Origin of the sequence: Kribbella sp. CA-293567 (assembly GCF_027627575.1) — a bacterium.
Classification (GTDB): domain Bacteria; phylum Actinomycetota; class Actinomycetes; order Propionibacteriales; family Kribbellaceae; genus Kribbella.
Genome location: NZ_CP114065.1, coordinates 2,844,374 through 2,902,044, shown reverse-complemented (window position 1 = coordinate 2,902,044; position 57,671 = coordinate 2,844,374). Strand labels below are relative to the sequence as shown.

Here is a 57,671-nt window from a genome sequence, read left to right as displayed (position 1 = left end):
CGATCGGCGGTCACCTTCCAGCCATTGGTGCGCAACAGCGGCGCGACTACCGGCGTACCGGCTTGGAGCTGGCCGACTCGTACGTACGAGGGGGTGCCTGCGCCGACGAGCTGGCGGGATCGCCAGCGGGCGTCGTTGGGCGGAATGGATGCCAGCCCAGGCGCCAGCCGGTCGGCCAGGAGCCGCGCGGCCGGCTCGGCGTCCGCCAGCGCTTCCGTCGTAGCGGCCTCCACCAGCCCGCGCGACTCCCGCCGCGCCGCCATGGTCTCGGCCTGTAGCTGACGATGCAGCTGTACTGCGCGCTGGTGCTCACCGCGAGTGTGCTGACGCGCGTTCTCGAGCAACTGCCCGAGCGCGAACTGGAGCCCGCGGATCCGCCCTTCCAGAACCTCCGGACCAGCTGCGATCTCCGCGGCCGGCGTGGGCGCACCACCACCAGCAGGCTGCTCCGTCACGAGCACCGTCCTTCCACCAACCCCACGCGACCGACCAAATGCCTTCGCCAACCATGTCACACCAGCAGCCCCGTGCGTCACTCCAGGCACCACAAGTCTCACCAACCGATCGAGGTCATCCGGGGGCGACGATCTCCAACTCGTAGCCGTCCTGGTTATGCAGGAAAGCGGCGTAATGTTGCGGGCCGCCGGCGTACGGGTGGCGATCGGCGAACATCAGGGTCCAGCCATGGCCGGCGGCGTCGGCGACGATGGCATCGACCTCAGCGCGGCCGGCCGCGTTCAGGGCGAGATGGTTCAGGCCGAAACGCAGCCTGTCGTGGGTGGCGGCGGACATCGCGGGGCTCTGCTCGACGACGAGGTACGAGCTGTCCACGCCCGATCTCCAACTGAAGCCGCCAGGCCAGCCGTCGCCGTCCTTCCAGCCCAGCTGGTGCAGCACCCAGCCCCAGTCGTTCAGTGCCCGGGACAGGTCGGGGACCCAGATCTCGATGTGGTGCACAGCGGCGGCCATCGCAGCATTATCTGTGCTCGTCACGGGATCTGTCTTTGCTGTGCCCGTCCTCGAACCGGCTCGAGACCGCCACCGAGACCAGTCCGGAGAGCACCAGCCAGACCAGGGCGGCGACCAGCCAGGGCCACCACTCCTCGCCCGCCGCGGCGTCGGCGACAGCTTTGCCGAACAACCCGCCGGACGGCGCGAAGACCAGCACCAGCAGTACGCGGGCGATGCTGCTCTCCTTGGTCATTCCTTCATTGTCCGAGCCGATCGCGCTCACCGCAGAGCTGTGGGCGTTTCTCCCACGCCAGGGCCGTTTTCCACAGGCTCTGGCAGCGACGCGATTTCTGTCCGCGCGGTGGTCTAGCGTCTGGGGCACAGTCGCTCTACTGATCGAGGGGGCATCGTGAGCGCGACCCGGATCGAAACCACGGCGTACGGCGCCGCCGCGCTGGAAAAGCTCGGCGCGGTCGTGGCCGCACTGAAGGCCGACGACGCGATGAAGCCCGTCACGCTGCTCCTGCCGAACAATCTGGCAGGCGTTACGGCACGGCGGTTTCTCGCCCGTGGCACCATCGGCGCGCTCTATCTGGCGACGTTGCCACGTTTGGCCGAGCAGCTCGCCGCGAGCGCCCTCGCCCCCAGACGACCTGCCACTCGCCCGATCGTGGCAGCCACCTGGCGTACTGCGCTGTCCAGCACTCCCGGTGTCTTCAAGGCCGTCGCCGATCACCCGTCCACCATCCAAGCGCTTGCTGCAGCCCACCGCGAGCTGCGCGACCTCACTCCATCGGCCCTCGACCGAGTGTCCTCAACCTCGACCCTCGGGCCCGATCTCGTCGGGCTTCATCGCCAGGTGACAGACCAGCTGCTCCCGAACTGGTATGACGAGACCGAACTGCTGCATGCCGCCTCGGCCCGTTGCGAGCCTGGCGTGGTCGCAGAGCTCGGCGCCTTGGTCCTGTATCTCCCACAGGAGCTGACGCAAGCCGAGGCCGGCTTCGTTTCGGCTCTCGGTGACGCGGCCGCCGACCTGACGGTGATCGTCGGCCTGACCGACGTCCGCCGTGCGGATCGCGCGGTCCGGCGGTCGCTGGAGCGGATCGGGATCGATCTGCCGACCTCGATCTCCAAGAACTATCCGGTCGCGACGGAGGTACTGAACGCTTCCGACGCCGACGACGAGATCCGCTGTGTCGTCAGGGATGTGGTCGCTTCCTTGAAACAAACGCCTGCTCATCGCATCGCCGTCCTGTACTCCGCCTCAACGCCGTACGCGCGGTTGCTGCACGAGCAGCTGACCGCGGCCAAGATCGAGGTCAACGGCCCGGGCACGCGTCCTGTGCACGAACGAGCAATCGCCCGTACTTTGCTCGAAGTGCTCGCGCTCGTCGATCACGACCTGCCGCGTGCAGACCTGTTCCGCGCGCTGGCGAACGCGCCGACGCGCGACTTCACCGGCGAGCGAATCCCTGTGCCGCAATGGGAACGGCTCTCGCGAGTGGCCGGCGTCGTCCGCGGTGATGACTGGGACGAGCGGCTTCGGCGCTATGTCGAGTCGGAGCGCCGTACGGCTGAGCAGGAGCAAGCCTCGGGCGACCCGCTTACTGGGGTGGTCCGGCGCGCGCAGTACAACGCGGGCAACGGGCAGAAGCTGCACGAGTTCGCGGTGGAGCTTCGGCGGCGGTTGATCGGCGCCTCACAGCTGGGGACTTGGTCCGAGCTGGCGCAGTCGGTGCTCGGGCTTTTCCAAGCGCTGCTGGGCGATACGTCCGCTTTGCCGATGGAAGAGCAGTACGCGGCGGTCGCGGTCGAGGGGTCGCTGCGTGGGCTGTCCACGCTGGATGAGCTCGGGACCCCGGCCAGCTTGGCTGTGCTGCGGGACGTGCTCGACCTCGAGTTGCAGCAGTCGTTGCCGCGGGTCGGGACGTTCGGCACCGGCGTACTGGTGGCGCCGTTGTCGGCCAGCGTCGGCCTGTCGGTGGATCTCGTCTTCGTGGTCGGGCTCTCGGAGGATCTGTATCCCGGCAAGGTGCACGAAGACGCGCTGCTCCCCCACCGGGTGCGCGAGGCGGCCGCGCCGGAGCTGGCGTCGTTCCGCGACCGGCTCGACGAGAAGCAGCGACATCTGCTGGTCGCCTTCTCCGCGGGCGCTTCTCGCGTGGTCGCTTCCTTTCCCCGTGGGGATCTGAGGCGATCGAGCCGGCGGCTTCCCACCCGCTGGCTGCTCGGCACGTTGCGCTCGCTGACCGGTGACCACGCGATGGCCGCGACGGAGTGGGACCGGGCGGCGTACGGCGATCGCATGCTGACCTCGGCGTCGTACGCAGGATCGTTGACCACGGCAGCTATGCCGGCCACCGAGCAGGACTGGCGGGTGCGTGCGTTGACGGCCGGGGTGACGCTGGACGACGACGTGGCCGATCGGGCTCGGGTGCTGCTGCGTGCCCGTGCTGGAGACGAGTTCACTCGTTTCGACGGGAACCTGTCCGGCGTACCAGGATTGCCGGACTACGCCCGGGAGGACCGGATCGCGTCTCCCACGTCGCTGGAGTCGTATGCGAGCTGCCCACACGCCTACTTCGTCGGGCGGTTGCTGCAGGTGGAGCCTTTGGAAGCGCCGGAAGACCTGCTGGTGATTTCTCCGATGCAGGTCGGCAACCTGATCCACAACAGCCTCGACGCCTTCGTGAGCCGGTTGGGCGGTTCTCTGCCAGGCTTCGGTGAGCCGTGGACGGAGGAACAGCGGTCTCTGCTGCTGACGATCGGAGCTGATCAGGCCGACAGGTTCGAGGCGGAAGGGCTGACCGGGCATCCACGGTTGTGGCAGCGTGAGCGGATGCGAATCCTGGGTGATCTGCTGGTGTTGCTCGCCGATGACGAGCATTGGCGTGCGGAGCACGACGCCTCGGTCGTGGCGAGTGAGCTGCGCTTCGGGTACGACGGCGAGCCGCCGGTGGAGATTCCGGTGCCGTCCGGGCGGGTGCTGCTGCGTGGTTCCGCCGACAAGGTCGACCTCGGCAAGGACGGCACGCTCTACGTCACGGACGTGAAGACCGGCGGCTTCTCGCGGTACGAGGCGATCGAGTCCGACCCGGTCGCGGCCGGCACGAAGCTGCAACTCCCGGTCTACGCGTATGCCGCCCGTGCCCGGCTCGGCGAGACGTCGACGCCGGTCGAGGCGTCGTACTGGTTCGTCCGCAAGGGCGGGCGCAGGATTCCCGTCCCGCTGACCCCTGAGGTCGAGGCTCGGTACGTCGACACCCTGGACGTGATCGTCTCGTCGATCGCCGCGGGCCACTTCCCTGCCAAGGCACCTGAGATTCCCGACTTCCTCTGGGTGCAATGCCCGTACTGCAATCCCGACGGGATCGGGCACAGCGAAGTACGGGCTCGCTGGGAGCGCAAACGCCACGACCCGGCACTCGCGCGGCTGGTCCAGCTGATAGATCCCAACACCGCACCGCTGACCTCTTCCGGGTCACCTCAGGAGGTGCGGAGCGATGTCTGAGCTTCTGGACGCTGCTGCCCGTGAGCGCATCCGCTCCGATACGTCGTCCACGCTCTTCGTCGAGGCCGGCGCGGGGTCGGGCAAGACGCATGCGCTCGTCGAGCGCGTCATCACGCTGGTACTGCGCGACGGCGTACCACTGAGCACTATTGCGGCGGTGACGTTCACCGAGAAGGCTGGTGCGGAACTGCGCGACCGGTTGCGCGTGGAGTTCGAGAAGGCGAGGAAGGGGCCGAGCCGGGCTGCTGCGGAGGATGCGCTGGAAGATCTGGACTCCGCATCGATCGGAACGCTGCACTCGTTCGCGCAGCAGATTCTGCTCGCCCATCCGATCGAAGCCGAACTGCCGCCGCTGATCGACGTACTGGACGAGGTCGGCTCCTCGGTCGCGTTCGAAGAGCGCTGGTCCGAGCTGCAGCAGCAGTTGCTGGACGACGACTCCATTGCCGAGCCGCTGCTGCTGGCGATGGCCGTCGGGGTGGAGCTGAAGCACCTACGATCACTGGCCCGCCTGTTCGGCAACGACTGGGACCTGATCAGCGATCGCGTCCTGGTCGACCCGCCCGAGCTGGTCACGATGCCGGACCTGGACGGCCTGATCGCCGCGGCCGCGCAGATCGGCGCGATCGCCGCCGACTGCCTCGACGCCGACGACCGGATGCTGCCGAAGATCCACCGCATTCGCGATCTCGGTCTGATGCTCGGTACCGCGACCGATCCCGAGACCCAGCTGGCCGTCCTGCACAACCTGCGGACTCTGAAGGTCGGCCGGGTCGGCCGCAAGGAGAACTGGCCCGACATCACCAAGCTCCGCGCCGACTGCTCGGAGGTCGTCGACGTCGCCAACTCCCTGGTCGACCTCCTCCTAGATGCTTGCCTACGGCATCTTTCGCACTGGCTGGCCGTTCGTGTCCTCGAGTCAGCGCGTCTACGCCGCCTGGCCGGCCGCCTCGAATTCCACGACCTGCTGGTCCTCGCCCGCGACCTCCTCCGCCGCAACCCCGCCGTCCGGTCAGCTCTCCAGGAGCGCCACCGGCACCTCCTCCTGGACGAGTTCCAGGACACCGACCCCATCCAGATCGAACTCGCCGTCCGCATCGTCGGCGGCGCCCCAGCCGACGCCCCCGACTGGCGCGATATCGAGGTCCCCGATGGCAGCCTCTTCGTAGTAGGCGACCCCAAACAGTCGATCTACCGCTTCCGCCGAGCCAACATCGCCACCTACCTGACCGCCCAAGACCTCCTGGGCGACACAGTCACCCTCACCACCAACTTCCGCACGGTCCCCCACGTCCTGCACTGGATCAACGCCGTCTTCAGCACCCTCATAACCCCCGAACCTGCCGCCCAGCCCACCTACCACCCCTTAACTCCCCACCGCCCACCCCTGACCCCGTCCACAGCCCCCGCTCTGACCACGTCCCCAGCCCCCACCGCACCCCCAGCCCTGAACAACCCGAGCTCCGACACCTCGCCTACCCCGATCACGCCTAACTCCAGCGATTCAGCCGCTCCAAACCCCCACCCCACCTCACCTACCGGCACCCCAACCCCAGTCAGCGGCGACCAGCTCTCCATCCTCGACTTGCCGGACGACGTACCACCCGACCGCACCCACCTAGCCACGGTCATCCCACTCCACCCGCCACTTCCCCCGCCCCCCGCGCTCCCTGACACCACCCCAACCAACAACCACGGACCCGACCCGACGAACCACCACAACGCCGACGCCACCACTCACACCCCCACCGTCACGATCCTCGGCGCCACCCCCCACGACGACCTCCCCCGCGCCCAGGCCTCCGTCCTCCGCGAACGCGAAGCTGCCGACGTAGCCGCCGTCATCCACCAAGCCCTCAACAACTGGCAGGTCTACGACGACAAGACCGCCACCTGGCGTCCAGCCGGTCCAGGCGACATCGCCGTACTGGTCCCCGCCCGCACCTCACTCCCCTTCCTCGAAGAAGCTCTCGACCGCGCCGACCTCCCGTACCGCGCCGAGGCCAGTTCGCTGGTCTACCAAACAGCAGAGGTCCGCGATCTGCTCGCCTGCGCCCGCACTCTCGGCGACCCCAGCGATCAACTCGCCTTGGTCACCACCCTCCGCTCACCCCTCTTCGGCTGCGGCGACGACGACCTCTTCACCTGGAAGCGATCCGGCGGTTCCTTCAACCTCACCGCCACAGTCCCCGACGCCCTCCTGACCCACCCTGTCGGTGAAGCAATGGAGTGGCTCCGCCGCACGTACAACGCCTCCCGCTGGCTCACCCCCAGCGAGGTACTGGCCAAGATCGTCGCCGACCGCCGCATGCTCGAAGTCGCCGCCACCGGCCCACGCGCCCGCGACACCTGGCGCCGAATCCGCTTCGTCGTCGACCAAGCACGCGCCTGGTCGGAGGTCGAACACGGTGGCCTGCGTTCCTACCTCGCCTGGGCCGCGCACCAGGGCGAAGAAGCCTCCCGCGTCGCCGAGGCGATCCTCCCCGAGACCGACACCGACGCCGTACGGGTGATGACGATCCACGCCGCGAAGGGCCTCGAGTTCCCGATCGTCATCCTCTCCGGCATGACGGCCGCCCCCAACCGCCAACGCGGCGTCCAGGTCATCTGGCCGACCGACGGCGGCTACGCGGTGAAGCTCAAGTCTTCCGTCCAGACAGAAGACTTCGATCTCGTCCAGCCGGTCGACGAGCAGATGGACGACTACGAACGCCGCCGCCTGCTGTACGTCGCCACCACCCGCGCCCGCGACCACCTGGTCGTCTCCCTGCACCGCTCCGGCTCCCGCCGCCACTCCAGCAATGCCGAACTCTTCGCCTCCGCCAACGCCACCACAGCCACAAACCCCATTCTCTTCAACGGCCCGGCCATCACAGCATCCCTCGACGCCCCAGCTAGCACCGCCAAGGTCCGCCCGCCACTGAACCGCGCCGAGTGGGAAGCGCGGATCACCGAAGCCCGCCAAGCCAGCCGCAAACGTTCTGCCCAGAGCGCCTCCGGTCTGGAAGGCACTGGCCCCGACGTCGCCCTCCAAGGCGCAGACCCCGGCGCAGCCAAAGCCGCCCGCGATGTCGAACTGCCGCCTTGGTCCAAAGGCCGCTACGGCACCGCCATCGGCCGCGCCGTCCACGGCGTCCTTCAGGTCGTCGACCTCGCCACGGGCGCCGACCTCGACGCAGCCGTCTCCGCACAGTGCCTGGCCGAAGGCGTAGTCGAGTACGCCGACGTCGTCAGCGCTCTCGTCCGCTCCGCCCTCTCCTCAGAGGTAGTCCAACGAGCAGCAGCCCGCGAACACTGGCGCGAGTCCTACGTCGGCACCCTCCAACCGGACGGCACCGTCCTGGAAGGCTTCGTAGACCTCATCTACCGAGAAGACGACGGCACCCTGATCATCGTCGACTACAAAACCGACACCATCCCCGCAGCAGCCCTGGGCGCCCGCATCGCCCACTACGCCCCTCAACTCCACACCTACACAGACCTGCTCCCCAACACAGGCCGCCCAGTACTCCTCTTCCTGGCCCCCACCACAGCCCACGCCCACCAGCTCTAACTCAGTTGCCCACGGCACGCCACGTCAACCGTCGTCGACTCCACACCGAGCCACCACGACTCTTCAACTTCGGGCGCATCCGCAACTACGGCCTGAGCCCGTACATGCTGCACAATCCCACCGGCAACCGCACCGCATGCTCTTTCACGTAGTGCTCAAGCCCTTCCGGTCACGGGTGACCATGTCCGTCAGCTCCAGAGATCCGTTGCGATTCCCCCAGAATCTGCACTCGGACTGCCCGAGGTAGGCACGCGCCACGAGCCCCTGCCTCAGCTACAGCCGTGTCGATCCGCTCATCGTCATCCCACCTCGGATCCACGAACTCCCGCACATCCGGCCGCTCACCGCCCCCGGGCCCAGTGACCAATCCGAGTCACCCGCACGACAGCCTGCTTTCGCCTTACTACGAGAGTCCCCGGGCAATTGCCTTCATCCCACACCTGCTACGAACTTTTCCGCGTCAGTCTTCGGCGTCCGCGAGACCGTATGAGTGCCTTCGAAGCATCCGAAGACATTCATCGTCCGCAGCAGCGATGGGCAAGTCAGGGTCCATCGGGCAGCCGAAAGCGCCGTCGTCTGTCATCCACGCCAGCACGCCTCCCGACATGCAAGCCGGTTCGAACAGCAAGGGCGGATCGCAGAACGGCATCCCCTCAGCCCCGATCCATGCAACCCGGCACCCACCAGCGATCACAGCCTCGAAGGTCGCTCGCACCGCGCCTTCAAACTGATCCTTAACCGGCCACACACTGACCGGCACCTCCCACATCGGCACCTCCCAGGTCCCGCCGACCAAGGTGAACTCGGCGACCTCCCCCGCGACATCCCAGACGCCGAACGGAAACTCCGGCCGCCGCGATCCTCGCGGAGAGAGCCCATAGACGATCAGCCCGGACGTCTCCTCACCACCAACGACGACAACCAGCGATTCGCGAGCAGCACGCACCACCACCACCGAAGTACCGCCAACACCACCCGCTGCCCCCACCGCCTCGTCCCAAAGGAGTCGGAGACGACTTTTCAGGTAGCCCAGCATGAACCTTCCCCCTCAGCCTCATGCTATTGGTGCCGATTCGGCGGTGCGCGCAGCCTCAGAAGCCACTCAAGCACTCACTCAGATGATCTTGTGCCTTCCGGCTCGGCTCCAAGCAGCACGCTAATCTGCAGCCTCCGACTCACCGAGAATGCTTCGCCGGTCCTCCTCGAACACCGCGACCGCAGCAGGCTCGTCGTCGAAATACTGTTCCCAGAAGCCCGGCACCAGCCAGCGAGGCGGAGCAAGGCGAAGAGTCCCTCCTTCTGAGATTTGAGCGACCCAGGCCGCGGGGATGGCCGGATCCGTCGTCTCGAACATCTCCGAATCCCAGAGCCCAGGTACTTCATCACCCAGATCGACTCGCATGGAGAACCTGCGCTCCGGCGAGGCGTCCACCTCGAGAACGGTGTACTCCTGCCCAATCCTTATCCAAGGACTTTCAGCGACTGGCTCCAAGGTCGCCGGATTAGTGATCGACACACACCGAACCTTCATTCTCACCTCGCTACATTGAGTACTACCTTGTAGTCGGTATCATAATGCACTCGACCGGTCACTGGATTGTAATAGAAATGCACTTGAAACGGACCTTGTGAACTTCTATAGGTCCTTGTTGAATACTTTGCCCAATCATTTATATCGCTACCGTCACCAACCAACGCTTCGCGAAGTTGCGTATTGCCAAGCTTGTTGGCCGCAATAATCCGAGTCGATTCTTCGATCGCTTCGGCCTTGAGATACCCGGCATCAGTGAAGACATTTCTACCCTCTGAACCCCATAGCTGATTCGACAGACCACGTCGCGTGGCGTTGTTGCGAGCCGAGTCCGGCCCTAAGCGCGCTGCTCGAGTCACCGCGTCAGCTCTTGCTCGTCCAATCGCTGGGAAGCGGCTTGCCACTACCCCGACGGCTATGTCGGCGGCCAGGGCTGAGCAGTTGCCTTTGACTACGCAGGCTTCTGCGGAGAGGACGCCGGCGGTGCCGGCGGAGAGTACTCCGGTGGCGGCGGAGACCTGGAGGAAAACTGGGATGGCGGGGGCGCAGGCGCGGACGAGGGTGCAGGTTACGGCGCCGGCCAGGGCTGCGGTTGAGGTCCAGCCGGACATGGTGGAGACGTCGGTGAGGGTGCCTTCGATGTCGTCGAGGCCTTGGAGGTCGTTGTTGGAAATGGGGTTGCCGGCCGCGTAGGCGTAGGGCTGGGAGCTGCCGCCTTGGTCTGGGGAGAGGAAGGTGGCGGTGGCCGGGTTGTATTCGCGCTGGCCCATCAAGTAGTTGCCATTGGGCAGCTCGAGGGCGCCGGCATACGTTGGTGCGGTGGGCTTGGGATTGTCGTCTGGTGCTTGGCGGGGGGCGCCGTACGGCTCGTAGTGGTGGTGGGTCAGCGACTTGCCGCTGGTGGCGACGAGGGAGCCTGTCCGGCCCGAGAGCAGCTCGCTGGTTATGCCGCCGGTGGGCGCCGCACCGCTAGTGGTTTGGGCTATGAGGCCGGCGCCATAGCTGTAGCGCTGGGTGGTTTTGCCGGTAGCGGTTTGGAGGATCTGCGGGGACAGCGGGTCCCAGAGATAGGCGGTGGTCCGGGAGCCGGTGGTCGAGGTGGCTCGGCGGCCGTCGCCCGTGTGGGCGTAGGTCGTCGTCCCACTGGCGTTGGTGGAAGACGTGGGTTTGCCGGCGGCGTTCCAGGCGTACGTCGTGGTGCCGTCGGAGGTGACGTTGCCGTCGGGGTCGTAGCTGTACGAGCGGCCCGTCGGCGGGACGCGTGGGTAGTCCTTCGGAGCGGCGATTGAGGCGAGTAACTCGCTACCTGGACCGTAGAGCGACCAAGTGCTGCCGTTGGGGCGGTTCTCCCAGGTACGGTTGCCAGCACCGTCGTAGGCGTAGCGGATGTAGTCGGTGGCCTCGGCCGAACACTTGTCGGCTGTGTAGCAGACCTCGGTCAGTCGGTTGAGCGGGTCGTAGGTGTAGGCGGTCGATCCGGTGATCGAGTCATTCGAGCGGACGAGATTGCCGGCCGGGTCGTACTCGGAGGTCACCTCGCGCAGGCTCTTGGCCGCCTGGGTCAGCTTCAGGGAGGACTCGCGCTCGAGTGCGTCGTACGAGCGGGTCTCCGTCAGACCGCTGGATCGCTTGACGGTGGCTGATCCGCGCGCGGCGTCGTAGCTGTACGAGGCCAGAGTTTTGCCATCGACCTTCGCCGAGCTCAGCCGGTCGGCGAGGTCCCAGGAGTAGCTCTCCGTGTGTCCCGCCGCTGTTCGCGAGGTCAGATTGCCGACGGGATCCCACTGGTAGGCGATCGTCGCGCCCGGGCGGGTAACCGAGCTGAGGCGATCGAAGGGGTCGTACCCGAACCTGGTGGTGCCGAGGGCGTCGGTCATCGACGTTCGGCGGCCCACAGCATCCCAGGCGAACGAGACCGGCGGGGTCTTGTCGGAGTACTCCAGTTTGGTCATCGCGCCGCGGGCATCCAGGGTGAATGACGCGGTCTTACCCGAGGGAAGGGTCGTGCGAACGAGACGACCGGACTTGTCGTAGGCGAATTGCCAGGTGCCCTTGCCATAGGTCGTCGCCGTCGTCCGGCCTGCCCCGTCATACTCGAAGGTCTGGGTGCGTCCACTGGCGTCGGTGTGCTTGGTGACCCGGCCAGCCGCGTCGTATTCGGCGACGACCTCCGGCAGGGATGAATCAGGGCCCTTGATCCCCACCAGTTGATCCGCGTCGTCGTAGCGGAACTGCGACACTCCACCGCGCGGATCGGTGGCCGAGGCAAGAAGCCCTCGATCGTTGTACGTCCGCTTGGACGTGACACCCAGCGGTCCACGCTGTTCGAGCAACTGGCCGTCGGCCGAGTAGACATGAGCGGTGCTCTGCCCGCGTGACGACGTGGTCTTGGTCGGGCGACCCCAGCCGTCCACCTCGTAGCTCTCCACCCGCCCGGCTGGATCGGCCACTCGGAGGAGATCGCCGTCGGCAGAGAAGGTGAACCGCGTGACCCGGCCCAACGGATCTCGCACTGACGTGACCAGACCGCGCTTGTCGTAGCTCGCACTGGACGTCTGGCCGGCAACGGCGGTGGTCAGCAGGTTGCCCCGCGGGTCATAGCCGAAAGTGGTCTGCCGGCCGATCGGGTCCGTGGTGGCGACGAGGTCGTTCGAAGCGTTGTAGCTGTACCGCGTGACGTTGCCTGCGGCATCGGTCGAAGCGGTTCGGCGACCTAGTCCGTCGTAGGAATGGCGCGCCCCGTGACCGAGGCCGTCGAAGACGCGAATGAGATTGCCGGCGGAGTCGTAGTGGAACGTCACGGTGGCGCCGGTCGGGTCGACCTGACGCACCAGCCAGTTGAGCTCGTACTCGTTGATCCATTTGCCGCCGGCCGGATCGGTCATCGTGGACGTGCCGCGGATGCCGGCCGGCTCCCAGAGCCAGGTTGTCTTCCCACCTTTGGCGTCGGTCTGGCTGATCACCCGACCATCGGCGTCGTACTCGGTGGTGAGCGTGGGCTTCGTCGCCGAGCCAGAAGTCTGAGTCGCGAGCCGCCCAGCGCCGTCGTACCCGAAGGTGAGCTTCGAGCCGCCCGGAGACGTAACCGACGTCAGACGACCATCGGTGTACCCGTAGCTGACGCTGCGGGACTCGGCACCAGGAGCGATGAGGGCGATGGCCGTGAGCAGGCCGCGGTCGTCGTACGCGTATTTCAGAGCTCGCCGACCGTTCGCCACGGAAGCGACGCGCCCGTCCGACCGCTCGACCGTGACTCCCTGGCCGTTGCGGTCCAGCACGGACAGCAGGTCACCGGTCGCGGAGAACCGCATGCTCATCTGGTCATAGCTGGTCAGCACATAGCCGGCACCGGCTTGAGCCAGGGTGAAACGAGCCGCCCCCGGTTCCACCACGAAGGCGCCCCGGCGCCGGCTGAATCCGATCTCGCGGCCGTCCGATGCGAGGTAGGTCGCGGAGTTACCGGTCAGTGCCAGACGATCAGAGAACGAGGGTTTCCAGCCCGGCCCGAGCGGCCCGGTGGCCGAGTCGTTCGAGTTGTAGGTGCGGGCGGCCGTCAGCGGGACGCCGGGGCCAGGAAGTGTCGCGTCGGTCTCGACTGCGGCCAGGGCGCCGGTCAGGGAGTTCACCGGGTCGGACTGCATGGCGAAGGGCCCGAAGAGTCCTCGAGCTTGTTTGTCGGGCAAGGTGAAGCCCGGCGCACCCGCGTAAATGTTGACGTACCCGCCGGTGGATCCTTTGCCGTTGGTGAGCGTGGCGCTCAGAAGCCCAGGTGACGAGGGCATCTTGCAGTCGAGTGGCAGAGCAACCGTCCAGGTGAGGGACTGCGTTCGTGCAGGCCTCGGTTTCGCATGGTTCGTGCAGGGCCAGACGCTGACCTGCCAGGTGCGGGCATCGGTCAGCTTGATGACGCAGATACTCGCGGCCGGCGCGAACGTCCGCGCCTTGAAGGTGAAGGCCTGGCCTGTGCCGGCGTGGCCGAAGCCGCCGTCGTTGGCTATCTGTGGGCCCTTGGTCAGCAGTTCGCCGCTGGCGGTGATGCTCACGTCGACGTGGATGCAGGTGCCGTCTTCGGCGTGGGCGGCGGTCGGTTGTTGAGTGCCGCTGAGCGGGCTGAGGAGGAGAAGGGTCAGGAGCAGGAGGAGGCAGCGTCGGGAACGGGACATTTTCGCCTCCTGTCGATGAGAGCTGGTGACAGAGAGTTTATGGGCCTTCGGAGCGCTGTGGGGGTGGGTGGTTACAGGGTGTGGATAACTGGGGATGCACCCTGTGCGGGAGTGGGGGCGGGCGTCCCCTACGATTCACCGCATCCGGATGTAGCTCGGATTCGAGGTCGGATCGCTCACTCCGGCTGGCGGGTCTGCCACGAAGAGTGTGAGGGTGTGGCCATGAACATCGGTAGTCGGAAGATCGTTGTGGACGAGGCCATCGCGCAGCTGCGGCTGTACGCCGAGACGAACGGCGCGGTGCTGAAGTACTACGACGGTCTGCCCGGGATGACGAACGTCGGCGGCTCGGAGCCTGATCGGGTCACGCTCGAGGACCTGGCCCGGACGCAGGTGGCCGGCGCCGACCTGCGCGCGGCCGACATCCCCTGGCTGATCGAGGTGGACGCGGACAAGGAGTTCGCCGCGGTTCCCGTCGACGCGAAGCTGGAGGATGCCGCGCCCGGTACGCCCCTGTTCGCCGCGGCCACCGAGCTGGACGAGAAGTTCAGCGGTCATCGCGGCTTCGGTCACGCGAAGAAGGCCAAGCTGCTGCACCTCAAGCGGCCGTTTCTCTTCCCCGTCAGCGACAGCTTCATCCGGATGACCTACAGCGAGGCGTCCGCCGGCCCCGATTTCCTGGCCGCCGTGCACCGCGACCTGGTCAACCCGGCCAACGTTCGCGACTTCAAGCTTCTCCAGGTCCGCCTGATCGCCGAGCCGCCCACCTCCGCCGCCCGCATCCTGGCCGAGGCGCCGACGCTGCGACTGCTCGACATCCTCGCCTCGCTGCTGGGCGAGGCCAAGTAGCTCCCCGAGCCTCGCTGCGGTCGCAGCGAGGCTCGTTGGCTAGAGGATGCCCAGGCGGGCCAGGGGCTCGACGAGTTCTCTCTCCTCGTAGGAGAGGTGAGAGAGCAGGGTGTCTTCCAGCAGGTCTACCGCGGTCCGCAGGGTGTCGATGGTGGCGGAGCCGTCCACTAGCGCCACGAGCGCCTTGTCGATGCCTTCCAGCACGTCGTGGATGACCAGGTGCTCCTCCTGGAGGCGGTCGACTACTGGTGCGAGGGCCGGGTCGGACCGCCGGAGACGTGGGAAGAGGGAGGCGTCTTCGATCGAATGGTGCGTGGTGACGAGGCGGCAGTAGGACTCGCAGTACGTGCCTAGGGTCCAGTTGTTCTGGCGCATGGTCATCGTGTTGATGTGCGAACGCGCCTGGCCGACGCCGATGGAGCCGGCTGCTACTTGCTCCACCAGGTCGCGGATCTGGTCGAGTTCGGCTCGCAGGTGGTCGTGCACCTGAATCAGGTGGCCGCCTGACGCCAGTTGCTGCGGTGAGTACACGCGCGTGGGGTCCAAGGCTGGGCCGGTCGGGCGGGCTGACTCGTCCCACGGCTGTACTGCGCTGCGCCGGGTCGTCGGAGGTGGAGTCGGTACGAGGCTGAAGTTGCCGCGCCCTTCAATGGAGGCGCCACTGGGCGCACTGGAAGGCGAGTCGCTCCCAGCCAAGCTAGAGAGGGCCCCGGGAGCACCGGCGCCCGCAGTACTGGCGGTTGCAGCGCCCGGAGCAGTGGCGCCCGCAGAAGCAGCGGCCGCAGCAGTCGAGCGACCGGCCGCAACCGACTCCCGCACCGCAACAGCGACCTCGGCGAAGCGGCGGATGTCGTCCGGATCGTCCGAGCCAAGGATGTAGGTGCTCATGCCCTCGGTGAGAGTCAGTTCGGTGAGCTGCTCGACCCACAGGTCCTCAGGGCCTTGCAGAAACCCGCCGTGACCGTCGAAGCGGCCAGACAAGTTGTACAGGCGTCGTACTGCGGACGGGTCTCGGCCAGCGGCAACAGCTGCTTCGTCGATGGTCTTGTTCATCGCCGTGAGCTCCTCCGGCGGCGCATAGGCACTGGACGGCAACCACCCGTCAGCAAGCCGCCCGGTGACTGCCAGCATGCGCGGCTTGTAGGCACCCAGCCAGATCTGTACGTCGTGCGCCGGCGCCGGCCCGCGCTTGGCTCCCGCCACCGTGTAGTGCTTGCCCGCGAGCCGGATGCCGCCGCCACTGGAGGTCCAGACCTCCCGGATGATCGCGATGGCTTCTTCCAGCGCAGTGATGCTCTCCCCTGCCGTCAACTGGGGACCGGCGTTAGCCGCGACCGCCTCCAAGAACCCGCCAGCGCCGAGACCGAGCTCCACCCGCCCGCCGGTGATCCGGTCGAGGGTGGCGACGCTACGAGCCAGCACGACCGGATGGCGCAGCGGCAGGTTGGCGACGTTGGTGGAGACCGACACGGTCTGCGTCTGAGCCGCGATGACGGACAGCAGCGTCCATGCATCGAGCAACCGCGGCTGGTACGGGTGGTCCTGCACGGTGACCAGGTCGAGCCCCACCTGCTCGGTCAGCTGCGCCAGCGCGATGACCCGCTCGGGATCCTCGACCGCCGGTGTCAGGAACGTACCGAACACCAACTCGTGCCCGTAATCCATGCTCCACCTCTACCCCAAGTAGTTCGTGCCACGTAATATTGACTCGACGAACAAATTACTTCGTGACACGAACAATCACAAGGGGAGCCGCCGTGAAGGAGACCCTGGGCGCCGCCAGCGGGCTGGTCCGGATGACGTTCCTGGTGCAGAATCTGTACGCCGAGGTCGGCCGCAGTCTCGATCTCACCGCTGCCCAGGCCCAGATGCTCTGCTCCCTGGCCGATCGCTCGATCGGCATGGCGGAGCTGTCGGGCATGCTCTGCCTGGAGCGGTCCAGCCTCACCGGCCTGGTCGACCGCGCTCAGCAACGCGGTCTCGTGATCCGGGAGAACGACCCGCACGACCGCCGCGCGGTGAAGGTCACGCTGACCCCGGAGGGCTCCAAGGCCCTGCACAGCTTCAACGACCAGCTCACCGAGCGGCTGGACAAGCTCCTCGCCGAATTGCCGGCCACCGAACGCGACAAGTTCGCGAAGACGCTGAACCGCGTCATCGCCTCGACCGGTTAGGGCGACCCAGGGCCGGCGAAGTCACCGACAACCTCTGAAAACGCTTCCTCCAGTTCCAACCGACGACCTACCTCGTACTGCGCAGCAAACCCATCTCCGCCCAGCACATCCCGAGCAGCACGCGTCGCCCGCTCTATGTCGCCCTGCTCGGCAGCAGCAACCCCGTAGCCCTCCGCAGCCCGTACTGCGGCCGCCACGCCCAGCAGCCGCGCAGCGACGGCCTTGTCGTACACACACGCCGCGAGGCCCTCCAGTGCCCAGCACATCCCTCGTCGCGACTCGTGGTCGCGCGAGATCCGGTATGCCTCGGCATGCGACGCCCTGGCACGCTCCAGCTCGCCCTGCAGCTCCAGCGTGTACCCGAGTTCCTGCAGCACGATCGACAGATACAGCACTGGCTCGTCCTGCTTGCGAGCCGCATCGACCATCGCCTGCAACTGCAGCTCCGCAGACTCCAGCTCACCCGACCGCCGAGCAGCGAACCCCAGCACGATCTCCGCCAGTGCCTGAGCCGACCGGTGCCCCTGCTCTGTCGCCAGCCGCAGCGCCCGCTCGCCAAAGGCCTTCGCCTCGGCATACGCCCCTTGCCGCAGCGCGGTCCACCCGAGCCAGCCGAGTTCACCGGCGACCTCAGGCCAGAGATCAAGCGCCTCCGCCATCTGCAGCGCCTCCGTATGGAGCCGCGTAGCTTCGTCCAAGTCGCCCGTCATCTCAGCAAGCGCACCGAGCCATCCAATGGCTTGCAGCTGACCCCAGCGGTCACCCAGCACCCGGAACAGCCGAGCACTCTCGACTGCATCGCTCTCCAGTGCCTTGAAATCAGCACGGACGTGGGCATGCTTCGCCCGACCCGCCAACGCAGCCGCGATGCCCCACTGATCGCCAGTAGCCTCGAACTCCGACAGTGCCCGCTCCAGCTGAGCCAAGCAAGGGGCAAGGTCACCGGAATCGCTTGCATTGAAGGCGATCCACCACTCGGCCCGGGCATCGACCACACCGACACGATCGCGCACGGCAGCCGCACTCACATCCCCTTGTGCGTACAGGAAGCCCGCCAGCCAAGCCGTTGCCTTCGCGGACGACGGCAGCGCCTCCAACGATCGCCTCGCCTCAGTGAACCGCCCACGCAAGAACCAGTACCAGGCAAGCGCATCCGCCAACCGCTCCGCCAGCAACAGCTCCCCGTTAGCCACAGCGCCGTCGAAGGCACTCCGCAAGTTGCCGGCCTCGTCATCCAGCCGCTGCAGCCAGCTACCTTGCTCCGGCCCGGTCAGGTGGTCCCGAGCCGCCTCCGCCAACTCCACGTAGTACAGGCGGTGCCGCTGCTTCACAGTCTCCAGTTCGCCGACCGCCCGCAGCTTGCCGACGCAGTACTCCGCCACCGACTCCAGCAACCGGTACCGCGGACCGTCGACGCCATGCACCGAGACGACCAGGGACCTGTCGACCAGCCGCATCAACACGTCCAGGACGTCGACCCCGTCCTCACAACACACCTGCTCGGCTGCCTCCGCAGTACAGCCATCCACCTGTACTGCGAGCCGCCGCAACACCGCTTGCTCCGACGGCGCCAGCAGGTCCCAGCTCCAATCGATCATCGCCGTCAAGGTCTGCTGCCGAGGCGCTGCACCGCGATGCCCGGTCGCCAGCAGTCGGAACCGGTCATCAAGCCGAGCAACCAACCCCTGTACGCCGAGCGCCCGCACTCGCGTCGCAGCCAGCTCCAGCGCCAGCGGTATCCCATCAAGTCGCCGGCAAAGCACTGACACCGCAGCCGCAGACCCTTCATCCAGCGAGAACCCACGATCCGCAGCAGCCGCCCTAGCGACGAATAGCTGCACAGCAGACGACGCCTGCAGGTCGGGTAGCGCAGCAGCCACCTCAGGCACCTCTAGCGGAGGCACACTCCAAACCGCCTCGCCCGTAAGCCCCAGCGGCTCCCGACTGGTCGCCAGTACTCGCAGCCCAGGCGCGGCAGCCAGTAGCTCGTCTGCCAGCGCAGCTGCGGCCTCTACTACGTGCTCGCAGTTGTCGAGCACCAGCAGCAACTTCAACGGCTCCAGCGCCGCCGCCAGCACACCAGAGCCAGCTCCGGCCCCGACCGAGTCCCGCAGATCCAACGCCGCCTGGACCAGATCTGCGAGCGAGCCGGCCACGTTTAGCGCATCAGGAGCGACCGCTGCCAACTCGACGAGGAACACCCCGTCGGGGAAGCGCCCGGCAAGTCCGTCGGCGGCAGCAAGTGCCAACCGCGTCTTGCCCACTCCCCCAGGACCCGTCAGCGTGACCAGCCGATCGGCGTACAGGCGGCTCTGGATCTCTACCAGCGCTTCGCCGCGACCGACAAGCTCGGTGAGCTGCGCGGGCAGGTTGCTGCGACGCCGGACCTGTTGCAGCTCCTGGGTCAGGATGGACTGCTGCAACGCCACCAGCTCAGGCGTGGGATCCAATCCCAGCTCGTCCGCCAGCAGACTCCTCAGCTGCTCGTAACTCTCCAGTGCCTCGCTCTGTCGACCAGCGCGGTACAGAGCCTTCATGTGCACCGCACGGAGCCGCTCCCGCAGCGGGTACTCCACCAGGAGGTCAGCCACCTCACCGATCAACGCACTGTGGTCCTGCCGCGATTCGAAGTAGTCCTCGGTCGCTGTGAGCCGCTGCTCGCTCAGTCGTGCCACTGCCGTCTCCACGAACGCCTCGTCCGAGAAGTCCGCGTACGCCGGTCCGCGCCACAACGCGAGCGCCTCCACGAGTCGCCCGTGCTCCAGGTGGGCAGCAAAGGTCAGTGCGTCGTACGAGCCGCTGTCGACCTTCAGTGAGTATCCGGCCGGCCCGGAGACGACCAGTGCGCGGCTGCCAGGCTCGGCGTCCTCGAAAGCGCGCCGGAGCTGCGACACCTTCGCCGACAGCGTCCCGGCCGGGTTGCCCGGGAGGTCGTCGCCCCAGAGGTCGTCAATCAATCTGTCGGCCGGCACCGGCCGTCCCTCGTGCACCAGCAGGTCAGCCAGCAGCGCACGCACTTTCAGGCCGGGGACGGTGACCGGCTCGCCACTGTCCGTCCAGGCCGTCACCGGACCGAGCACCCCGAAACGCATGGCCGCACTCTAGCTTTCCGACGGTTTCCGGCTGCTGAGCCGAAGACCGGAAAGAAACCGTAAACCCGCTCAGGCAGAGTCGTCCTCAACAGCAAGGAAGCAACAACGAGGTAGCAAGGGAGGTGAGCGACAGATGCAGCTACGACTCGCAGTGATCATCGGCAGCACCCGCCGGGGACGCTTCGGGCCGACAGTGGCCGACTGGTTCGCCAGGCAGGCCGCCAAGCGCGCCGACCTTGACGTAGACGTAGTCGATCTGGCCGCAGCGGACCTGCCTCAGACACTGTCCGACACAGACGAGCCCACGCCGACCGAGGTCGCAGTACTGGCTCCACGACTCGCTGCGGCAGATGCCTTCGCAGTAGTCACTCCGGAGTACAACAGCAGCTTCCCGGCCCCACTGAAGACCGCACTCGACTGGTACTACGAGGAGTGGCACGCCAAGCCGGTCGCGATCATCGCCTACGGCCGCGAGACAGGCGGCCTGTACGCCGCCGCGCAGCTTCGGCAGGTCTTCACGGAGCTCCAGGCGGTCGCGATCCGCAACACCGTCAGCCTGCCTTGCTACTGGGAACAGTTCGCCGCCGACGGCAGCTGGCCCCGCCCCGGCTCCGGCTACGACGCCTCGGCCAAGACCACGCTCGACCAGCTCGTCTGGTGGGCGCAAGCACTCCGCGACGCCCGCACCAAGCAGCCCTACCGATCCTGACAACACACCAGAGAGGCAAGAACCATGCGCAAGCTGATCGAGTCCACCTTCGTCACCCTCAACGGCAGCATCTCCAACCCGCAGGACTGGAGCGGACCGTACTGGGACGAAGAGCACTTCGGCTACTCCGGCAAGCTGATGGAGACCACCGAGGCCCTGCTGCTCGGCCGGGCCACCTACGAAGGCTTCGCCGAGGCCTGGTCCGGCCGGGACGGCGAAATGGCCGACACCTTCAACCAGATGCCGAAGTACGTCGCCTCCCGCACGCTGACCGACACCACCTGGAACGCCAAGCTGCTCGAGGGCGACGCGGCCGACGCCGTCCGGCGGCTCAAGGAGGAGGACGGCGGCGACCTGCTGAAGTTCGGTACCGGGTCGTTCTCCGCGACGTTGCTCGAGCACAAGCTCGTGGACGAGTACCACTTCTGGGTCTTCCCGGTGCTGGCCGACGGTGACCAACTGTTCGCCGAGTCGCAGCTCGGCATCAACCACCTCGAACTGCTCGGCACCACCACGTTCAAGTCCGGCATCGTCGTCCACAAGCTGGCGCCGAAGGCCTGAGCCGCGCAGTACCGGCAACGCCCGGAGCCCTCGTCGAGGGTTCCGGGCGTTTCGTCGTTTCGGAGTGGGTACCAAAGTGACTTACTCAGAAGGGACTTGAGAACCGATGGGAACCGTCATCACCATCATCATCGTCCTGGTCGTACTCGCCGCCGCGGCGGCCCTGTACGCGTACCAGCGGCGCCGGACCGCCCAGCTCCAGGAGCGGTTCGGACCGGAGTACGACCGCACGCTCGAACAGTCAGGTGACCGCAAGGAAGCACTGCGTGACCTTCGCGAGCGCGAACAGCGCCGCGCCAAGCTCGACGTACATCCACTGAGCGGTGAGTCGGCCGAACGCTACCGGGCGGAGTGGAGCGGGCTGCAGCAGAGCTTCGTGGACGCACCCGGTGACGCCGTCGCCCAGGCGGATCGGCTGGTCCTGCGGATGATGCGCGAGGCCGGCTATCCGGTCGACGACTTCGACCAGCGCGCCGATGACATCTCGGTGGACCACCCCGAGGTCGCGCAGAACTACCGCAAGGCGCACAGCGTCGCAGTCGCCCAGACCCAGGGCCCGGTCGACACCGAGGACCTCCGCCAGGCGGTCACCGCCTACCGCCGGCTGGTCGTCGTCCTCCTCGAGAACCCCGCCGACCTGAACGGCCACACCGAAACCAGGGAGCAGTCATGACCACCCCCTACCCCACCGACAACGACCGCAGCCAGCACGCGGACCCGCTCGACCGTACTGCGGGCGGCGACGCCCTCGACCGTCCGTCGAACGGTGACTCGCTGGACCGAAGTACTGCGGCCGACCACGCTGCGGACGGCGAACGTCCGGCGTACACCGTCGACCAGGTCGGGGACGACCAGGCACCGCTCGACACCGTCACGGATCCCGTCACCTACCCGGCCGATGTCGAGCCGGCCGGCAACGATCACGTGTCAGCCGACACCGCCGACACCGCCCCGGCGAACGCCGCAACCGCAGACCCCGGCTCGACGAACGCTGTATCCGCAGGCGCCTCAGCCGCACCCACAGGCGCAGCAACGTCGTCCACGAGCGCCGACGAGCCGCTGGTACCCAGCGCGGAGGCCGTCGACTTCAAGGCCCGTTGGGACGTGGTCCAGCAAGGTTTCGTCGACGACCCGCGTACTGCGGTCACCGACGCCGACAAGCTGGTCAGCGACGTCCTGGAGCGGCTCTCCGCCACCTTCGACCAGCAGCACCGCGACCTCGAAGGCCAATGGTCGGACGGCGAACCCTCCACCGAGGACCTCCGCTCCGCCCTGCAGAAGTACCGCGCCTTCTTTCAGCGTCTGCTCACCATCTGACCGTCGCAAGTACCAGCGCCAGCCGCCTTGCCCAGCGACCCTGATGTCGCCGGAGCAAGGCGGCAAGTGCCGGTTCTTGCGACGGCCCGGCACTATGGGGGCATGAAGCTGCCGTGGCTGGGATTCGTCGCTCTGGTCCTCACCGCGGCCGTCGGCTGCTCCTCCACGCCGACGGCCGACCCCGCCCCGAGCGCCCCGCCTCCCACAACGAGTAGCACGCCCAGCAACACACCGTCGGCGTCCACTACGTCGCCGCCGCCTGCCAGCAGCCCACCGAGCGCCACCCCAGCGGCGCCTGCGAACCCGGTCTCCCTCCAAGCGCAGATCGCGAAGAAGTACGACGGCCGCGACCTCCGCCTGGGCCGCGTCATCACCCGCACCGACGCCTATACCCGGTACTTCGTCACCTACGCCAGCGGCAAGCTGCGGATCTCGGGCATCCTCAACGTCCCGACCACCCCGGGCCGCCACCCCGCACTGGTCCTCAACCACGGGTTCATCGACCCCGCCGTCTACACCAACGGCCGGGGCCTGATGCGCGAGCAGGACTACCTCGCCCGCCGCGGGTACGTCGTACTGCACACCGACTATCGCAATCACGCGCAGTCGTCCAAGGATCCGCAGAACGACGTCAACCTGCGCATCGGCTACACCGACGACGTCATCAACGCGGTACTGGCACTGAAGGCGTCCCCGTACGTCGACCCGCAGCGAGTCGGGTTGTTCGGGCGGTCGATGGGCGGCGGCATCACCTACAACGCGCTCGTCGCCCAACCCGGCCTCGTCAAGGCAGCCGTGGTCTACGCCTCCGTCAGCTCCAACGCCGTCGAGAACTTCAACCGCTGGACGCGACCGGACACCAGGACCGCGGCCGCCGTCATCCGCGCGCACGGCGAGCCCGCCAAGAACCCGGCCTTCTGGCGCAACATGTCCGCGGTCAACTTCTTCGACCGGATCACCGAGCCGCTGCTGATCCAGCAAGGCCTCGCCGACTCCACCTGCCCGCCCGTCTGGGCGCAGCAGACCTATGCCGCCTTGAAGAAGGCCGGCAAGGACGCCACCCTCTACACCTATCCAGGTGAGGAACACGCCTTCGCCGCCGCCTGGCCGACCTCGATGGCCAGAACCGTTGCCTTCCTCAAGAAACAGGGCGTCTGACGGTGACCCGAGTGCTCGGTGTCGACGCCTGCAAGGCGGGCTGGGTCGGCGTACTGCTCAATGACGGTGAAGTCAGCGCGTTCGTGGCCGGCAGCATCGATCAGCTGGTCGCACAAGCAGGTTCGCCGGAATCGCTCGACGTCATCGGGGTCGACATGCCGATCGGCCTGCCCGACACCGCTCCCCGCCAAGCCGACCTGCTCGCCCGCTCGGCGATCGGCCGGCTCTCCTCGTCGGTTTTCACCACCCCCGTACGAGCCGCGCTGCTGGCCCCCAGCCACGCGGACGCGGTGGTCGTCAACCGCGAACTCACCGGCCAGGGCATCTCGATCCAGGCCTACGGACTCCGCGGCAAACTCTTCGAGATCGACAACTGGGCCCGGCGTTCCGACTCGCTGGTGGTCGAGGTCCACCCGGAGGTCAGCTTCGCCCAACTGGCCGGCGCTCCCCTGACAGTCCGCAAGTCCACCTGGGCCGGAGCCGAACGGCGGCGCGCCCTGCTCGCCGAGGCCGGTATCCCGCTGAGCGGCGAACTCGGCCTGGCCAACCAGGCCGTCGGCGTCGACGACGTACTCGACGCCGGCGCCGCCGCCTGGTCGGCCCTCCGCGTCGCCCAAGGCCTCGCCATCTCCCTGCCGAGCCCACCCCAAACCTTCGCCGACAGCTGGCCTGCCGCGATCTGGGTCTAGGGCAGCTCCCATTCGTCGTTGCGCAGTTGGAGAATCGCCCACCCCACCGCGGCGAATCCGGCAGCCTGCAAGCCCCACCCGACCAGATCGAGGGTGTGGTTCGGAACGATGACGGCGGCAACGATATGGATGGGCTGCGACACGATCACCGCGACCGCCGCCCACCGAGCCGTCACCTGAGCTCGCCAGATCGCGACGCCGAGCAGGATGGTGCCGATGACGTGTCCCAGGACGAACAACACCTCAGCGATCCCACTCGCCGGATGCGCCGCCTCGGCAATCCGGGTGAGTGCGCTCGCGTCCAGGCCGGCCTCTGCTCCCGACCAGAGAAGCTGATCCCCACCGGCGAGCCAGCTGAGCGACAGGTAGCCCGGGATCAGCAGGGCCAGCGCGACCAGGGTGAGCTTGGGTGCCCGTCGGCGGGTCAGCTTGCCCGCGGCGTACGCGCCCGGCACGAGTGTCAGGATCGCGACGAGCCCGAGCCACAACACTGCCGAGGCGCGACCCGGCTCGGCGATCGCCTTGGCAGCGATCGTGGCTGTGTCGTCCACCGTGTCGTACGGCAGGACGTAGCGCAGTACTGCGACAGCGGCCGGCCCGATCGGCAACACGATCGCGGCAACCCAGCGGCTTAGCGCGCGGGTGTCCGTCACGGGCGCAGTACGAGCGGCCGTGGTGGTCATCGCACGCCTGCCAACTGACGCGCGGGAAGCAGCAGCATCGCAGTACCGAGGCCTGTCAGTACCAGGAACAGCGCGGCGACCCCCACAGCTGCTGCAGGCACGCCACCTGCGAAGAACGCCGGTACTGCGCTCAGCGCCGCCACCACTCGCAGCACGATCAACGGAACCACCGCACGCCGCTCACCTCGCCAAGCGAGCCCGACCAGGATCAGGCTGACCAACCCGAGCGCAGACGCGATCAGCGCGATCGACATCGGCGGGTGCTCGCCGTCGGTCAGCAGCGGCGCCGCCAGATCTCCCAGCGACAACAGCCCGAGGATGACCAGCCCCGCCCGAAACCTACGATTCATCTCGCAACCTCCCCTGTACTGCGGCCCGTTCGGGCCAACTCCCCAACCCTCAACGGTTCAGCGATCCCAGCGCCTGGGCTCTCGACCACGGATCGCCGGGAAATCGCCCGGTGAACCCAGGAACGCGATCCCGAGACAGCGGGACACCGGACAGCGCACACTGATCCTCATGAGGGGGAAAGTGCTGGCCGCCGGACTCGGTTGTTTCGTGCTGCTCGAAGTCCTGGCCGGACTGATCCTCGCCCTGGTGGCCAACTGGTCCTTCGCGGCGGCGCTCGACAGTTTCCTGGTCACCAACGGGCTGATGGGGCTCACGTTCGCCACGTGTGGCGCGGTGATCGCCTGGCACCGGCCTGCCAATCCGATCGGCTGGCTCTTCATCGCCGACGGCATCGGTTACGCCACCACCGCGGTCGGCGCGCCACTGAGTCAGGTGCTTCACGACAACACCGCGCCGCTCGAAGTACAGCGTCTGGTCGCCACGATCATCCAGTGGTCCTGGCCCTGGTCGATCGCCTTGTTCCTGCCGCTGGCCCTCCTGCTCTTCCCCGACGGTCGACTGCTCTCACGCCGCTGGCGCCTGGTTGCTGCCGGCATCATCGTGACCTCACCATTCTTCGCCCTCGAGATGGGCAGCGGTCCGGACCCACTGTTCGACGGCGGCCCGGCCGGCTACCTCCAACTCGCGTCCTACGACGCCCTGCAACCGTTGTGGACAGCAACCGAAATCCGCGGCCTGCTCGCCATCCTGCTGGCGATCGCATGTCTGGTCATCCGCTACCGCCGCGCCACCGAAACCGGTCGCCGCCAGCTCCTCTGGTTGCTGCTGGCAAGCATCATCGTGATCGTCTTCATGACCCCGTGGGCACTCGTCACCGGTACGCCGATCTTCGTCCTGCTGGCGATTCCGCTGATCCCGGCCTCGGTGGCGATCGCGATCGTGCGGCACCAGCTCTTCGACATCCGGCTCGTCGTCTCCCGCGCGCTCACCTGGGCGCTGCTCTCGATCCTTGCCGTCGGCGCCTATGTGGCTCTGGTCGCGATCACCGACTCCTTCATCTCCTCCCGCCTCGGCCGCTCGGCGACCGTGACGGTACTGGTCGCACTCCTGGTCGCGCCGGTACTGCCTCGACTCCAGCGTCTCGTCGACCGAGCCATGTACGGCGACCGGCGCGACCCGGCTCGCGTCGCATCTCGCGTGGGTGAGGAACTCTCGTCCGGAGTGGCCGGTGGCATGCCGGGTGTTGTGGAGGCTGTCCGCTCCGCGCTGCGACTGCCATATGTTGCTGTGGCCGCTGACGGCACGCTACTCGCCTCTGCGGGAGTCGCGGGGACCGTCGTACCGGTTGAGTTGTCGTACGGCGGTACGACGGTCGGCTCGCTGCTGGTCGGCCTGCGTCCAGGCGAGTCCGCGCTCTCTGGGACCGATCGCAACGTGCTCGCGCTGGTCGCCGTACCGCTGGCCGTCGCTGTGCATGCCACGCGACTGTCGTTGGAACTGCAGACCTCTCGCGAGCGACTCGTGGCGGCACGCGAGGAGGAGCGACGGCGGCTGCGGCGAGACCTGCACGACGGTCTGGGTCCAACGCTGACGGGCGTTGCCTTTGCAGCCGATGCGGCCGCGAACCTCATCTCCCAAGACCCGGCGAGAGCCTCGGAACTCTTGGGCACGTTGCGGACAGACACGCGGGCGGCGATCGCCGACGTACGCCGCCTGGTCGACGACCTTCGCCCGCCCGCTCTTGACGAACTCGGCCTGGTCGGTGCTCTGCGGCAACGCGCGGACGCCTTGTCCTGGCGAGCCGACGGGGCTTCGGTCTCGGTACAGGTTTCGGCCGACGGATTGCCCGCCCTCCCTGCGGCACTGGAGGTAGCGGCGTACCGGATCGCGACCGAAGCGCTCACCAACGTGGTCCGGCACTCAAGCGCCAGGACCGCCGTACTGACGCTGCGCTGCGACTCCCACCTGGAGGTCGAGGTCACCGACGACGGCCCGCCCAACGGCGCCTGGACCCCCGGCGTCGGACTCCAAGCCATGCAGGAGCGAGCCTCCGAACTAGGCGGAGAGTTCACCGCCGGGCCGTCCCCCGCCGGCGGCCGAGTCCACGCCACCTTCCCCATGGAGACCGCATGACCGACGCCCCGCCGCCCCCTGCCGACGGCGATCGTCCAGCCGTCCGGGTCGTCCTGGCAGACGACCACCCCGTCGTCCGCGCCGGCCTGACCGCGCTGCTCTCGTCTCTGCCCGGCATCGAGGTAGTGGGCGTAGCCTCCACCGGCCGCGAAGCCATCCGCGAGGTAGTCACCACCCACCCGCACGTCGCAGTACTGGACCTGCAAATGCCCGACCTGGACGGCTTCGCCGCTACCCGCGAACTGGCCCGCACCGCCCCCGACGTCGCAGTACTCGTCCTCACGATGTTCGAAGACGACGACTCGGTCTTCGCCGCCATGCGCGCCGGCGCCCGCGGCTACCTCGTCAAGGGCGCCGAACAAGACGAGATCGCCCGAGCCATCCACGCCGTAGCCGCCGGCGAAGCCATCTTCGGCCCCGGCGTAGCCCGCCGAGTCCTCTCCTTCTTCGCCACCCCACCCACCCCCGCGACCCCCCTTCCCCGACCTCACTCCCCGGGAAAGAGAAATCCTCAACCTCCTCGCCACCGGCCTTAGCAACCCCGCCATCGGCACCCACCTCAACCTGGCCCCGAAGACAGTCGCCAACAACGTCTCCACCATCTTCACCAAGCTCGCCGTCACCGACCGCCCCGCCGCAATAATCCAAGCCCGCAAGGCAGGCTTGGGGAATCCCTAGCTGGACCCAAGTTCATTCGTTTGAACCCTAGATGCGCCCAGCCTCCTATGCCAGAATCCGCAACCTGATTCAATCCATGGCGATGACGAACGGGCAAGCGAATGAAGCAACTAGAGGCGTCTGAAGTCCCGCTGCACAAGGTCTTCTCCAGTGATTTTGACTTCAGTATCCCGAACTACCAGAGGCCGTACGCCTGGGGCACCGATGAGGCGATGCAACTCCTCGACGACCTCGCGCATGCACTCGACCAAGACCGGGACGAGCCCTATTTCCTTGGCTCGATAGTCCTTGTCAAGGATCCCGCCATGCCGGCGGCATCCGTGATCGACGGCCAACAGCGGCTCACGACGCTGACTATCATTCTTGCGGTGCTACGTGACCTCTCCTCAGACCCCGGTATCGCCGGCGAGTTACAGGACAAGATCGTCGAGCCGGGCCTCAGGCTTCGGCGGCTCGCTGCGAAACCACGTCTGACTCTGCGCGATCGCGAGCGGGACTTCTTCCAGTCCTATGTTCAGCAGCACAAGGGCGTCGACGAGCTGATAAAGCTCAACAACAACCAGATTGAAACCGACGCGCAGAAGAACATCCGGGACAACGCCTTGGACCTGCACAAGGAACTGCAGAGTTGGTCTTCAGACCGACGCGACGACCTTGGCGCTCTGATCAGCGATCGAACTTTCCTGGTGGTCGTGAACACTCCAGACCTTGAAAGCGCCCACAGGATTTTCAGCGTGATGAACTCCCGCGGTCTCGACCTCACACCTGCGGACATCTTCAAGTCCAGGGTGATCGGCGACATCCCGGACGGAGCAGCTGACGAGTACACCGAGAAGTGGAACGAGGCCGAGCAGAAACTCGGCCGGGAGGACTTCGCCGATCTGTTCCTTCATATCCGCCTCATCCAAACGAAGAGGCGGTCGGAACAGAACCTTCTCCGGGAGTTCCCTGATCAGGTCCTCAGCGAGTATTTGCCCGAGCGCGCGAAGGAGTTCATCGACGACATCGTGGTTCCATACGCGAACGCGTACGCGGCGATCACCAACATCACGTACAAGTCCGAACACGGCGACGAAGTCGTGAACAGTTGGTTCAAGCGGCTTGCCCAACTGGACACGAGCGACTGGCAGGCTCCTGCCCTGTGGGCCGTTCGCACGCATGGCGACGATCCCGTGTGGCTGGATCAGTTTCTTCGCAGGCTTGAACGTTTGGCGGCCAGCATGTTCGTACGACGGGTCTACGTGACTCCACGACTTGCGCGCTACATCGAACTGCTACGACAACTCGATAACGGTGACGGGCTGTCGGCTGAAGCTTTCGACCTGACCGACGGAGAGGTCGAAGAGACCCACGCACGGCTGGCCGGCGACCTATACCTGGTGACGAAGACTCGTAAGTACGTGCTGCTGCGTCTTGACGAGGCTCTGGCGGGCGGCGCAGGGGTCACCTACGACCATCCGGTCATCACTGTGGAACACGTGTTGCCACAATCGCCCGCGGTTACCAGCGAATGGCGCCGGGACTTCACCGACGCCGAGCGTTCCCAGTGGACGCACAAGCTAGCCAACCTTCTGCTGCTCAGCCGGACCAAGAACTCCTACGCTCAGAACTACGACTTTGCACAGAAGAAGGTGAAGTACTTCCACGGTCAGGGCGGGGTCACAACGTTTGCCCTGACGTCACAGGTACTTGCGCAGGCGCGGTGGACTCCTGAACTACTGAAGGAGCGACAGGCCGCTCTACTCGATGTCTTGTCCAAGGAGTGGGCGTTGAAGCGAACGCCGGAACGTGCATCTCGATGACGATCTAGCTGTCGACCGCGTCGGAAGTGGGTCGTGTTGGTGATTGGACGACAGCACATCGTTTGGTCACCAACGAGCCAGAGCCCCTTCGATCACGGGCGATCCTGTCACTACCGAACATCTCTATGCCTTAACAGCCCGGAGATACCGCTCTCCAATCACCTTGAGGTGCTCCACCAGAGCCTGCGGTGCCGTGACCTGGAAGTCGAGACCCAGCATCCCGATATACACGGCGACCACCTCCAGGCTCTCCGCCCCGGTCACCAGCACGCACGTCTTGTCGTCGACCGACTCGACGATCCCCACCGCTGCGTGGATCCGCGCCAGCACCTCTTCTGCCGAAGCAAACACAGTGACTCGCGCATGCACCTTCCATCCCGTACTGGCGACGTCCCGCATCACGAAGTCCGTGTAGTCGTCCCCCGGCATCGGCCGCGGCTGGTACTTCCGCCCGGTCGCCATCCGCAGTTCCATCCAGTCGACCCGGTACGTCCGCCACTCGCCCGTTTCGTCGCGCGCAGCCAAGTACCAGTACCGCTGCCAACTCATCAGCCGGTACGGCTCGACCAACACCGGCAACGAGGGAGCGCTCTCCGACTCCTGCCCCGGTACGACGTACTCGAACCGCAGGTAGTGCTCGTCCCGAATAGCCGCCGCGATCGTCGCCACCACGGCAGAATCAACCTCCGGGTCCGGCACGTTCGACCCGGTGTTGTCCGGTCCCTTTGACATCGTCGTGTGGATCGCATTGACCTGCCGCCGCAGCCGATGCGGCAACACCTGCTCGAGTTTTGCCAGCGCCCGCCCGCTGCTCTCCTCCATGCCGCTGACACCGGCACCGGTCCGCAGCCCAACCGCGACAGCAACCGCTTCCTCGTCATCCAGCAGCAACGGCGGCAGCTTCGCACCCACGCCCAACTGGTAGTAGCCGGCCGCGCCCCGCGTCGCATCCACCGGATATCCAAGCTCTCGCAACCGATCGATGTCATTGCGAATCGTCCGCGTACTGACGCCCAACCGCTCGGCCAACTCGGACCCCGGCCAAGCCGGCCGCGACTGCATCAGCGCCAACAGGGACAGCAACCGCGACGAAGTTTCACGCATGCGGTAAACCGTACTGTAATCAGGAATCCAACGTTCCTATATGGCTTCTACGGTGAAGCCATGAACACCAACGACAGCACCTCCTCCGCAGACATCCGCCCCTTCCGCGTCGAGATCGCCCAGACCGACCTGGACGACCTGAACGAGCGCCTCGCCCGCACCCGCCTCCCCGAACCCGCCCCCGGCGACAACTGGGACCTCGGCACCCCGAACCACTACCTCACCGACATGGTCGACCACTGGCAACACACCTTCGACTGGCGCGAGCAGGAAGCGCGGATGAACCAGTTCCCGCACTACCTCACCGACATCGACGGCCAGACCGTCCACTTCCTCCACGTCCCGTCCGCCGAACCCGACGCCACCCCGCTGCTGCTGATCCACACCTACCCCGGATCCTTCATCGACTTCCTCGACATGATCGGCCCCCTCACCGACCCCGTCGCCCACGGCGGCCAGGCCTCCGAGGCCTACTCACTCGTCATCCCCTCCATCCCCGGCTTCGGCTTCAGCACCCCACTGACCGACCGCGGCTGGACCATGGCCCGCGTCGCCCGCACCTTCGACACCCTCATGCGCCGCCTCGGCTACAACACCTACGGCACCCACGGCTCCGACGCCGGCGCCATGATCTCCCGCGAACTCGGCCTCCTCAACCCTCCCGGCTTCCTCGGCCTCCACGTCCTCCAACTCTTCTCCTTCCCCTCCGGCGACCCGGCCGAGTTCGAGAAATTCACCCCCGACGACTACGCCGCCCTCGAACACCTCGCCTGGTTCCAGTCCGTCGGCGGCTACAACGCCATCAACTCCACCCGACCCCAAACCGTCGCCGTCGCCATCTCCGACTCCCCCGTCGGTCAACTCGCCTGGAACGAACTGTTCAACAACTTCGGCAACGGCACCAGCCTCCTCACCCCCGACCAGATCCTCACCGAAGTCTCGCTCTACTGGTTCACAAACACCTCCGCCACAGCCGGCCGCTACCACTACGAAGAAGCCAACGCCGGCACCGAACCAGCCCTCAACACCGCCCCCACCGGCGTCGCCGTCTTCGCCGACGACTTCAAAACCATCCGCCCGCTGGCCGAACGCGACAACCCCAACATCGTCCACTGGACCAACTACCCCACCGGCGGCCACTACGCCTCCCTCGAACGCCCCCAAGACGTCGTCACCGATCTCCGCGCCTTCTTCTCAAGCCTCCGCACCAACTGACACCCCCAACGCACAACGGCCCGCCGCGCCCACGGCGGGCTGTCGGCGTTACGGCGTACGGTCTGCACCTACCCCGAGAGGTGCCCATGAACATCGACGACTTGGTATCCCGCTACCCCCGCCTCTATCACCTGGCTTCCTCCGATGCCTGGGAAAGCATCAAAACTCACGGCCTACTCAGCACCGCTGCCCTCGCCCAGCGCTGGGAGGTCCCGCTGACGCAGTACCGGGAACTAACCGCCCGCCACCGCCCCGAAAGCACCGTCCTCCACCACAAGACTTTCGGCCGAGCCACCATCCGCGACCAACGCCCGATGCATCCCGCCATGCTCCGCCGCGCTCTGACGGACATGCCCCCAGAAGCCTGGCTCCAACTCCTCAACTCAATGGTGTTCTTCTCTCCCACCACCGACCGCCTCGAACGCCTCCACAGCGCCTACCAAGGCGTACCGGCTCTGGTCCTGACCCTCGACACAAGATCCTTGGTGACCGCTCACCTACGCGACATCCGCCTGAGCCGCCTCAACTCCGGCGCCGTCCGCCACATCAACCACCACCGCGGCTCAACAACTTTCAGAACCCTGGACGATTTCACCTACTCCACTAACAACCAAGTAGCCGAGTTGGCCGTTCTCAACTCCGTCCCCAACATCCAAGCGCACGTACTACGAGCCGAACGCCGCGTCGGAGGCCAGGTGATTCCGCTCAACCTCTGACCCTCACTCCTGTGATGCCGAGCGTTAGAGCGAGTCAGTCGGCAAATCGAAGATTGGTGATCGTGGTCAGGTCAATCCCATAGCGGGCATAGACCTTGACGGTGTTCTCCCCCGTGAGCTCCTCCGCAGAGATTCCCAACGCCCTGCCGACCTCAACGACGTGCTCGCGGGACCTCCCCTCAATCTCGAGGTACGGCGGAATGAGCGGCCATGAGTCAATCTCCAACTGCGCGCCTTCGAGCTCGAAGCTCGTACGTCGATTCTCTTGATACGACTTGGGTTCAAACCCCATCCGCCGCATCAACTCGTTGGCGCCGGCGAAGTCACTGACCTCCACCTCGGTCTCCGTGGTGCCGTCGATCCCATCGTGAGCGATCTCCTTCACGGTCAGCGTCACCTCCGTTCCCGTGTCGCGCAGCCGAATCCAACGCGACGCATCCCCGGCCTCGATGTCATACACGTACCGCCGCATCAGCCGACTCCCCAGCGCCTGCCCACCTCGCCGAAGGATCACACCCGCCAACTCGTCCGGATCGACGCCCAACACCTTGGCCTCAAACTCAATCGGCATCTCAGCCCAGCCCTCCTCAAGGTCGTGTGCTCTTGCCGACTACCGAAACTCGGCCTCCGGTTGCTCGAGGATGCCCTGGTTCACAACAGGAATGGAGAAACCTGCTTGATGTGGAGAACCCTCTTCGGATGGCGATCTGACTCATCGGTGACTCTTGCCGGTGCCTCTGAGGTACTGCGTCGGATCCACCGCAGCCTGTGAACCGTTTTGCGACAATCCAGGGAACGCGTAGCGCACTGTGGCGGTCAGTTCATGGCCGTGCTCACACGAGGACCCAACGACGATAGGCACGTACCAGGCCTACTCGGGACAAATCCCGCCTAATCCACGCCAGCTTTTGTTCACCATGGCCTCGAGCTCCTCGCGATCCACTTTTCGCTGGAGGGCAGCGGCCAAAACGTGGGCCGCCAGAAGTGGAGGTATCGCGTTACCGATCTGCTGGGCAACATCGCTACCCGACCAAGGATAGTCAGTGGGGAATGTCTGCAGTCGTCCCGCCTCTGAGAACGAGAATCGATCAAGTTCCCGGTCTGCTGAATCAACCAGCCGGTTGCGAGACACCTTGCCCGTGATCGTAGCCGACGGCTCCGTCGATCGCCGACGCCCGCGAAGCCTCGGATCTCCACCTGTGCCGTAGTTCGAGATGACGGTGAATTCAACGGGACGCTTGAGAGCCCCTCGCATCGTCTCCCATGGGAGCAGCTCCGCATCATCGTCGGAAAGGACATCACTTCCGCCTTTGTGGAATCGCCGATGCGTCGGCAATGGCAGCGCCGGCTGCTCGTCCAGGCGGGCGATCAAAATGGCCCGGCGGCGGGTCTGGGGGACGCCGTACTCCTCCGTACGAAGCACGCCATGCGCGACCTTGTAACCGATTCCGGCAAGCGCCTCGCCGATCCCCATCCACACCGGAAGCGCGGCTGGTACCTGCTCCAACAGGATCGCTTCATACGGTCGCCCGAGCGCGTGCGCTTCCAGCGCCCACCGCAGTGGCTCGAGCACTAGTCCAGTGCGCTCGTCGTCAAGCTCGGCGAGGCTGGCGGTGACATCCTCACCGGCGGCCATCCGCTTCACAAAGTCCAGCACGCTTTCAAGTGCTCGCCGGCCTGCTCCAGAACCGGCAACGGTATAGGTCTGGCACGGCGGGCCCCCCGCCAAAATGGTTGCCGACGGAAAGTCTGACGGTCCGAAGTCGCGGACGTCGGCCTGTCGAGTTCGAAGCCCTGCGGCACGCCGAGTCGTGCAGGCGTTCGCGTCCCACTCGATTCCCTCGGCCTGCACACCAAGCCAGCGTGCAGCTACATCCAGACCGCCCGGTCCGGCGAACAAGTCAACCATCTGCGTCTCGGCAGTCGGCGCGCTATCCGCGGGATGCTCCGTCATGGGGCTGGATCCTATCTCGGCCACTCAGGCTGCCACGAGTCAACACGCGTTCAGGGCTTCCCTGATGGCCCGCCCCAGCACTCTTCCCACCGGCGGCGGGGAGGCGTTCGCGATCTGCCTGTACTGCGCCGTCTTGCGTCCCGCCAGGCGCCAATCCGGCGGAAACCCTTGCAGGCATGCCACTTGCTCCACCGTCAGCGGAACCAGCCCCGGTCGCCCGATGCTGGGATTCCAGACGAAATCCGCCCGAGGGACCGAGTCGACTACGGTCGCCCCATCTACCCCCATCTTCGCCCAAGTTCGCTTACTCCCCGTCGGTCCCAAGTCGGCGCCGCCTCGGTTCCACGATCCGCCGACCAACGTCGGCGCGATCCTGTCAGCATGCGCAGCCCACTCCATAGCACCAGCCCATCCATGCGCTCCCATCGACTCGACCAGCGCAGATCCGACTGTCTCCGATCGCATCTCGACCGCCGGCACTTCAAAATGATCAATGGCGTCACCTTTGAACGCGAGCATGATCCCTTGCTTTCGGTCCTGCGGCACGCCGTAGTCAGCTGCATTGACAACGATCCATGTCAATTGGTATCCCAGGTGAGCAAGCTCGTCTTCCACGAATCTGCGGGTCGGGGCGTAGCGACTCCCAGTGACGAGTTCGGACATGTTCTCGATCATCAGCGCCCGGGGTTGAACCGAATGAGCAACGAAAACTGTTGCGCGCAGAAGCTCGAGTTCGGCCTCACTATCACCGGGTCGATTCACTCCCGCTGCGGCCTTGACCCTGGGAAGACCCGCGGAAAGCAAGTCGACGTCGTAGGTTTCTTGATGCAGCGTCGGATCGAATGCCCGCAGATCTTCTTCCCACACCTGCCACTGTGGCCTGTTCAACCGTAGCGTCTCGCACGCCAACGGGTGATTGTCCAGAACCATCACCGGATCGAAGCCTGCTTGCTCCAGACCTAGAGCCAGCCCTCCGGCCCCACTGCACAAATCGACAAACGACAACCCCCGTCCGGACCGATCCGGCGCCAGCGCTCCACTTTTCGCGGACATCGACATAGTCATCCCCTCCGTTCCTGCATGATGCGACCAGCTCGTGCCGGCAAACTAGATCTCCCCGCTCGATGCCGCGTGCCGTGGACGTTGCCGTATGGGCGCTTCGGCCAGTAGGCGCTCGAAGAGCGGCACCAGCGCATCGACGACGCCTGCCTTCACAGCACCATCATCAGGCCCGTAGGGGAGACGCTCCCATGGCGCTGGAGGCATTTCCTGCGCCTCGGCGATCCAATCCTGGAGTACCGCGATATCACCGACCCCCTCTTCGGCCAGCGCGTCGTAGACCAACGTGCTCCCCGCCGCATTGACCGAGGATGACAACGCGTTGACGTGGTCACCAAGGCGCCCGCGATTCTCCCGAATCAAATCGGCCAGAACCTCGAGGATCGCGAGCGCGGTCGGCCTGTGATCGATCACGTCAAGCCGCATAGTCGTGTTGAGAACGTCCTGAACACTGCAGGCCGTCTCGACAGGTCGATAGTCGGCACCATTGCGGAATAGTTCGGCCGCCCACCAGAGTCGCGCGAAAGCCTGTGTGTAGTGCGGGCCACAGAAACGACCGGCGGCTACGAGGTCTTGACCGCGGTGGCGCCACACCACATAGTCCGGCGCAACGATCATCGCAAGGAAGTTCCATCGGCGACTGTCGGCAGCTTCTCCGCGGGTCATTCGGACGGTAGCGTGCAATCGGGGAGCGAGCCAGCCATCAGCCTTCACCCGATCATCATCGAACCGACGCATGGCTTCGACCAAGAGATCTCGCAATGGCTTCGTATGCCACCTTGCCTCCGCGGAGGGCAGCATGATCGATGCCTTGCGCAGCGCAACCGGCGGCGGAAGGTCGTGGCCTGAACGAACTGCCTGACTGAGGAACTCCTCGACGGCAGCATCCGGAAGCAAACCCATGACGTCCGGAGCATCGAGATCGGCCGGCTCGATCATCGGGCTTCATCCCCTTCTCCGCGGAGCGCGATGCGGGCGGCATTGGTCAATGTCCGGTTGAGTCGACTCCGTCGTCCGGCGGCATACTGGATGCTGGTCTGCAAGCCTGACCAGCCGAAGCCCTTCGTGCGTCGGTCATTGATTTCATATAGAGCGTCATTCAGTTGGCGACCTGGCAGGACATCGGGAATCATCAGCCGTAGAACTCTCGCTTTCCACCCGGTCGGCATCTGCGGAGTACCGTCTTCGTCGAAGTCCAGGTCTGCAACAGCCGTGTGGAACATCGCAGTCCAGGCATCGTGCGCGATCTGGGCAGCGGTTGTCTCGCGAACCATCTTCTCTGTCGCCGCGCCCCCTGTTCCATTCAGGATCTCCAGCAGGCCTTCTACACCTCCGGTATTCAGATATACCGTCGGCGTATCCCCTGTGGTGTCGACGATCCATGGTGACTCCTTGAACGGCCGAAGCCACTCCTCGGGGCCGTTCGCGAAGTCCGCTTCCATGATGTCGATGGCGCGCTGTCGCTTCGGAACGGTTGCCACCAGATCGACGTACCAATTCTCCCTGGTCTGGCCGATGAGGCGGCCGGCGACTCCGCCGACAGTCGCCACCACAGCCAGCGACAGCGTCGCTCGAGTCAGATGCGACCCACGAACCAATTCAATCGCGCCGTGCCAATGCCCGTCTGCTTCGACACTGAGGCGAGAGCTCGACCGAGAATTAGTGGCCTTTTCCGTGAGTACGGACAGGCAAGTCAGCTCGCTCCACGGCCCACCGGAGGCCTCGTCATCGGGAAGCGTCGCCCGCAGACGAAGCGTGGCTGACTCCCAGTCGCTGCGGCCACCATGGTCCAGCGCCACCGTCCGCTCGAGCTTCGAGATCTGGGCGTATGGCAGATCGGATCCATCGACAGATACCGACATGACCTCGAGGTCGACATCTCCGAACAAGGTCGGATAGGAGAAGACCGGGATCACATCGCACCTCCACGTGCCTTCTGAACCTCAACCACAAGCCGCGCAAACGATCCAGCGACCGGATGTGTCGCCGGGTCGGTCAACCCGATGAAGGCCGCTGAGCGTACGCCGGGCTCGATCACGAGGTTCCCCGAGTCAACTCGGCAGTTCTGGGTGGATGTGAGCGACTTCCAGCTGACTGTCGGCCTCCCGCCGGAGCGGACGTCGAACTTGGCAACCGGCGTCAAGACCCAACGATCGGCTGCCTCGGGCAGCCGGATATCGACCCTCACCTGCCACGCACCCGTGTCTTCGATATGGGCGGCGATCCGATGCACGGTCGGCGCGCCGGTCGCCCGGCGACCACCTGTTGGGCCATCCAATTTCAATAGTTCGCGAAGTACAGCGGGTCCTGCGCCCTGAGTTGTTTCCCGCTTGCCGACGAGACTGCGGATCGCGCGATCTATCTCGGAGTGGAACTCGCGAAGCCTTGTGAGCGCACCCCTTTCATAGAGTGTGGTCAACTCCTCGGTCCGGTCCCACTTGTCATGCTCGGGTGGCTCGGACGCACGCAGGAATTGTTCGGCCAGTGCAACTTCCTCGCCGCCCCCTCCCGTTGCGTAACCAGCAAGCAAGACCGCCTGAAATGGCGCCACCCCGAGCGGCAAATCGCGGGGGCGACGCTCTTGGACGGTCATTCGCGTGCCCCTCATACATACGACGCGATTGGCTCGCGATGCATCGTCATCTGCTGGAGTGAGCAGTAGAACCGCAGAGTGCTGCCGACCCCTTTCCCCCGCTCGGGTGGTGCCGCGAAGAGGCGGAACGACCAACGGGACGTCGATCCGTGCAACCTCGTCGCCGGCAGCCAACGCACTGACAGTCTCGCCATTGAGATAGGCCTGAAGCGCTCGACTCAGAGCCGGATGGGTGCGATGGGGTTCTACGCGCTCCTCCGGAATATGCACTTGCCCGTTTCGCATCGTGCAGACACGCGCCTCGAGAATGGGTCTGGTGTCTCGTCCGGCCACCATCGCCGCCCAAAACCCGTCTGCGAGCGACCGGACCAACTTGTCATGCATCTCTTGCAGACTTCCCGCATCGCCGGACGCATCGTGAGCACCAACGATCAAAAAGGAAGTTCCCGGATCGGAAGCCGATCGCTCAAGGTGCAGATCCCGAACCGTTTCGTCCTCCGCCCACCAAGAGCGGGATACCTCTTCGTGCCCAGGGTCCGTGTCCGGCTCCCCGAACCAAGCGGGGCCTGCATAGGCAGCGCCGTCGATCTCGTGCCAGGGAAGATCCAGGCGGCCGACGACCCGGCTACGCGTGCGGCCCTCATGCGGCTCGGAGAGAGTCGAGTTGGTGAGGACCATGCCAAACCGACTAGTCGCCCACAGCGTCGCTTTGCCCAGCCCATAGGAACCCCCTGCCCGGCCACTCGATCGTTTGTGGCTATCGAGTTGCCGGCGGACGACAGCCGCGAAGCGACCATCTCCGTATTCAGGCCCGGTGAGGCCTGCGGCGTTGTAATCATCCACCCGAAGCAGTAACAGCGTCTCTTCCTGTGCGAGATCATCGAGCGCAGCTCGAAGGCTACGACCGACTTTCTGCTCGGTCGACGCCGCACTCTCGTAATGCCGGCGGAGACTGGGCCATTGAACTGCCGCGAGAAACGCTTCGAGATGCTCGCCGCTCAACTCGTGCAGGGTGTAGCGCACAATGACCGGCTTGGAATCGCCGATTCGCTCGTCGATCGAGTTCTGTGTCGCCTCTCGAGCGAGGACCGACAGATCGGCGCCGAAGGCGAACGCCGCGGCATTCCCATACTCACGACCACCATCGGCGTGGGCCGGACGATGGTGCCAGCCGAGAGGCAACTCGCCAGCGACGTCGGTGGTTCGATTGTGAACTGACGCCACGTCTGTACCCAAAACGGAGGCAATCATCCGAATCGTCTCTTCCCTTGGCACGGCACGCCCTGTCGTCCACGCAGATACTGCAGCCCGCGTCAGGCCGAGCGCGTCCGCGAGCTGAGCTTGGGTCATGCCGGCTCGACGCAGTTGTCGCGCCAGCCACGATCCGAACTCCTCCCCCATCTGCGTGTTCATCTCTTACTCTCGTTCGGCGCCAAGATCATGATCAAACGATAATTGACGAGCACGTCTGCGTCAATCAAAATTTCTCGCCAAGCTTGCGCGTCAAACTCGGCCTGCTGCTCGGGGCAGCGCGCGGCAGTCGAGCCGCCTAATGCTTATCCGCACTACGCCAGCCTGTGGTCGGCGCCCGACGCTCATCGACCACGCTACGAATCCTGGCCGCTGCAGACTCGACCGACTCGTGCTCCCAGACCCGCAGCGACAGCCATCCGGCCGCGAGGAGTCGAGAGTTGGTATCGGCGTCACGCCGGCGGTTGGCTTCGATCTTGGTCTTCCAGAACTCCGCGTTGTTTTTCGGCCAAGTCGCATGCAACGGACACCCATGCCAAAAACAACCGTCGACGAAGACTGCGACTCGGGCGGGTCCGAAAACCACATCCGCCTCCCTTCGCACTCCGCGAACCGGGCGACGATGTATCCGGTATCGCATGCCAAGCGCATGCAGGGCACGCCGCAGGGCGACTTCAGTGCCGGTATTCCGAGACTTCTGCCGACTCATCCGAGTCCGGATCTCCGAAGACGTCTCCAGACGCGCGTCCGGAGGTCGATCAATCGATGGCATCGACCGTTACCACTGTCGGATCGACACCTTGCCGGACCTTGAACTTCAGGATGCGATCTGATCCCACCACGGTGTGCGGAAGATAGACGGAAAACCCGACGATCAAGCCGTACTCGTCGTCAGGCGGCATCACAGCCGGCGCCGACCCATCCAAGAACCCTGGATTCTGTTCACGCACGAGGTAAACGAGGATCACTCCCCTACCAGGCGCCCAAGCGTCGGCCAGGACGCCGCCGGGCGGAGGTGTCGACTGCAGAAGAGGCATGATCTGTCGCCGATGCTTCGGGTCGGTGATCTCACCGAACTTCGTCAGCTCCTCATTGCCGCGCGGACGCCGATCGCGGTTGATGATCCGACGCTTGCCGACACCATCGATAGCCGCGATCTTTCCACCTGGCTGAGGCATCACCAGAAGAAAGTCGTTCAGCTGCCTACGGGCACCGTGGACAAGCCGGTCATAGTAGGCGAGCACGGGCGCGACCGAGCGCTCTGCGTACAAATTCATCCAGTGCAGACGCGCCATCAGGTCAAGGCCCTTGCCGGCATCCACCACCCCTATGCACGCGGTCAGGTCCTGCTGCCCTGCTGCCGGGAAAGCAACTTCCTGAGCCGCGTCTGTCAACAGAGGACGCCAGAGACTCAAGTTCGCGTGCAGTTTATCGACTTCATTCGGATATCCGGACGGACTGAAAAATTGCTCGCTTTGTTCTTGCAAAACGGCATTGAACATTTTGTTTCGTGATGTCGGCTTCAACCACGGAAGATGTTGGGTAACCAATGGCGGAATCTGCGATGGAAGCAATCTCGGCTTATTTCCATCCCACTTTGCATACTGAGTCAGTTGCGACCTAAAGGCGGCTTCGTCATGAGCAATCGCTTCGAATGCGGAGTAAAGGTCGACCGACTTGCGCCCGAACTTTGCATTGCGGTCGATATACAGGCGAACCAGGTCCCGATAGCCTTGACGAAAGCCGAACCACCTACCCATCTGGGTAAGCGAATCACTCATCGTCACTGCCCGCCGGAAATAAGTTACGGTCAATCCCTCGACAGTGAACCCGCGACTGAGCTTGGCACCACCGATCAAAACCCGCCAGGTACTATTTCTGTCGAAGTCGAGACGCTGCTGTTCAATCTCCTTGTCGCTGTTTACAACGAGCACCGGGTTGTCGTCGTGTTCGGTGATCTTCCCGATCGCATTGATGATCGACGGTCTCAGCGTATCAAAGTGCGGAAGAGCAGGAACACCAACCTCGGTTCGCGCCAAGCTCACCGGTAACACATCGCTTTCATACAATTCTTGCAGTCGCTTCAGGCCCTTTGGTGAATCGAATTTCGCAGTCTTCCAGAGCCTACGTACCAGCAGCGCCAAATCTTTCTGCTCCTCCTTCGCCACTGATTCGTGGATCAGCATGGTGTGATGTCGATATGTCAGCTCTGACGACAGCGCCTGCCGGTAGAGCTTGCATGCCCCGGTCAGCACGAACATGTGCAGAGCCGTCGCAAGCTCCATATCCCGAGCAGAGGACTCCTCAGGCTCCACCAGATCCCGCACGAAAGCTTTGCGGTTACTTCGCTCCGCAGTCTCGGGAACTCTCTCCTCGCCCAGATCATGGAAATCGTCGACGCCCATATATCCCGGCGGCCGCCGGAGCCCGATCACAAAGTCTTTCGGGTATATCCCTTGCTCATCGGATGGATCTACAAAAACGTTCGCGAACGGGGTTGCGGTATACCCGACGTACTGCGCCCTCGGCATGAGACCCAGCATTTCCGCGATCCGCTCGTTGATGGCCCGCCGCTCTTTGACCTCACGCCCGGCCGCACGAGCCGATTCTACTTTCTCCGGATCGACAGTATTGACAGAAGCCTGATCCGACTCGTCATCGATGATCAACACCGGAATCTCGGCGAACGCCCGACGGTTGGCCTTGATATCCTCCACGAGCCGACCCAGAACGGTCGAGTTCTTTTTGGTGATCACCAGCCGCGCGGCCGCGCCGAAGAGATTGGCAGGATCGTACAGTGGCTTACCCATATCGAAGCGATCGATCTTCAACCGCTTGAATTCTGTGCGATAGTCGGCGCCGTGAGTGGTCAGCCGTTCGATCTCGCTCTCGATGTGTACCGTTTGCAGATCGAGGAACCGTCCATTCAACCAGTCAGGGTCATCCTGATAGTCATACCTGGCAGCTCGGGCCTCCTCGACCGAGGCGTCTCCGACGATGTTCTGCCGGCCGACCATCTCCATGTCGACTCGACGTTGCGTCTGGGCGCGCAGCATCTCTATAGTCCCCGTCAGAACAATGACAAGACGATAGCCAGAGTCAATAGCTTTGGCGATCACTCCGGTGAAATTAGCGGTCTTGCCACTCTGCACGTAGCCAACCACCAAGCCTTTGGCTTGAAAGGCTTTCGGTCGGGTCGGGTCACTGAGCCTCTCCACGACGCTGGTGGTGGCGACGTCAAGTGCCGTGACATTTTCGTCCGGCCAACGTCGAACATCGAGAAGATAGTCACGATATCTGGGCCAATAGAATTCATGCGCAGTGGCCACGGACGTCGTGTACCACTTTTCCCATGGCGCAGTGATGACCACGGTCTCGTCGACAAACAACGGACGCTTTTCCAGTAACGCCGCAGCACCGTCGTCGTCCAGGCCCAGAATCTGGCAGATGATCGCCCGACGGGCCACACTGGACGGCCCTGATCCGCCGGTCCAATTGACGGCGGATGATTCTGCGTCCCACTTGTGAACCTGAAGCCCCAGACTCTTCAGCACTGCGTCTGTCGGCACCGCCGCCCTTATCAGCTTGCCGATATCGGCGCTGGTGACTTGTTCACCTCGATCCTCGGCGTCAGGACGGATGCGCGCCACCAAGTTCTTCGGCGGTCCTCCCTCGATCCCGCGCAACACCTGACGAAGCGAGTCGCGAAGCCAGTCCGAGCTCATTGACCAGACTCCTCTTCGACCATCGAGTCCGCGACAACAAGAACTGGGAACAGCGACGACACAGTGTCCAATCCATCAAGGTCGATTCGATAGCGAAGCTCGACAAGGCGGCCGATGTCGGGCATGACCGCGCCGATGCGACTCGCTGTCAGCGCAGGGAATTCGTCGTTGACGACATACGTCTCTGCAGGCGTCCTCAACTGCCATCGATCGTCGTACAAACCGCCGTACCAGTCGCGCCATCCCGCTCGGTCAAGCAACTCGTCTATACGACCGGCCGGCATGTCAGGCAGTGATCGAATCGTCTCTACCAGCTCCGCCAGGCTGACACCTCCGCCCAGGCCCGCAGAAGTGATCTGAAGCGATAGAAGATGAAGTGACCTGTCGCCGGTGGGAGTCAACTGAGTCAGGCCGCTGATCCAATGCCGGCGGTGCTCGGTCATGGTGGTCTTGACCTCGAGGTCGGTTTCCGGAAGCCCGAAATCATGCTCTTCGCCCTTTGGCCCTGTCCACGCAGTCACGGCATCCGAGACGCCCAGATGCTTCGCAAGGCTGAGGAGTACGACCAACTCACCGAACAACCCGATCTGCTCTTCGAGCGACAACCCTTTGCGGCCGGCCAGGATGTCACTCAAGCCACTCAGTACCGATTCAACCGCCCCGGCAAACGAAGTGCCGTCCAACTGCACTTTGTCAGCGATCGCGCAAAGGACGGGGTACACCTCGCTGACGTTGCGGTCCACGGCAACATCAAGACAGTGCCAGGCGGCGTCTGACTCGAAGGACAACCCATACCCGAGGTTCGCACGCATGCGCAGGTCTGGCCCCGGCTCCTCCTCGACCATCTGAACCAACAGACTCAGACGATTGCTGCCAGGCGAGATCTTGATCCGCGCACGCGGAGCGCCGTCGATATCCAGGGCGCCGTTCACGCGCTGGTTCATGTACTCCTCAAGCAGACTGGCCGGTGCGTGTCTCGAGCCCCCAGTTCCCTGACCCTCGGCACTCACAGTTCGCCGGCCGCCTTCGTGCAGAGCAGGCTTCGATGCCGGTTCGAGCCGAGCCCTGTCAACGCGCCGATCACGCCGTCAACGACCAGATGATCTGGAGAAACTACACCGCGAACCTCATGCTGAATCACCGGAGACAGGCTAGGCCATACCTCCTTCATAGGGAACAACCTCACGGTCGCGCTCCCCGGCAGACGGATGGTCGCCAGGCATCGATGCCAGGAGCCACTGAGAAGTCCATGCGATGTCTGACACCGGCGTTCTGGCAGCGACTTGGCGCCTGGCTGACATCGGATAGTGCCACTGTGGTGACGCGGCCAAGAGCGTGGCATCTCCTTCGCCCGGACTTCGTCGCGATGACCGGGCAGAGAGCGAACCCAGCAGCACCATCGCTGCCATCTTCGGTCGCAGGCACGGCGACGAGACTCTGACCTCGGGAAGTGTCGGTGCGAATGACTACCGTCAAGGCATGGAGTAGGCGGCGGTGAAGGAGTCGGCGGGATGAACGACGAAGTACAGGATCTGTTGGCGAAGGTTGCTCGGGCGCTCTTTCAGGCCACGCCAGAGGACTAGAGCCTGATGACGTTGAAGGTGACCTCCGCGGGCCTGATGACCCGGATGGGTCTCACGGCGACTCGGACGAGCGGAACGATCAACCGCGATGTCCGCATCTCTAATGGAGGTCGCCTGGCGACTGTTTGGCTGCGCAAAGCCATGTATCAACCGGGTAAGGGCAGCTGGTACAACGCGCAACTGGCCCTTGACAGGTTCGCGCGGCTGCTCACTGTCTACGACAATCCGCCGTTCGACGGTCTCTGCGAACCACAGTTGTTGATCGAGGATCAGGACCTCTATCCGCGCGAACCTGCGGCGTTGCCCATTTGGCACCCTTGCCTGCCCGGTGGGCCGACGGTGGCGCTGTGGACTGACGACGACTACCGCTGACCTCTGCGGCGGCTCAATTCTCGACTGGACTCAGAAGACCGAGTGATCGAACTGAGCAGATTCTTCTGTTGGAAGTCTGAGCAGTCCTGAGCGAGGTTGGAAGGTATGGACTTCACTCGGCTTGGGCGTACTGGTTTGTCGGTCAGTCGGATCGTTTTGGGGACGATGAACTTCGGGCCTCATACGAGCGTGGAGGATTCGCACGCGATCATGAGTGCGGCTCATGGGGCTGGGATCAACTTCTTCGATACGGCCAATGGGTATGGGCGGGCGATCTATCCGGGGCGGACGGAGGAGATCGTTGGGGAGTGGTTTGCGAAGGATCCGGGCAATCGGCACAAGACGGTGTTGGCTACCAAGGTCTATGGGGACATGGGCGACGGGTGGCCGAACGAGGGCAAGCTCAGCGCGTTGAACATTCGGCGGGCGCTGGATGCGTCGTTGAAGCGGTTGCAGACGGATTACATCGATCTCTACCAGTTCCACCATGTCGACCGGGCCACTCCGTGGGAGGAGATTTGGCAGGCGATGGAGGTGGCGGTGCAGCAGGGCAAGGTCCTGTACGCCGGGAGCAGCAACTTCGCTGGGTGGCATATCGCTCAGGCACAGGCCGAGGCGGCCAAGCGGAACTACGCCGGGCTGGTGAGTGAGCAGTCGATTTACAACCTGATCGTGCGGGATGTGGAGCGCGAGGTGTTGCCGGCGGCGCAGGCGTTCGGGCTTGGCGTAATTCCGTGGTCGCCGTTGCAGGGTGGGCTGCTGGGCGGCGTACTGCGGAAGGACGTCGAGGGCGTGCGTCGGCTCGAAGGGCGCGCCAAGGAGGCTGTGGAGAAGATGCGGCCGCAGATCGAGCAGTACGAAGCATTTGCCGATGAGCTTGGGCATGCGCCGGGTGACATCGCGCTTGCGTGGCTGTTGCACCAGCCGGCCGTGACGGGGCCGATCGTGGGGCCGCGGACGATGGAGCAGCTGGAGTCCGCAGTACGGGCTGTTGAGCTCAAGCTTGACGAGAAGGCGCTCGCCAGGCTTGACGAGATCTTTCCCGGGTACAAGACGGCTCCCGAGGACTACGCCTGGTAGGCGATCGCTCAGGTATTGCTGGTGGGAAGCATGCCTATCAGGGCGTCGGCGGCCAGGGAGGCTGCCGGGCCGGTGGGGATGGCTACCGAGACCTGCCAGGAGTCTGCTGAGTTGGCGGTCAGGGGGACGGTGATGTGGTCTCCGTGCTTGGCGGCGATGCGTTCGGGGACCAGGGAGACGCCCAGGTTGTGGCTGACCAGGGCCAGGAGGGTGTGGACGTCGTTCACCTCGATGGTTACGGGGTGAGCGACGCCTGCGGTGGCGAAGGCGTGGTCGGAGATGGCACGGGCGCCCCAGGTGGGGTCGAAGTCCACGAAGGCTTCGCCTGCCAGGTCTGGGAGGGAGACTGCTTCGGCCGAGGCGAGGCGATGTTCTGGGGAACAGACCATGACCATGTCTTCTCTGGACAGCGGGCGAAGGTCCAGGCCGTCGATGGCGTGGCCGGCGGTGGCCACGAAGGCGATGTCGAGGCGGCCGGAGGCGAGTTCGTCGAGCATCGGGGTGGAGCCGCCTTGGCGGACCTCGATCTCGACTGCCGGGTAGGCCGAGCGGAACTTCGCCAGCAGGGCGGGAACGTCCACGACGCCGAGACATTGCTCGAGGCCGACGGTGAGGTGGCCGCGGAGGAGACCTTGTACTGCGGCGACAGCGTCCTTGGCGGCTTCGGCGGCGGCGAGGGTGCGGCGGCCTTCGCAGAGGAGGGCGCGGCCCGCTTCGGTGAGCTCGACGCTGCGGGTGTTGCGAACGAAGAGAGAAGCGTGCAGTTCACGTTCGAGAGCGCGGATGGAGGCGGAGAGGCCGGACTGCGAGATCGACATCGCCTCGGCGGCGCGGGTGAAGTGCTTCTGCTCCGCGACGGCGACGAAGTGTTCGAGATGCCTCAGCTCCATGACTCAGAAGTATAGGTGATGGGTCATCGATGATTCTGCGCCAGCAGATGTCACCGTGTGCGATGACGAGGCGGCGATCGGGATCGGTAGGGTGGGGCCATGGCTGATGAGTTCCGCGTTGAGGTTGAGTTGGATGACGACGAGCACGGATTGTCGTTCCTGGAGCGGTTGCGGGCGGTTGATCTTGACCGGGCGGCGGAGAAGCGGCTGGGCGGCCAGGTGACGGTCACCCGGGACGGGTCGCAGTTGCTGATCTACGCGAACACCGAGGACGACGCGCGCGAGGCCGAGAAGACCGTCCGCGAACTGGTTGCCGATGATCGCCTGAGTGCCGACTTCTCGTTGACCAGGTGGAGCCACGCCAAGCAGGAGTGGGTCGATCCGAGTACGCCGGTGGACGAGGCCGGGGCGCCCGAGCCGAGCTACGAAGGTGTCGAGACCCCGGACCCGCGGTACGTGGTGATGCAGGCGTACAAGCCGGAGTTCCTGCGGGACCTCGGGCTCTGAAACGAAGCTTCTGAAGCAGGCCGGCCCGGTGGGGCACGGCCTGCTTTTGTTTGGCGGGGTCGAGGCCGATGGCAACGGTTCGGTGACGGGTGCAGGAAGGGCGGCGCGAGGGACCTCGGCGGGCACTAGCCTCGGCGGGCGTGGTGGCGCGTTCGGCGGGTCTTCGGCCGATGATCGCGCGTCTCTGCGACGCTGAGGATGTCCGACGGAGGGGGAAATCGTGGCTCGAACGCGTGGTCTCGTAGCTGGTGTGGTCATGTTCGCCCTTGCGATCACGGGGTGCGCGGACGTTGCCGCAGACCCCACCTCAGCCGGTACGCCGAGCGCCGGCGCGACGCGGTCCGACGAGACCTCGGCGACGCCCAGCGTCACGCCTTCCGAAACTCCGAGCCAGACCCCGAGCGAGACTCCATCCGAAACCCCCACCGGTACGCCGAGCAGCACCCCCAGCGCATCGATCCCCAGCAGCACCCCCACGAGCACTCCCCCGGTGACGCCGACCGTGAAGCCGACGGTCAAGCCCAAGCCGCGGCCGGTGGCGGCATACGCGAAGCAGGTCGAGGCGAAGCTCAAGGCGTTCGGGTACCCCGTGGGTGACGTCGACGGCGAGATCACCAAGCGTGCCAAGCAGGCGTTGTGCGCGTGGCGCGAGACCAACGGGATGCCGGTCAGCCGGGGCGGCCTGACCGCTGCCGACGTACAGTCGGTGCTCAAGGCAACGAAACGTCCGGCGGCGGCCAAGGAGCCGGGGATCTACGTCAACAAGACCTGTCTGGTGCTGTACCAGGTCGTCGGCAAGGAGATCCGCCGGATCGTCTGGGTCTCCACCGGAGCACCGGGGTACGAGACGCCGAACCGGACCGGCAAAGTCTGGCGCAAATGGGCCGGCGCCCACGAGAGCAGCCTGTACGACGACGCGTACATGTACGACTCGATCTACTTCCTCAAGGACCGGCCCGGAATCGCGCTGCACGGGAGCCGGGTCAACTCGTTGATCAAGACCTACCCGGCCAGCCACCGGTGCGTGCGGGTGATGCGGCCGGACATCCACCACATCTTCGCGGAGACGCCGATCGGGACCAAGGTGCAGGTGTACGGGAAGTACTAACCGACACGCCCACTTGATTTTCCGGTAGTTGTCCGAGGGTTCCGCTATAACTGATCGCATGCATGAAGCTCTGCTGGCCGAGGTGACGTCCTACTGGACCGCGAGTGGCGTCCTGCCCGAGCTGGTCGGCCTGCTGCGCGACGTGTGGCGCACGAATCTCGATCGGCACGAACCGGCGCTGGGCGATGACGCGGTCACGCTCGGGATGGGGTCGGCTCGCAACTTCGCGAACCGGACCGTGCTGGAGTTCGCGCAACGCCGCGACGTCCAGGCCGATCTGCAGGGCAACTCGTTGCGGGTCGTGCATCTCGGGCGGACGCTGCGGGCCTCGAAGCTGCCAGGCAAGTCGGTGCACGCGGATCCGTATTCCATCGACTGGGAGTCGTCCGCGACCAGGCATCAGGGACCGGCCGCGAACAGTCATCAGCTCGAGTTGTTCGACGGGTTCGAGCTGCCCGACGAGGAGTTGGCGGCCAACTCGGCCGCCAGGTCGCCCAGGTATCTGCATCTCGCCTGGGCCGCGGATCCGGAGAGCAAGGACATCGCCGCGTACCTGGGGTTTCCTCGCGACACCCTGGACGGCGCCGGGCCATGGTTCGCGGTCCAGCTGATCCATCGGGATCTGCCGGGCGACCAGTTGCCGATCGTGCCGAGCGAGGGGTACGTGGCGGACCGGTTCGATCAACGGGCGGTGCCCCCGATCGCTGTTCGCCTGCGCGGTGCCGAGGAGCAGGCGGCCGGCAACGATGGGGCCTGATTCCACCGCGGATCCGGAGAACTCTCGGTCCGCGATCACTGTCGTGCGCCTTGACGGCGATGCGAGGGAGCGTCGGTCGGCCGGAATCGCGGTGCGGTTCGATCCACTGCGGCTCGCGTTGGCACGAAGGCTGAGCGGGCTGCGGCGTACGGAACTGGCTGACGCGATCGGAGTGACGCCGGCGGCAGTCAGTCAGTTCGAGCGGGGGCAGACGCGGCCGACGTTGCCGCTGGTGGCGGCGATGTCGTTGGCGCTCGGGGTGCCGGCGGAATTCTTCACGCTGGGCAGATCGTTGCAGCCGGGGTCGGCTTCGAGTCCGCATTTCAGGAGTTTGCGGACCACCAGCCAGCTCCAGCGGGATCGGGCGCTTGCGTTTGCGGAGTTGGCGGCCGACGTACTGACTGCGCTCGAGCAGCATGTTGAGCTACCGCACCTGTTGCTTCCTGATTTGAGGGCGCCTGAGGCACCGGATCTCGCTGACATCGCGCAATTGGCGGCTGAGGCGCGGGAGCATTTCGAGCTGCGGCCAGGACCGGTGCCGCATGTCGTGCGGATGCTGGAGGCCTCGGGCGTGCTGGTACTGCTCCTGCCGGAGATCTCGCAGTCGGTCGATGCGTTCTCGGCTCATCTACCGACGCGGCCGGTGGTGCTGCTCAATCCGGCGAAGGGTGATGCGGCCCGGGCGCGGTTCGACTCGGCGCACGAGCTGGCGCATCTGGTGATGCATTTCGATGCGGCGCCGGGATCGCGGATCGTGGAGAAGGAGGCGGATTCCTTCGCTGCCGAGTTCTTGATGCCGGCCGACGAGATCGTCGACGAACTCCCCCGGCGACTGGACTGGGAGAAGCTGCATCACCTCAAGCAACGGTGGGGCGTTTCGCTCAAGGCGCTGGTCTACCGGGCACATCACCTTGGGGTGCTGACGCCGAACGCCTATCGGCGCGGGATGCAGCGGCTCAACGAGTGGGGATATCCCGAGCCGGGACCACTGAGCGCGATCGAGGCGCCGACGTTGCTGCAGCTCACCTTCGAACTGCTGGAGAAGTCCGGGTACGGCGCCGATCAGGTGGCCGAGGAGTTGCATCTTCCGGTGCCGGTGATCGGCGAGATCCTGAAGGCCGGCAGTGATCCACGGCCACAGTTGCGACTCGCCTGAGCGAGCCGAGGTTACGGCGTGGGCCAGGGCTTGCGCGCAGGTACTGCGGACTCGATGAAGGTAGCGAGGCTCAGTGCGGCTTGATCGTGGAAACGGGGAGCAGCGATCTGCAGGCCGATCGGCAGGTTCTCGCTCGAGAAGCCGCAGTTGACGGTGGCGGCGGGGTGGGCGGACATGTTGTACGGAACGGTGAAGGCGATGTGTTCGAACGGCTTCAGCGGATCGTCGGTCGGGTAGGCGAGCTCTGCCGGGAACGCCGTGATCGGGGCGACCGGAGACAGGATGAAGTCGTAGCCGGCGAAGGCGGTGTCCACCGCGACGGCCATCGCGTGCATCTGGGAGTAGCCGTGGAACACGTCGAAGGCGGTCAGCTCGGTCGCGGTCGAAACCCAGCGGCGGATCTCCGGCAGGACCTTGGCGCGGAGGTCTTCGGGGAGAGCGTTGATGTCGTACGCCGAACGTACGCGCCAGAAGCGGTCGAGTCCGTCGAGCATCTCGCGGGTGATCAGCGGTGGGATCGGTTCGATGACGGCGCCTGCCTTCTCGAGCGCGGTTGCTGCAGCGGAGACGGCGGCGGTCACTTCGGGGTCGACCGGGAGACCTAGGCCGGCGTCGAGCAGTAGGGCGATACGGAGCCCTTGTGGGTCCAGGGCTGGGGTGTAGGCGTCGGTCAGGGGCGGCAGCGAGGTGTAGTCGCGGCGGTCGGGGCCGGTCAGGGCGGTCAGCGCTAGCGCGGCGTCGGCCGCAGTACGGGCTAGTGGGCCGATTGCCCTGCCTGGGTAGGGATTGCCGACTGCTACTCGGCCGTGGGTTGGTTTCAGTCCTACTACGCCGCACCAGCCGGACGGGAGGCGAATCGAGCCGCCTATGTCGGTGCCTAGGTGGATCGGGCCGTAGCCGGCGGCGGCTGCTGCACCGGCGCCCGCACTGGAGCCGCCGGGAGTGCGAGTGAGGTCCCAGGGGTTGCGGGAGAGGTGGTGGAAGGTCGATACGCCGGACGAGAGCATGCCGTACTCAGGCATGGTGGTCTTGCTGAAGATCACTGCACCGGCTGCCCGTAGTCGCGCTGCTGCTGGGGCGTCCTCAGATGCTGGAGTCAGGTCGGCGGCTGCCGTGCCTTGCGGTACTGGCGTGCCGCGGGTGGCGATGTTCTCTTTGATGGTGACCGGTACGCCGTCCAGCGCGCCGACCGGTTCGCCGATCCGCCACCTGTACTCCGAATCGCGGGCTGCGGCGCGCGCTGCCTCCGGGTCGGGGGCATAGAGGGCGCGAAGCTTCGGTTCGAGGGAGTCGACTCGGGCGAGCACGGCTTCGAGCACCTCGACTGGCGTCAGAGAGCGCTCCCTGTAACGGGAAACGAGCTCGACGGCGGTCAGATCGGCGAGATGCTCAGTCATCGTTCTCAGGCTCCAGACGAGTCAGTTCGGTGGGTCGAAGCGGCCGTCGACAGCGGTCCAGCCGCCGTCGACGTGAAGGACGCTGCCGGTGACGAAGGTGGAGGCGTTCGAGGCCAGGTACACGACCGCGCCGGCGAGTTCGTCCGGGGTGGCCCAACGGTGGAGAGCGCTCTTTTGGGCGTAGGCGTCGTACCAGTCCGGGTTGGCTTTGATCTGTGCGGTCAGCGGGGTCTCGACGACACCGGGGGCGATCGCGTTCACTCGTACGCCGCTGGGGCCGAGCTCGGCGGCGGCTGTCTTGAGGAGCTGGACAAGGCCCGCTTTCGTTGCCGCATACACCGATTGACCGGGCTCGACCGTGGTGGCGCGGATGGAGCTGAAGCCGATGATGCTGCCGCGGCCTCGTTCTGCCATCGGGCCGCCGAACGCGCGGATGAGGTCGAAGGAGGCACGAAGGTTGAGTGCGACGACCCGGTCGAACTCCTCGCCGGTGTAGTCGAGGATGCGCTTGCGGACGTTCGTGGCGGCGGTGAAGACGAGGATGTCGACGTCGGCCAGTTCGCTGGCTGCTTTGGTGACTGCTTGCTCGTCCAGGACGTCCAGCTGGTACGCCGTGAGGTTGGTGCCAAGCGCGGCTGTCTCGGTGGCGGCGGGGAGAGCGCGGTCCGCGGCGGTGACGCGGGCGCCTTGCGCGGCCAGCGCCAGGGCGGATTCGCGGCCGATGCCGCTGCCGGCGCCGACAACGACCGCGTGTTTGCCGTCGAGCCGGAACAAGTTCGCATAGTCGGTCATCGGTGAACCTCAGGGGTTGGGGCGGATGATCGCCATCCGGGTGGTGGTGAGCTCTTCGATGGCGAAGCGCGGGCCCTCGCGGCCGCTGCCGGAGTCCTTGACGCCGCCGTACGGCATGACGTCGGAGCGGAAGCCGGGAACCTCGTTGATCACCACTCCGCCGACCTCCAGTTGGTCGATTGCTTCGAAAGTGGTCTTGAGGGAGCTGGTGAAGACGCTGGCGTGGAGACCGTAGCGGGAGGTATTGACCGTGGCGAAGGCGGACTGCAGGTCGGGGACGGAGCGGATCGCGATCACTGGGCCGAAGATCTCTTCGTCCCAGATGAGTTGGCCGTAGGGTGGGTCGAGGAGAACGGTGGGTTTGATGATCTCTGACGGGTCGGTGGTGTCGGTCGGAGATGCGGAGGGCCGCGCGTTGGGCTCCACCGAAGTTGCGGAGGCAGAGAAGCTGCTTTCGTCTGTGAGGCGCGGGTGGGCGAGGGTTGCGCCGGCGGTGAGGGCGTTGGCGATCCAGGCGCGGACTCGGGTCGTGCTGGGGGTGTCGATGAGGGCCGAGACGCGGGTGGCGGGGTCGCGGGGGTCGCCGATGGTTACCTGGTCGAGGCGGGGAATCAGCTCGGCGAGGAAGCGCTCTCGGACCGAGTCGACGACGATGACTCGTTGGACGCTGATGCACGCTTGGCCGGAGGCGTAGTAGCCGCCTCGTACTACGGCGTCGGCGGCTGCGGAGAGGTTGGCGTCGGCGGCTACTACGAGGGCTGAGTTGGAGCCCAGCTCGAGAAGAACCTTCACCGGGGCGGCATCTCGGGCTATCTGGTGACCGACCTTGGCTGAGCCAGTGAAGGAGACCGCGCCGATCCGGGGATCTCTGGTGAGGGTGGAGCCTACGTCTGCTCCGCCGGTTACCAGCTGGACTGCGGCGGTTGGGGCCTCGGCTGCGGCGAGGGCTTCTCTGACCAGGTGAACCAGCCAGAGAGTTGCGAGCGGGGTTTGGGGAGCGGGCTTGATGATGACCGGGCAGCCTGCGGCCAGGGCTGGCGCGAGCTTGTGGGCGGCGAGCAGCAGCGGATAGTTGAAGCCGGTGATGCCGACTACCACGCCGATCGGCTTGCGCACCCAAAAGCCTTGCAGGCCGTCGCCGCTTGGGAGGAGGTCGAGCGGGACAGTCTCGCCGTGGAGGCGGGCCACTTCCTCGGCTGAGGTTTCGAGGGTGAGCAGAGTGCGCTCTACCTCGACTCGGCAGTCGACCAGGGGCTTGCCTGTCTCCAGGACGAGTAGATCGACGAAGGCGTCGCGGTGTTCGGTGACGGCAGAGAGCGCTCCCTGCAAGACTTTGCGCCTGGTGTGGGAGGGCAGGCGGCCAACCTCAGAGCGGACGGAGAGAGCGTTCTCCAAGGCTTGTTGGGCGAGTGCGACATCGCCGATGGGGGCGTCGGCAACCACGCTTCCGTCGTACGGGAAGTGCACTGGGGCGGTGGACGGTGCCGGTACCCAGTCGGAGCCGATCGGAAGTCCTTCGGGGAAGTTCATTCGGTGGCTCCTCTCAGGAGGTCCGCGGTGGTCGCACCGGCCAAGGCCCGGGGCAGGGTGGGGATGGCGGAGACGAGACGGCGGGTGTACGGGTGGGTGGGGGTCGCGTAGACCTGCTCGGTCGGGCCGGTTTCGACGATCTCGCCGGCGTGCATGACGGCGACGCGGTCGCAGACGTGTTTGACGACGGAGAGGTCGTGGGAGACGAAGACCAGGGTGAGGTCTAGTTCGTCGACCAGGTCGGAGATGAGGTTGAGGACCTGGGCCCGAACGGAGACGTCGAGAGCGCTCACTGGTTCGTCGGCGACGAGGATGCGCGGGCGCGGGGCGAGAGCGCGGGCGATGGAGATGCGCTGGCGCTGGCCGCCGGAGAACTGGTGCGGGTAGCGGTCGCCGGAGTCCGGTGAGAGGGCCACTGCTTCCAGGAGCTCCGCTACCCGGGCGCCGGAGGCTGGATGGCCTTGTACTACGAGAGGTTCGGCGATGATGTCGCGGACGCGCATGCGAGGGTCGAGGGAGCTCATCGGGTCCTGGAAGACCAGTTGGAGGTTCTCTCGGAGGAACTTCAGGCGGCGCTCGGGGAGTCGGGTGATGTCGGTGCCTTCGACAACTACCTGACCGGAGGTGGCGCGGTCGAGGCCGGCGATCAGGCGGAGAAGGGTGGACTTGCCGCAGCCTGATTCGCCGACGATGCCGAAGCGTTCGCCGGGTTGTACTTCGAGGCTGACGCCGCGGAGGGCGTGGATGGTGGGTGCTGGTTTGAGGAGCGAGGTGCGGGGGCGGGGGTAGGCGCGGTGGAGGTCTACTACGCGGATCGCGGGGGTCGGGTTTGGGGTGAGGGTGGTTGGAGTCTGGTCGGCGGATGCTGGGCGTCGTTGCTGGTCGCCGAGGCGGTCGGGGTGATCGGTGTCTTGGGGTGTGCGGTCTGGGGTGCGGTTGGTCGGAGCCTGGTCGGCGGAGGCGGGGCGTTGTTGCTGGTCGCCGAGGCGGTCGGGGTGAGGGGTGTCTTGGGGTGCGAGGTCCGGGGTCCGGATGGTCCGAGGCTGGCTGGCGGAGGCGGAGCGTTGCTGCTGGTCGCCGAGGCGGTCGGGTTCAGAGGTCGCTTCTGTGGTGGGGCGCAACTGCTGGTCGCCGAGGCTGTGGGGCGCCGAGGTGTCTCGGGGGGTGGGGTTTTGGTCAGGCATGGGTTGGCTCCTGGGGTGGAGCGGGGTGGTGGCAGGCGAAGCCTTGGGTTTCGGTGCCGGTCCAGGGTGGGGTTTGGGCGCAGACGTCGGTGGCGTGGGTGCAGCGGGTTCGGAAGACGCAGCCGGAGGGGAAGTGGCCGGCGGCGGGGACGTTGCCGGGGATGGTGGGGAGGCGGGCCGCGGCGGATTCGAGGTCGGAGGCGGCCAGTATGCCTTGGGTGTAGCGGTGGCGGGGGTTGGTGAAGATTTCCGCCACTGGGCCGGACTCGACCACGCGGCCGCCGTACATGACCAGAACGCGTTGGCAGATGGTGGCGACCACCGCGAGGTCGTGGGTGATGAAGAGCAGGGCTGATTCGCGGGCGGCGACGCCTTGCATGATGAGGTCGAGGATCATCGCTTGGACGGTGACGTCGAGGGCGGTCGTCGGTTCGTCGCAGATCAGTAGGGCGGGGTCGTTGGCCAGGGCGAGGGCGACGACTACTCGTTGCCGCTGGCCACCGGATAGCTGGTGGGGGTAGGCGCGCGCGGTGTCGGCGAGGCCGACTCGGTCCAGGAGTTCGGTGGCGGCAGTACGCGCAGCGCGGCGGCCGGGGACTGTGTGGTGGATCAGCATGGCTTCGGCGACTTGGTCGCCGACTCGCATGGTTGGGTTGAGGGCGGTCATTGGTTCCTGGAAGACCATCGCCAGGTGGCGGCCGCGGACCCGGGACATTCGTCGTTCGTCGGCACCGATCAGTTCGTGCGAGACACCCGCAAGCCGCACGGAACCGGCGGCGTGCACGTCTTCCGGCAACAGGCCGATCACGCTCAGCGCGGTGAGCGATTTCCCGGAGCCCGATTCCCCGATCAGCCCGACCCGCTCCCCCGGGCCGACGGTCAGGTTCACATCCTCGACCAGCGTCTTGTCCCGCACTGTGACCGTCAGGCCCCGAACGCTCAGTACGGCGTCCCGCGCGGCATTCTCCGCCCCACCCGGTCTGTCGCTCGCGCTGCCCAGTACGTCGGTCATCGCCGGTCCTCCAGTTTCGGATCGAACCGGTCACGCAGCCCGTCGCCCAGCAGGTTGAACCCTAGGACGGCGATCGCGATCGCCACGCCGGGGAACACCGCCAGCCGCGGGGCGCTGAACAGGAACTCCTGACTCTCCTGCAACATCCGTCCCCAAGAAGGTGTTGGCGGCGGCGTTCCGTAGCCGAGGAACGACAACGCTGCCTCGGCCAGTACTGCGATCGCGAACGATACCGAGGCCTGTACGGTGATCAGGCTCGTCACGTTGGGCAGCACGTGTCGCACAGCGATCGGCAACGGTCGCCGCCCGGCAGCGCGGGCCGCGAGCACGTACTCCGTTCGCATCACCTGGAGCGCCCCACTGCGAATCACCCGCGCGAACGACGGCACCGTAGCGATGCCGATGGCAACCATCGCCGTCAGCGTGCTTGCTCCGAAGACCGCTCCGAACATGATTGCCAGCAGCAACGCGGGAAACGCCAGCAGCAGGTCGTTGAACCGCATGACCACTTCGCTCGTCCATCGCCGGCTCATCGCGGCAAGAATTCCGACCGGTACGCCGATCACCGCCGCGACTCCGACCGCGACCAGCCCGACGAACAGCGTGGTCCGCGACCCGACCATCAGCTGACTCAGCACATCGCGGCCGAACTTGTCGGTGCCCAGCCAGTGCGACCAGGAAGGTTCGGCCAGCCGGATCGCCGGGTCGACCAGGGTCGCGTCGTAGGGGGTCCAGACGAAGGAGAGCAGCGCGGCCACCACGATCAGACCGACGATCG

50 protein-coding genes (2 of these 50 running past the window's edge) are annotated in these 57,671 nt (G+C 65.6%); 22 read left to right on the top strand and 28 right to left on the bottom strand.

The window, feature by feature from the left end:
* From OX958_RS13820 to OX958_RS13810, 3 genes are all read right to left on the bottom strand, one after another.
* Window positions 1–455, bottom strand: partial view of an FtsK/SpoIIIE domain-containing protein gene (locus OX958_RS13820; protein WP_270137770.1) — the beginning only. Its footprint begins 2,305 nt before the window's first position; the window shows 455 of its 2,760 coding nt (coding positions 1–455); it begins with the start codon at window positions 453–455; its stop codon lies beyond the left edge, outside the window.
* A 115-nt stretch (window positions 456–570) separates the two neighbouring features.
* Window positions 571–969, bottom strand: a complete 399-nt coding sequence (locus OX958_RS13815) for a VOC family protein (RefSeq protein WP_270137768.1) — start codon at window positions 967–969, stop codon at window positions 571–573.
* A 7-nt stretch (window positions 970–976) separates the two neighbouring features.
* Window positions 977–1,204: a hypothetical protein gene (locus OX958_RS13810; protein ID WP_270137766.1), complete on the bottom strand. Its 228-nt coding sequence runs from the start codon at window positions 1,202–1,204 to the stop codon at window positions 977–979.
* A gap of 156 nt (window positions 1,205–1,360) precedes the next feature.
* On the opposite strand from OX958_RS13810, the gene OX958_RS13805 reads away from it, so the two are divergent.
* Entirely contained in the window at window positions 1,361–4,465 is a 3,105-nt protein-coding gene (locus OX958_RS13805; protein WP_270137764.1) for a PD-(D/E)XK nuclease family protein, read from the top strand.
* The gene (locus OX958_RS13800) at window positions 4,458–8,018 is read left to right on the top strand and encodes a UvrD-helicase domain-containing protein (protein ID WP_270137763.1); all 3,561 of its coding nucleotides are present in this window, start codon (window positions 4,458–4,460) and stop codon (window positions 8,016–8,018) included. Before OX958_RS13805 ends, OX958_RS13800 begins: the two co-directional genes overlap by 8 nt.
* Before the next feature lie 460 nt (window positions 8,019–8,478).
* On the opposite strand, the gene OX958_RS13795 is transcribed toward OX958_RS13800, so the two are convergent.
* From OX958_RS13795 to OX958_RS13785, 3 genes are all read right to left on the bottom strand, one after another.
* Entirely contained in the window at window positions 8,479–9,054 is a 576-nt protein-coding gene (locus OX958_RS13795; RefSeq protein ID WP_270137761.1) for a hypothetical protein, read from the bottom strand.
* 120 nt (window positions 9,055–9,174) lie between these two features.
* Window positions 9,175–9,534 (bottom strand): hypothetical protein, encoded by a 360-nt coding sequence (locus tag OX958_RS13790; protein ID WP_270137759.1) that lies wholly within the window; start codon window positions 9,532–9,534, stop codon window positions 9,175–9,177.
* A gap of 17 nt (window positions 9,535–9,551) precedes the next feature.
* On the bottom strand, window positions 9,552–13,712 hold the full coding sequence (locus tag OX958_RS13785) for a DUF6531 domain-containing protein (protein WP_270137757.1): 4,161 nt from the start codon (window positions 13,710–13,712) through the stop codon (window positions 9,552–9,554).
* A gap of 222 nt (window positions 13,713–13,934) precedes the next feature.
* On the opposite strand from OX958_RS13785, the gene OX958_RS13780 reads away from it, so the two are divergent.
* Entirely contained in the window at window positions 13,935–14,561 is a 627-nt protein-coding gene (locus OX958_RS13780) for a DUF6308 family protein (RefSeq protein WP_270137755.1), read from the top strand.
* Window positions 14,562–14,600: 39 nt separating this feature from the next.
* On the opposite strand, the gene OX958_RS13775 is transcribed toward OX958_RS13780, so the two are convergent.
* Window positions 14,601–16,226, bottom strand: a complete 1,626-nt coding sequence (locus OX958_RS13775; protein WP_270137753.1) for an LLM class flavin-dependent oxidoreductase — start codon at window positions 16,224–16,226, stop codon at window positions 14,601–14,603.
* 92 nt (window positions 16,227–16,318) lie between these two features.
* On the opposite strand from OX958_RS13775, the gene OX958_RS13770 reads away from it, so the two are divergent.
* Window positions 16,319–16,735, top strand: a complete 417-nt coding sequence (locus OX958_RS13770) for a MarR family winged helix-turn-helix transcriptional regulator (RefSeq protein ID WP_270137752.1) — start codon at window positions 16,319–16,321, stop codon at window positions 16,733–16,735.
* Here OX958_RS13770 and OX958_RS13765 read toward each other — a convergent pair.
* Window positions 16,732–19,827 carry a BTAD domain-containing putative transcriptional regulator gene (locus OX958_RS13765; RefSeq protein WP_270137751.1) on the bottom strand — a complete coding sequence of 1,032 codons (3,096 nt, stop codon included), beginning with the start codon at window positions 19,825–19,827 and terminating at the stop codon, window positions 16,732–16,734. The genes OX958_RS13770 and OX958_RS13765 overlap by 4 nt on opposite strands.
* Before the next feature lie 133 nt (window positions 19,828–19,960).
* Here OX958_RS13765 and OX958_RS13760 point away from each other — a divergent pair, with 133 nt between their 5' ends.
* The 6 genes from OX958_RS13760 (at window position 19,961) to OX958_RS13735 (ending at window position 24,261) form a co-directional block, all read left to right on the top strand.
* Window positions 19,961–20,536 carry an NADPH-dependent FMN reductase gene (locus OX958_RS13760; protein WP_270137749.1) on the top strand — a complete coding sequence of 192 codons (576 nt, stop codon included), beginning with the start codon at window positions 19,961–19,963 and terminating at the stop codon, window positions 20,534–20,536.
* Window positions 20,537–20,560: 24 nt separating this feature from the next.
* Window positions 20,561–21,097, top strand: coding sequence for a dihydrofolate reductase family protein (locus OX958_RS13755; protein WP_270137747.1), 537 nt, complete (start codon window positions 20,561–20,563; stop codon window positions 21,095–21,097).
* Between the two features lie 106 nt (window positions 21,098–21,203).
* Window positions 21,204–21,770 carry a hypothetical protein gene (locus OX958_RS13750; protein WP_270137745.1) on the top strand — a complete coding sequence of 189 codons (567 nt, stop codon included), beginning with the start codon at window positions 21,204–21,206 and terminating at the stop codon, window positions 21,768–21,770.
* Window positions 21,767–22,414: a hypothetical protein gene (locus OX958_RS13745; RefSeq protein WP_270137743.1), complete on the top strand. Its 648-nt coding sequence runs from the start codon at window positions 21,767–21,769 to the stop codon at window positions 22,412–22,414. Before OX958_RS13750 ends, OX958_RS13745 begins: the two co-directional genes overlap by 4 nt.
* Window positions 22,415–22,516: 102 nt before the next feature.
* Window positions 22,517–23,572 (top strand): alpha/beta hydrolase family protein, encoded by a 1,056-nt coding sequence (locus OX958_RS13740; protein WP_270137741.1) that lies wholly within the window; start codon window positions 22,517–22,519, stop codon window positions 23,570–23,572.
* Between the two features lie 2 nt (window positions 23,573–23,574).
* Window positions 23,575–24,261, top strand: coding sequence for a DUF429 domain-containing protein (locus OX958_RS13735; RefSeq protein ID WP_270137739.1), 687 nt, complete (start codon window positions 23,575–23,577; stop codon window positions 24,259–24,261).
* Here OX958_RS13735 and OX958_RS13730 read toward each other — a convergent pair.
* Both OX958_RS13730 and OX958_RS13725 read right to left on the bottom strand, forming a co-directional pair.
* Window positions 24,258–24,944: a hypothetical protein gene (locus tag OX958_RS13730; protein WP_270137737.1), complete on the bottom strand. Its 687-nt coding sequence runs from the start codon at window positions 24,942–24,944 to the stop codon at window positions 24,258–24,260. The genes OX958_RS13735 and OX958_RS13730 overlap by 4 nt on opposite strands.
* On the bottom strand, window positions 24,941–25,294 hold the full coding sequence (locus OX958_RS13725) for a hypothetical protein (RefSeq protein ID WP_270137735.1): 354 nt from the start codon (window positions 25,292–25,294) through the stop codon (window positions 24,941–24,943). The genes OX958_RS13730 and OX958_RS13725 overlap by 4 nt, the downstream gene beginning before the upstream one ends.
* 169 nt (window positions 25,295–25,463) lie before the next feature.
* Here OX958_RS13725 and OX958_RS13720 point away from each other — a divergent pair, with 169 nt between their 5' ends.
* The 4 genes from OX958_RS13720 (at window position 25,464) to OX958_RS13710 (ending at window position 29,908) form a co-directional block, all read left to right on the top strand.
* A complete protein-coding gene (locus tag OX958_RS13720) occupies window positions 25,464–27,428 on the top strand; it encodes a sensor histidine kinase (protein WP_270137734.1) in 1,965 nt (654 codons plus the stop codon).
* Complete coding sequence (locus tag OX958_RS13715) at window positions 27,425–27,964, top strand: response regulator (protein WP_333486510.1); 540 nt, start codon at window positions 27,425–27,427, stop codon at window positions 27,962–27,964. Before OX958_RS13720 ends, OX958_RS13715 begins: the two co-directional genes overlap by 4 nt.
* The gene (locus OX958_RS35280; RefSeq protein WP_333486517.1) at window positions 27,936–28,106 is read left to right on the top strand and encodes a response regulator transcription factor; all 171 of its coding nucleotides are present in this window, start codon (window positions 27,936–27,938) and stop codon (window positions 28,104–28,106) included. The genes OX958_RS13715 and OX958_RS35280 overlap by 29 nt, the downstream gene beginning before the upstream one ends.
* Window positions 28,107–28,207: 101 nt before the next feature.
* Window positions 28,208–29,908 carry a DUF262 domain-containing protein gene (locus OX958_RS13710; protein ID WP_270137732.1) on the top strand — a complete coding sequence of 567 codons (1,701 nt, stop codon included), beginning with the start codon at window positions 28,208–28,210 and terminating at the stop codon, window positions 29,906–29,908.
* Between the two features lie 123 nt (window positions 29,909–30,031).
* Here OX958_RS13710 and OX958_RS13705 read toward each other — a convergent pair whose 3' ends face one another.
* Window positions 30,032–31,012, bottom strand: a complete 981-nt coding sequence (locus OX958_RS13705; protein WP_270137730.1) for a helix-turn-helix transcriptional regulator — start codon at window positions 31,010–31,012, stop codon at window positions 30,032–30,034.
* A gap of 60 nt (window positions 31,013–31,072) precedes the next feature.
* On the opposite strand from OX958_RS13705, the gene OX958_RS13700 reads away from it, so the two are divergent.
* Window positions 31,073–32,227 (top strand): epoxide hydrolase family protein, encoded by a 1,155-nt coding sequence (locus OX958_RS13700; protein ID WP_270137728.1) that lies wholly within the window; start codon window positions 31,073–31,075, stop codon window positions 32,225–32,227.
* An 86-nt stretch (window positions 32,228–32,313) separates the two neighbouring features.
* Window positions 32,314–32,943 carry a DUF7002 family protein gene (locus OX958_RS13695; protein WP_270137726.1) on the top strand — a complete coding sequence of 210 codons (630 nt, stop codon included), beginning with the start codon at window positions 32,314–32,316 and terminating at the stop codon, window positions 32,941–32,943.
* 34 nt (window positions 32,944–32,977) lie between these two features.
* Here OX958_RS13695 and OX958_RS13690 read toward each other — a convergent pair whose 3' ends face one another.
* From OX958_RS13690 to OX958_RS13645, 10 genes are all read right to left on the bottom strand, one after another.
* Window positions 32,978–33,514 carry a class IV adenylate cyclase gene (locus OX958_RS13690; protein WP_270137724.1) on the bottom strand — a complete coding sequence of 179 codons (537 nt, stop codon included), beginning with the start codon at window positions 33,512–33,514 and terminating at the stop codon, window positions 32,978–32,980.
* Window positions 33,515–33,814: 300 nt separating this feature from the next.
* A complete protein-coding gene (locus tag OX958_RS13685; RefSeq protein ID WP_270137722.1) occupies window positions 33,815–34,897 on the bottom strand; it encodes a DNA cytosine methyltransferase in 1,083 nt (360 codons plus the stop codon).
* 39 nt (window positions 34,898–34,936) lie between these two features.
* A complete protein-coding gene (locus OX958_RS13680) occupies window positions 34,937–35,956 on the bottom strand; it encodes a DNA cytosine methyltransferase (protein WP_270137720.1) in 1,020 nt (339 codons plus the stop codon).
* Between the two features lie 48 nt (window positions 35,957–36,004).
* On the bottom strand, window positions 36,005–36,895 hold the full coding sequence (locus tag OX958_RS13675) for a DUF6339 family protein (protein WP_270137718.1): 891 nt from the start codon (window positions 36,893–36,895) through the stop codon (window positions 36,005–36,007).
* On the bottom strand, window positions 36,892–37,872 hold the full coding sequence (locus OX958_RS13670) for a hypothetical protein (protein ID WP_270137715.1): 981 nt from the start codon (window positions 37,870–37,872) through the stop codon (window positions 36,892–36,894). The genes OX958_RS13675 and OX958_RS13670 overlap by 4 nt, the downstream gene beginning before the upstream one ends.
* Window positions 37,869–39,962, bottom strand: a complete 2,094-nt coding sequence (locus OX958_RS13665) for a helix-turn-helix transcriptional regulator (protein WP_270137713.1) — start codon at window positions 39,960–39,962, stop codon at window positions 37,869–37,871. Before OX958_RS13665 ends, OX958_RS13670 begins: the two co-directional genes overlap by 4 nt.
* A 136-nt stretch (window positions 39,963–40,098) precedes the next feature.
* The gene (locus tag OX958_RS13660) at window positions 40,099–40,509 is read right to left on the bottom strand and encodes a very short patch repair endonuclease (protein WP_270137712.1); all 411 of its coding nucleotides are present in this window, start codon (window positions 40,507–40,509) and stop codon (window positions 40,099–40,101) included.
* 49 nt (window positions 40,510–40,558) lie between these two features.
* Window positions 40,559–43,525 carry a Z1 domain-containing protein gene (locus OX958_RS13655; RefSeq protein WP_270137711.1) on the bottom strand — a complete coding sequence of 989 codons (2,967 nt, stop codon included), beginning with the start codon at window positions 43,523–43,525 and terminating at the stop codon, window positions 40,559–40,561.
* Window positions 43,522–44,469, bottom strand: a complete 948-nt coding sequence (locus tag OX958_RS13650; RefSeq protein WP_270137710.1) for a PD-(D/E)XK motif protein — start codon at window positions 44,467–44,469, stop codon at window positions 43,522–43,524. The genes OX958_RS13655 and OX958_RS13650 overlap by 4 nt, the downstream gene beginning before the upstream one ends.
* Before the next feature lie 62 nt (window positions 44,470–44,531).
* A complete protein-coding gene (locus OX958_RS13645; RefSeq protein WP_270137709.1) occupies window positions 44,532–44,666 on the bottom strand; it encodes a hypothetical protein in 135 nt (44 codons plus the stop codon).
* 448 nt (window positions 44,667–45,114) lie between these two features.
* Between OX958_RS13645 and OX958_RS13640 the strand changes: the two genes are divergently transcribed.
* Together OX958_RS13640 and OX958_RS13635 are read left to right on the top strand one after the other, a co-directional pair.
* The gene (locus OX958_RS13640) at window positions 45,115–45,480 is read left to right on the top strand and encodes a hypothetical protein (protein WP_270137707.1); all 366 of its coding nucleotides are present in this window, start codon (window positions 45,115–45,117) and stop codon (window positions 45,478–45,480) included.
* A gap of 105 nt (window positions 45,481–45,585) precedes the next feature.
* Entirely contained in the window at window positions 45,586–46,560 is a 975-nt protein-coding gene (locus OX958_RS13635; protein WP_270137705.1) for an aldo/keto reductase, read from the top strand.
* A gap of 8 nt (window positions 46,561–46,568) precedes the next feature.
* Here OX958_RS13635 and OX958_RS13630 read toward each other — a convergent pair whose 3' ends face one another.
* Window positions 46,569–47,450: a LysR family transcriptional regulator gene (locus OX958_RS13630; RefSeq protein WP_270137703.1), complete on the bottom strand. Its 882-nt coding sequence runs from the start codon at window positions 47,448–47,450 to the stop codon at window positions 46,569–46,571.
* Window positions 47,451–47,549: 99 nt separating this feature from the next.
* Here OX958_RS13630 and OX958_RS13625 point away from each other — a divergent pair, with 99 nt between their 5' ends.
* The 4 genes from OX958_RS13625 to OX958_RS13610 all read left to right on the top strand — a co-directional run bounded on the left by OX958_RS13625 (window position 47,550) and on the right by OX958_RS13610 (window position 50,978).
* Window positions 47,550–47,957 (top strand): hypothetical protein, encoded by a 408-nt coding sequence (locus tag OX958_RS13625; RefSeq protein WP_270137701.1) that lies wholly within the window; start codon window positions 47,550–47,552, stop codon window positions 47,955–47,957.
* Between the two features lie 256 nt (window positions 47,958–48,213).
* Entirely contained in the window at window positions 48,214–49,065 is an 852-nt protein-coding gene (locus tag OX958_RS13620; protein ID WP_270137699.1) for a L,D-transpeptidase family protein, read from the top strand.
* 58 nt (window positions 49,066–49,123) lie between these two features.
* A complete protein-coding gene (locus OX958_RS13615) occupies window positions 49,124–49,822 on the top strand; it encodes a hypothetical protein (RefSeq protein WP_270137697.1) in 699 nt (232 codons plus the stop codon).
* 91 nt (window positions 49,823–49,913) lie between these two features.
* Window positions 49,914–50,978: an ImmA/IrrE family metallo-endopeptidase gene (locus OX958_RS13610; protein WP_270137695.1), complete on the top strand. Its 1,065-nt coding sequence runs from the start codon at window positions 49,914–49,916 to the stop codon at window positions 50,976–50,978.
* 11 nt (window positions 50,979–50,989) lie between these two features.
* Here OX958_RS13610 and OX958_RS13605 read toward each other — a convergent pair whose 3' ends face one another.
* The 6 genes in view from OX958_RS13605 to OX958_RS13580 are tightly spaced (at most 21 nt apart) and all read right to left on the bottom strand, a layout consistent with a single transcriptional unit that may run on beyond the window.
* Complete coding sequence (locus OX958_RS13605) at window positions 50,990–52,375, bottom strand: amidase (RefSeq protein ID WP_270137693.1); 1,386 nt, start codon at window positions 52,373–52,375, stop codon at window positions 50,990–50,992.
* 21 nt (window positions 52,376–52,396) lie between these two features.
* The gene (locus OX958_RS13600) at window positions 52,397–53,167 is read right to left on the bottom strand and encodes an SDR family NAD(P)-dependent oxidoreductase (protein WP_270137691.1); all 771 of its coding nucleotides are present in this window, start codon (window positions 53,165–53,167) and stop codon (window positions 52,397–52,399) included.
* Between the two features lie 9 nt (window positions 53,168–53,176).
* Complete coding sequence (locus tag OX958_RS13595; protein ID WP_270137689.1) at window positions 53,177–54,697, bottom strand: aldehyde dehydrogenase family protein; 1,521 nt, start codon at window positions 54,695–54,697, stop codon at window positions 53,177–53,179.
* A complete protein-coding gene (locus tag OX958_RS13590; protein WP_270137687.1) occupies window positions 54,694–55,881 on the bottom strand; it encodes an ATP-binding cassette domain-containing protein in 1,188 nt (395 codons plus the stop codon). Before OX958_RS13590 ends, OX958_RS13595 begins: the two co-directional genes overlap by 4 nt.
* The gene (locus tag OX958_RS13585) at window positions 55,874–56,893 is read right to left on the bottom strand and encodes an ABC transporter ATP-binding protein (protein ID WP_270137685.1); all 1,020 of its coding nucleotides are present in this window, start codon (window positions 56,891–56,893) and stop codon (window positions 55,874–55,876) included. The genes OX958_RS13590 and OX958_RS13585 overlap by 8 nt, the downstream gene beginning before the upstream one ends.
* Window positions 56,890–57,671, bottom strand: partial view of an ABC transporter permease gene (locus OX958_RS13580; protein WP_270137684.1) — the 3' portion only. It continues 37 nt past the right edge of the window; only the last 782 of its 819 coding nucleotides appear in the window; its start codon lies beyond the right edge, outside the window; its stop codon occupies window positions 56,890–56,892. The genes OX958_RS13585 and OX958_RS13580 overlap by 4 nt, the downstream gene beginning before the upstream one ends.

Excerpts from the sequence above, each read along its gene's own strand:
- OX958_RS13815 (WP_270137768.1), bottom strand. The coding sequence starts at position 969 with ATGGCCGCCGCTGTGCACCACATCGAGATCTGGGTCCCCGACCTGTCC.
- OX958_RS13810 (WP_270137766.1), bottom strand. The coding sequence starts at position 1,204 with ATGACCAAGGAGAGCAGCATCGCCCGCGTACTGCTGGTGCTGGTCTTC.
- OX958_RS13800 (WP_270137763.1), top strand. The coding sequence starts at position 4,458 with ATGTCTGAGCTTCTGGACGCTGCTGCCCGTGAGCGCATCCGCTCCGAT.
- OX958_RS13795 (WP_270137761.1), bottom strand. The coding sequence starts at position 9,054 with ATGCTGGGCTACCTGAAAAGTCGTCTCCGACTCCTTTGGGACGAGGCG.
- OX958_RS13785 (WP_270137757.1), bottom strand. The coding sequence starts at position 13,712 with ATGTCCCGTTCCCGACGCTGCCTCCTCCTGCTCCTGACCCTTCTCCTC.
- OX958_RS13780 (WP_270137755.1), top strand. The coding sequence starts at position 13,935 with ATGAACATCGGTAGTCGGAAGATCGTTGTGGACGAGGCCATCGCGCAG.
- OX958_RS13775 (WP_270137753.1), bottom strand. The coding sequence starts at position 16,226 with ATGGATTACGGGCACGAGTTGGTGTTCGGTACGTTCCTGACACCGGCG.
- OX958_RS13765 (WP_270137751.1), bottom strand. The coding sequence starts at position 19,827 with ATGCGTTTCGGGGTGCTCGGTCCGGTGACGGCCTGGACGGACAGTGGC.
- OX958_RS13760 (WP_270137749.1), top strand. The coding sequence starts at position 19,961 with ATGCAGCTACGACTCGCAGTGATCATCGGCAGCACCCGCCGGGGACGC.
- OX958_RS13755 (WP_270137747.1), top strand. The coding sequence starts at position 20,561 with ATGCGCAAGCTGATCGAGTCCACCTTCGTCACCCTCAACGGCAGCATC.
- OX958_RS13750 (WP_270137745.1), top strand. The coding sequence starts at position 21,204 with ATGGGAACCGTCATCACCATCATCATCGTCCTGGTCGTACTCGCCGCC.
- OX958_RS13745 (WP_270137743.1), top strand. The coding sequence starts at position 21,767 with ATGACCACCCCCTACCCCACCGACAACGACCGCAGCCAGCACGCGGAC.
- OX958_RS13740 (WP_270137741.1), top strand. The coding sequence starts at position 22,517 with ATGAAGCTGCCGTGGCTGGGATTCGTCGCTCTGGTCCTCACCGCGGCC.
- OX958_RS13730 (WP_270137737.1), bottom strand. The coding sequence starts at position 24,944 with ATGACCACCACGGCCGCTCGTACTGCGCCCGTGACGGACACCCGCGCG.
- OX958_RS13725 (WP_270137735.1), bottom strand. The coding sequence starts at position 25,294 with ATGAATCGTAGGTTTCGGGCGGGGCTGGTCATCCTCGGGCTGTTGTCG.
- OX958_RS13720 (WP_270137734.1), top strand. The coding sequence starts at position 25,464 with ATGAGGGGGAAAGTGCTGGCCGCCGGACTCGGTTGTTTCGTGCTGCTC.
- OX958_RS13715 (WP_333486510.1), top strand. The coding sequence starts at position 27,425 with ATGACCGACGCCCCGCCGCCCCCTGCCGACGGCGATCGTCCAGCCGTC.
- OX958_RS13710 (WP_270137732.1), top strand. The coding sequence starts at position 28,208 with ATGAAGCAACTAGAGGCGTCTGAAGTCCCGCTGCACAAGGTCTTCTCC.
- OX958_RS13705 (WP_270137730.1), bottom strand. The coding sequence starts at position 31,012 with ATGCGTGAAACTTCGTCGCGGTTGCTGTCCCTGTTGGCGCTGATGCAG.
- OX958_RS13700 (WP_270137728.1), top strand. The coding sequence starts at position 31,073 with ATGAACACCAACGACAGCACCTCCTCCGCAGACATCCGCCCCTTCCGC.
- OX958_RS13695 (WP_270137726.1), top strand. The coding sequence starts at position 32,314 with ATGAACATCGACGACTTGGTATCCCGCTACCCCCGCCTCTATCACCTG.
- OX958_RS13690 (WP_270137724.1), bottom strand. The coding sequence starts at position 33,514 with ATGCCGATTGAGTTTGAGGCCAAGGTGTTGGGCGTCGATCCGGACGAG.
- OX958_RS13685 (WP_270137722.1), bottom strand. The coding sequence starts at position 34,897 with ATGACGGAGCATCCCGCGGATAGCGCGCCGACTGCCGAGACGCAGATG.
- OX958_RS13680 (WP_270137720.1), bottom strand. The coding sequence starts at position 35,956 with ATGTCGATGTCCGCGAAAAGTGGAGCGCTGGCGCCGGATCGGTCCGGA.
- OX958_RS13675 (WP_270137718.1), bottom strand. The coding sequence starts at position 36,895 with ATGATCGAGCCGGCCGATCTCGATGCTCCGGACGTCATGGGTTTGCTT.
- OX958_RS13665 (WP_270137713.1), bottom strand. The coding sequence starts at position 39,962 with ATGAACACGCAGATGGGGGAGGAGTTCGGATCGTGGCTGGCGCGACAA.
- OX958_RS13660 (WP_270137712.1), bottom strand. The coding sequence starts at position 40,509 with ATGAGTCGGCAGAAGTCTCGGAATACCGGCACTGAAGTCGCCCTGCGG.
- OX958_RS13655 (WP_270137711.1), bottom strand. The coding sequence starts at position 43,525 with ATGAGCTCGGACTGGCTTCGCGACTCGCTTCGTCAGGTGTTGCGCGGG.
- OX958_RS13650 (WP_270137710.1), bottom strand. The coding sequence starts at position 44,469 with ATGAACCAGCGCGTGAACGGCGCCCTGGATATCGACGGCGCTCCGCGT.
- OX958_RS13640 (WP_270137707.1), top strand. The coding sequence starts at position 45,115 with ATGACGTTGAAGGTGACCTCCGCGGGCCTGATGACCCGGATGGGTCTC.
- OX958_RS13635 (WP_270137705.1), top strand. The coding sequence starts at position 45,586 with ATGGACTTCACTCGGCTTGGGCGTACTGGTTTGTCGGTCAGTCGGATC.
- OX958_RS13630 (WP_270137703.1), bottom strand. The coding sequence starts at position 47,450 with ATGGAGCTGAGGCATCTCGAACACTTCGTCGCCGTCGCGGAGCAGAAG.
- OX958_RS13625 (WP_270137701.1), top strand. The coding sequence starts at position 47,550 with ATGGCTGATGAGTTCCGCGTTGAGGTTGAGTTGGATGACGACGAGCAC.
- OX958_RS13620 (WP_270137699.1), top strand. The coding sequence starts at position 48,214 with ATGTTCGCCCTTGCGATCACGGGGTGCGCGGACGTTGCCGCAGACCCC.
- OX958_RS13615 (WP_270137697.1), top strand. The coding sequence starts at position 49,124 with ATGCATGAAGCTCTGCTGGCCGAGGTGACGTCCTACTGGACCGCGAGT.
- OX958_RS13605 (WP_270137693.1), bottom strand. The coding sequence starts at position 52,375 with ATGACTGAGCATCTCGCCGATCTGACCGCCGTCGAGCTCGTTTCCCGT.
- OX958_RS13600 (WP_270137691.1), bottom strand. The coding sequence starts at position 53,167 with ATGACCGACTATGCGAACTTGTTCCGGCTCGACGGCAAACACGCGGTC.
- OX958_RS13595 (WP_270137689.1), bottom strand. The coding sequence starts at position 54,697 with ATGAACTTCCCCGAAGGACTTCCGATCGGCTCCGACTGGGTACCGGCA.
- OX958_RS13590 (WP_270137687.1), bottom strand. The coding sequence starts at position 55,881 with ATGCCTGACCAAAACCCCACCCCCCGAGACACCTCGGCGCCCCACAGC.
- OX958_RS13585 (WP_270137685.1), bottom strand. The coding sequence starts at position 56,893 with ATGACCGACGTACTGGGCAGCGCGAGCGACAGACCGGGTGGGGCGGAG.